Source organism: Spirochaetota bacterium (genome assembly GCA_004297825.1).
Lineage (GTDB): Bacteria > Spirochaetota > UBA4802 > UBA4802 > UBA5368 > FW300-bin19.
The window spans coordinates 1-57,671 of sequence record SCSX01000037.1 but is presented as its reverse complement, the minus strand read 5'-3'; the positions used below and the strand labels follow the sequence as shown (position 1 = coordinate 57,671).

51 protein-coding genes, 1 rRNA gene and 1 pseudogene (1 of these 53 running past the window's edge) are annotated in these 57,671 nt (G+C 57.5%); 38 read left to right on the top strand and 15 right to left on the bottom strand.

The features are described from left to right. Positions 1-2,050, bottom strand: the start of a protein-coding gene (locus EPN93_08545; GenBank protein ID TAL36461.1) for a glycosyltransferase. 2,813 nt of this gene lie to the left of the window's left edge; only the first 2,050 of its 4,863 coding nucleotides appear in the window; the start codon lies at positions 2,048-2,050; its stop codon lies beyond the left edge, outside the window. On the opposite strand from EPN93_08545, the gene EPN93_08540 reads away from it, so the two are divergent. Both EPN93_08540 and EPN93_08535 read left to right on the top strand, forming a co-directional pair. Then, positions 2,032-3,462, top strand: a complete 1,431-nt coding sequence (locus EPN93_08540) for a GAF domain-containing protein (protein ID TAL36460.1) — start codon at positions 2,032-2,034, stop codon at positions 3,460-3,462. The genes EPN93_08545 and EPN93_08540 overlap by 19 nt on opposite strands. Before the next feature lie 36 nt (positions 3,463-3,498). Next, complete coding sequence (locus tag EPN93_08535; GenBank protein TAL36459.1) at positions 3,499-5,127, top strand: amino acid permease; 1,629 nt, start codon at positions 3,499-3,501, stop codon at positions 5,125-5,127. A 262-nt stretch (positions 5,128-5,389) separates the two neighbouring features. Here EPN93_08535 and EPN93_08530 read toward each other — a convergent pair whose 3' ends face one another. Genes EPN93_08530 through EPN93_08520 form a run of 3 tightly spaced genes read right to left on the bottom strand, consistent with a single transcriptional unit; the run spans position 5,390 to position 8,546 of the window. Continuing rightward, positions 5,390-6,505 (bottom strand): radical SAM protein, encoded by a 1,116-nt coding sequence (locus EPN93_08530; GenBank protein ID TAL36458.1) that lies wholly within the window; start codon positions 6,503-6,505, stop codon positions 5,390-5,392. Beyond that, positions 6,420-7,424: a hypothetical protein gene (locus EPN93_08525; protein TAL36457.1), complete on the bottom strand. Its 1,005-nt coding sequence runs from the start codon at positions 7,422-7,424 to the stop codon at positions 6,420-6,422. Before EPN93_08525 ends, EPN93_08530 begins: the two co-directional genes overlap by 86 nt. 21 nt (positions 7,425-7,445) lie before the next feature. Further along, on the bottom strand, positions 7,446-8,546 hold the full coding sequence (locus tag EPN93_08520) for a geranylgeranyl reductase family protein (protein ID TAL36456.1): 1,101 nt from the start codon (positions 8,544-8,546) through the stop codon (positions 7,446-7,448). 20 nt (positions 8,547-8,566) lie between these two features. Here EPN93_08520 and EPN93_08515 point away from each other — a divergent pair. The 8 genes and pseudogenes from EPN93_08515 (at position 8,567) to EPN93_08480 (ending at position 15,595) form a co-directional block, all read left to right on the top strand. After that, positions 8,567-9,108 (top strand): annotated as a pseudogene (locus EPN93_08515) (hypothetical protein). A gap of 135 nt (positions 9,109-9,243) precedes the next feature. Next, positions 9,244-9,756, top strand: coding sequence for a hypothetical protein (locus tag EPN93_08510; protein TAL36455.1), 513 nt, complete (start codon positions 9,244-9,246; stop codon positions 9,754-9,756). Between the two features lie 167 nt (positions 9,757-9,923). Continuing rightward, entirely contained in the window at positions 9,924-10,178 is a 255-nt protein-coding gene (locus EPN93_08505) for a type II toxin-antitoxin system prevent-host-death family antitoxin (protein ID TAL36454.1), read from the top strand. Then, the gene (locus tag EPN93_08500) at positions 10,175-10,432 is read left to right on the top strand and encodes a Txe/YoeB family addiction module toxin (protein ID TAL36453.1); all 258 of its coding nucleotides are present in this window, start codon (positions 10,175-10,177) and stop codon (positions 10,430-10,432) included. Before EPN93_08505 ends, EPN93_08500 begins: the two co-directional genes overlap by 4 nt. Positions 10,433-10,598: 166 nt before the next feature. Then, on the top strand, positions 10,599-11,315 hold the full coding sequence (locus EPN93_08495; protein TAL36452.1) for a formylglycine-generating enzyme family protein: 717 nt from the start codon (positions 10,599-10,601) through the stop codon (positions 11,313-11,315). A 110-nt stretch (positions 11,316-11,425) separates the two neighbouring features. Continuing rightward, positions 11,426-11,695, top strand: a complete 270-nt coding sequence (locus tag EPN93_08490; protein TAL36451.1) for a hypothetical protein — start codon at positions 11,426-11,428, stop codon at positions 11,693-11,695. Positions 11,696-11,990: 295 nt separating this feature from the next. Beyond that, on the top strand, positions 11,991-12,215 hold the full coding sequence (locus tag EPN93_08485) for a hypothetical protein (GenBank protein TAL36450.1): 225 nt from the start codon (positions 11,991-11,993) through the stop codon (positions 12,213-12,215). 110 nt (positions 12,216-12,325) lie between these two features. Beyond that, positions 12,326-15,595, top strand: coding sequence for a response regulator (locus tag EPN93_08480; GenBank protein TAL36449.1), 3,270 nt, complete (start codon positions 12,326-12,328; stop codon positions 15,593-15,595). A 104-nt stretch (positions 15,596-15,699) separates the two neighbouring features. Here the strand turns inward: EPN93_08480 and EPN93_08475 are convergent, their stop codons facing one another. From EPN93_08475 to EPN93_08465, 3 genes are read right to left on the bottom strand one after another with little or no spacing between them, the layout of a single operon-like run. Then, positions 15,700-15,942: a type II toxin-antitoxin system HicA family toxin gene (locus EPN93_08475; protein ID TAL36448.1), complete on the bottom strand. Its 243-nt coding sequence runs from the start codon at positions 15,940-15,942 to the stop codon at positions 15,700-15,702. Beyond that, complete coding sequence (locus tag EPN93_08470) at positions 15,939-16,145, bottom strand: 2-oxoisovalerate dehydrogenase (protein TAL36477.1); 207 nt, start codon at positions 16,143-16,145, stop codon at positions 15,939-15,941. The genes EPN93_08475 and EPN93_08470 overlap by 4 nt, the downstream gene beginning before the upstream one ends. A 54-nt stretch (positions 16,146-16,199) precedes the next feature. Continuing rightward, positions 16,200-17,783, bottom strand: coding sequence for a carbohydrate kinase (locus EPN93_08465; GenBank protein ID TAL36447.1), 1,584 nt, complete (start codon positions 17,781-17,783; stop codon positions 16,200-16,202). Positions 17,784-18,085: 302 nt separating this feature from the next. Between EPN93_08465 and EPN93_08460 the strand changes: the two genes are divergently transcribed. The 11 genes from EPN93_08460 (at position 18,086) to EPN93_08410 (ending at position 29,520) form a co-directional block, all read left to right on the top strand. After that, complete coding sequence (locus EPN93_08460) at positions 18,086-19,471, top strand: L-seryl-tRNA(Sec) selenium transferase (protein ID TAL36446.1); 1,386 nt, start codon at positions 18,086-18,088, stop codon at positions 19,469-19,471. Then, positions 19,471-21,294, top strand: a complete 1,824-nt coding sequence (gene selB / locus EPN93_08455; protein ID TAL36445.1) for a selenocysteine-specific translation elongation factor — start codon at positions 19,471-19,473, stop codon at positions 21,292-21,294. Before EPN93_08460 ends, selB begins: the two co-directional genes overlap by 1 nt. Positions 21,295-21,368: 74 nt before the next feature. Beyond that, positions 21,369-22,403 (top strand): HEAT repeat domain-containing protein, encoded by a 1,035-nt coding sequence (locus tag EPN93_08450; GenBank protein TAL36444.1) that lies wholly within the window; start codon positions 21,369-21,371, stop codon positions 22,401-22,403. Between the two features lie 12 nt (positions 22,404-22,415). Next, positions 22,416-23,195, top strand: coding sequence for a type III pantothenate kinase (locus EPN93_08445; protein ID TAL36443.1), 780 nt, complete (start codon positions 22,416-22,418; stop codon positions 23,193-23,195). An 804-nt stretch (positions 23,196-23,999) separates the two neighbouring features. Then, entirely contained in the window at positions 24,000-24,461 is a 462-nt protein-coding gene (locus EPN93_08440; GenBank protein TAL36442.1) for a hypothetical protein, read from the top strand. A 282-nt stretch (positions 24,462-24,743) separates the two neighbouring features. Then, positions 24,744-25,295: a sigma-70 family RNA polymerase sigma factor gene (locus EPN93_08435; protein ID TAL36441.1), complete on the top strand. Its 552-nt coding sequence runs from the start codon at positions 24,744-24,746 to the stop codon at positions 25,293-25,295. A 35-nt stretch (positions 25,296-25,330) separates the two neighbouring features. Continuing rightward, positions 25,331-26,575, top strand: a complete 1,245-nt coding sequence (locus EPN93_08430) for a molybdopterin molybdenumtransferase MoeA (protein TAL36440.1) — start codon at positions 25,331-25,333, stop codon at positions 26,573-26,575. Further along, a complete protein-coding gene (locus EPN93_08425) occupies positions 26,575-27,570 on the top strand; it encodes a hypothetical protein (protein TAL36439.1) in 996 nt (331 codons plus the stop codon). The genes EPN93_08430 and EPN93_08425 overlap by 1 nt, the downstream gene beginning before the upstream one ends. A 1-nt stretch (position 27,571) precedes the next feature. Next, entirely contained in the window at positions 27,572-28,189 is a 618-nt protein-coding gene (locus EPN93_08420; GenBank protein ID TAL36438.1) for a phosphoribosylglycinamide formyltransferase, read from the top strand. Between the two features lie 97 nt (positions 28,190-28,286). Beyond that, positions 28,287-28,826, top strand: a complete 540-nt coding sequence (locus tag EPN93_08415) for a hypothetical protein (protein TAL36437.1) — start codon at positions 28,287-28,289, stop codon at positions 28,824-28,826. Between the two features lie 223 nt (positions 28,827-29,049). Continuing rightward, positions 29,050-29,520 (top strand): hypothetical protein, encoded by a 471-nt coding sequence (locus tag EPN93_08410; protein ID TAL36436.1) that lies wholly within the window; start codon positions 29,050-29,052, stop codon positions 29,518-29,520. Positions 29,521-29,654: 134 nt separating this feature from the next. Here the strand turns inward: EPN93_08410 and rrf are convergent. After that, a 5S ribosomal RNA gene (rrf, locus tag EPN93_08405) occupies positions 29,655-29,771 on the bottom strand. Positions 29,772-29,894: 123 nt separating this feature from the next. Between rrf and EPN93_08400 the strand changes: the two genes are divergently transcribed. The 5 genes from EPN93_08400 (at position 29,895) to EPN93_08380 (ending at position 33,812) form a co-directional block, all read left to right on the top strand. Then, positions 29,895-31,223 carry a tetratricopeptide repeat protein gene (locus tag EPN93_08400; GenBank protein ID TAL36435.1) on the top strand — a complete coding sequence of 443 codons (1,329 nt, stop codon included), beginning with the start codon at positions 29,895-29,897 and terminating at the stop codon, positions 31,221-31,223. 39 nt (positions 31,224-31,262) lie between these two features. Continuing rightward, complete coding sequence (locus tag EPN93_08395) at positions 31,263-32,018, top strand: YebC/PmpR family DNA-binding transcriptional regulator (GenBank protein ID TAL36434.1); 756 nt, start codon at positions 31,263-31,265, stop codon at positions 32,016-32,018. Further along, positions 32,019-32,513, top strand: a complete 495-nt coding sequence (ruvC, locus tag EPN93_08390; protein TAL36433.1) for a crossover junction endodeoxyribonuclease RuvC — start codon at positions 32,019-32,021, stop codon at positions 32,511-32,513. Between the two features lie 15 nt (positions 32,514-32,528). Beyond that, complete coding sequence (gene ruvA, locus EPN93_08385; GenBank protein ID TAL36432.1) at positions 32,529-33,110, top strand: Holliday junction branch migration protein RuvA; 582 nt, start codon at positions 32,529-32,531, stop codon at positions 33,108-33,110. Positions 33,111-33,272: 162 nt separating this feature from the next. After that, complete coding sequence (locus tag EPN93_08380; GenBank protein TAL36431.1) at positions 33,273-33,812, top strand: PadR family transcriptional regulator; 540 nt, start codon at positions 33,273-33,275, stop codon at positions 33,810-33,812. Here EPN93_08380 and EPN93_08375 read toward each other — a convergent pair. Further along, positions 33,809-34,876 carry a cyclic nucleotide-binding domain-containing protein gene (locus EPN93_08375; GenBank protein TAL36430.1) on the bottom strand — a complete coding sequence of 356 codons (1,068 nt, stop codon included), beginning with the start codon at positions 34,874-34,876 and terminating at the stop codon, positions 33,809-33,811. The two genes, EPN93_08380 and EPN93_08375, sit on opposite strands and share 4 nt — an antisense overlap. Positions 34,877-34,885: 9 nt before the next feature. After that, on the bottom strand, positions 34,886-35,242 hold the full coding sequence (locus tag EPN93_08370; protein TAL36429.1) for a response regulator: 357 nt from the start codon (positions 35,240-35,242) through the stop codon (positions 34,886-34,888). A 135-nt stretch (positions 35,243-35,377) separates the two neighbouring features. Here EPN93_08370 and EPN93_08365 point away from each other — a divergent pair, with 135 nt between their 5' ends. After that, the gene (locus tag EPN93_08365) at positions 35,378-36,154 is read left to right on the top strand and encodes a tRNA 2-thiocytidine biosynthesis protein TtcA (protein ID TAL36428.1); all 777 of its coding nucleotides are present in this window, start codon (positions 35,378-35,380) and stop codon (positions 36,152-36,154) included. 20 nt (positions 36,155-36,174) lie between these two features. Here EPN93_08365 and EPN93_08360 read toward each other — a convergent pair whose 3' ends face one another. From EPN93_08360 to EPN93_08345, 4 genes are all read right to left on the bottom strand, one after another. Further along, positions 36,175-36,537, bottom strand: a complete 363-nt coding sequence (locus EPN93_08360; GenBank protein ID TAL36427.1) for a hypothetical protein — start codon at positions 36,535-36,537, stop codon at positions 36,175-36,177. Positions 36,538-36,736: 199 nt separating this feature from the next. Continuing rightward, entirely contained in the window at positions 36,737-38,218 is a 1,482-nt protein-coding gene (locus tag EPN93_08355) for a hypothetical protein (GenBank protein TAL36426.1), read from the bottom strand. A 49-nt stretch (positions 38,219-38,267) separates the two neighbouring features. Then, positions 38,268-39,806, bottom strand: a complete 1,539-nt coding sequence (locus tag EPN93_08350) for a hypothetical protein (protein TAL36425.1) — start codon at positions 39,804-39,806, stop codon at positions 38,268-38,270. 110 nt (positions 39,807-39,916) lie between these two features. Beyond that, on the bottom strand, positions 39,917-40,762 hold the full coding sequence (locus tag EPN93_08345; GenBank protein TAL36424.1) for a hypothetical protein: 846 nt from the start codon (positions 40,760-40,762) through the stop codon (positions 39,917-39,919). A 373-nt stretch (positions 40,763-41,135) separates the two neighbouring features. On the opposite strand from EPN93_08345, the gene EPN93_08340 reads away from it, so the two are divergent. The 11 genes from EPN93_08340 (at position 41,136) to EPN93_08290 (ending at position 57,196) form a co-directional block, all read left to right on the top strand. Next, the gene (locus tag EPN93_08340; GenBank protein ID TAL36423.1) at positions 41,136-41,984 is read left to right on the top strand and encodes a DUF2490 domain-containing protein; all 849 of its coding nucleotides are present in this window, start codon (positions 41,136-41,138) and stop codon (positions 41,982-41,984) included. 247 nt (positions 41,985-42,231) lie between these two features. Further along, positions 42,232-43,446: a glycosyltransferase family 1 protein gene (locus EPN93_08335; GenBank protein ID TAL36422.1), complete on the top strand. Its 1,215-nt coding sequence runs from the start codon at positions 42,232-42,234 to the stop codon at positions 43,444-43,446. Between the two features lie 13 nt (positions 43,447-43,459). Continuing rightward, positions 43,460-44,419 carry a threonylcarbamoyl-AMP synthase gene (locus EPN93_08330; GenBank protein TAL36476.1) on the top strand — a complete coding sequence of 320 codons (960 nt, stop codon included), beginning with the start codon at positions 43,460-43,462 and terminating at the stop codon, positions 44,417-44,419. A gap of 160 nt (positions 44,420-44,579) precedes the next feature. Further along, positions 44,580-45,368: a hypothetical protein gene (locus EPN93_08325; GenBank protein TAL36421.1), complete on the top strand. Its 789-nt coding sequence runs from the start codon at positions 44,580-44,582 to the stop codon at positions 45,366-45,368. 1 nt (position 45,369) lies between these two features. Further along, the gene (locus tag EPN93_08320) at positions 45,370-46,767 is read left to right on the top strand and encodes a glucose-6-phosphate isomerase (GenBank protein ID TAL36420.1); all 1,398 of its coding nucleotides are present in this window, start codon (positions 45,370-45,372) and stop codon (positions 46,765-46,767) included. Continuing rightward, entirely contained in the window at positions 46,764-47,378 is a 615-nt protein-coding gene (gene tmk, locus EPN93_08315; protein TAL36419.1) for a dTMP kinase, read from the top strand. Before EPN93_08320 ends, tmk begins: the two co-directional genes overlap by 4 nt. Next, positions 47,378-48,778 (top strand): hypothetical protein, encoded by a 1,401-nt coding sequence (locus tag EPN93_08310; protein ID TAL36418.1) that lies wholly within the window; start codon positions 47,378-47,380, stop codon positions 48,776-48,778. Before tmk ends, EPN93_08310 begins: the two co-directional genes overlap by 1 nt. Then, positions 48,775-51,144: a hypothetical protein gene (locus EPN93_08305; GenBank protein TAL36417.1), complete on the top strand. Its 2,370-nt coding sequence runs from the start codon at positions 48,775-48,777 to the stop codon at positions 51,142-51,144. The genes EPN93_08310 and EPN93_08305 overlap by 4 nt, the downstream gene beginning before the upstream one ends. Before the next feature lies 1 nt (position 51,145). Beyond that, on the top strand, positions 51,146-53,605 hold the full coding sequence (gene sppA, locus EPN93_08300; GenBank protein ID TAL36416.1) for a signal peptide peptidase SppA: 2,460 nt from the start codon (positions 51,146-51,148) through the stop codon (positions 53,603-53,605). Positions 53,606-53,779: 174 nt separating this feature from the next. Beyond that, complete coding sequence (guaB, locus tag EPN93_08295) at positions 53,780-55,276, top strand: IMP dehydrogenase (GenBank protein ID TAL36415.1); 1,497 nt, start codon at positions 53,780-53,782, stop codon at positions 55,274-55,276. Between the two features lie 354 nt (positions 55,277-55,630). Next, the gene (locus EPN93_08290; GenBank protein TAL36414.1) at positions 55,631-57,196 is read left to right on the top strand and encodes a long-chain-fatty-acid--CoA ligase; all 1,566 of its coding nucleotides are present in this window, start codon (positions 55,631-55,633) and stop codon (positions 57,194-57,196) included. Positions 57,197-57,347: 151 nt separating this feature from the next. Here the strand turns inward: EPN93_08290 and higA are convergent, their stop codons facing one another. Then, entirely contained in the window at positions 57,348-57,635 is a 288-nt protein-coding gene (gene higA, locus EPN93_08285) for an addiction module antidote protein, HigA family (protein TAL36475.1), read from the bottom strand. Positions 57,636-57,671: the final 36 nt, after the last annotated feature.

Genomic DNA, 57,671 nt, shown 5'->3' with positions numbered 1-57,671 from the left:
AGTCATAGTACCCGGTCGTGATGAAGTGGCCGTCCTCGCGCTCGTTCACGATGATGCGGCCCTCGACCATTTCCTCATCGGAGCGCGCGCGGTCGTATACGTAGAGGTAGTTGTTGCGCTTCATGACGATGGGGACCGCGTGCGCGGAGTCGAACCGTATGCCGTCGATGTCGTATTTTTCGATGAGCGCGAGAATGGATTCGGCGAGCCAGTCCCAGACCTGGAGCATGCGGTAGTTGTACAGGCGCCCGTCGTTCCAGCTCCCGTACCGTCCGTCGGTGGAGGCGCGCTCCACGAGGTTTCCCGACCCGTCGTAGCATTGCGCCACGCATTCCACGGGGAGCTCCGTCGCGCGGCGGTTAAGGTGCGGCACGATATCGACGATGATCTTCAAATCGCGTGCGTGCGCCGCGCGGACGAGGTCCAGGAAATCGGCCTCGCCCCCGAGCGAGGGCTCTATCTCCACGAGGCTCATGGGCGAGAAGGGGGACGGGGAGCTTGCCTCGGGCGCCCAGTCCTCGCTGTTGGATCCGCGCCGCTGGACGCCCAGGAGATAGATTGCCGTTATGCGATATCGGTCCGCCAGGTCGTCCAGGTGCGCGGTGACGTCCGAGAACCGGCCCAGTCGAATGACCTCCCCGTTCTCGTTGTATAGGAGGCCGGTGCGTCCCTGTGGGTCCATCCAGTACGCCTTGGTGTGGCCGTGAATATCGGTGAATATCTCGAGTATGATCTGGCCGCGCACGTCGGGAATGACGTTCACGCGCCCGCTTGTGTCGGCGCGGGCGACCCAGTCGTGTTTCCTGCGGCTGCGGCGGCACACGAGGTAATCGTAGTGGCCGTACTCGGCGAACGCCCACGCGCCCACGAAGCGGTTGTAGCTCGGGTCGAAGGTGAGCGCGCACTCCTCCCAGGCGATGTCCTTTTCGACCGAGATGCCGTCCACGGAGGTGTTCCGATAAATCCTCAGGTAGTATTCGGCTTTGTCGCGGGGCAGGTCGAAGCTGAACCAATGGATGGAGCCCGCGTTCACGGTGGCGAAGCGCGCGGAAAGCGGCGCGTCGAACTCCTTGGGGGCGAAGATGCGCTCGAGCACCACGTTCGCGCGGTCACGCACCTCGTGCAGGTCGTGTCCCGCCGCGGCAACCAGTATGCGCATGAGCTCGCGCAGGCTCTTGCGGTCGCCCGCGCGTTTGAAGGTGCGGGCGAGGCGCTCGATGCCGTCCATCGCCTTCACGCACTCGTCGTGCAGGAAGTTGAGCTCGTCCCCGGGGACTCGCGCGTTCAGGAGCTTCAGGTATTTCTGGCGGTCGCGCGCGGTGAACTTGCGCACGGCCTTCTCAACCGGCGCCTCCTCGTACTCGAGCTCGGCGCGGGTGAAGCCGCGGATGACCTCGTCCAGGAGCGTGACGAACGAGCGCGATACCTCGGGCGGGAACACGGTGATGTGCGAGTAGCCGGTCTCGATCGCGCGCTCTTCCACGGCGAGCAGGCTCAGGAACGCGCCGTAGAGCTCGCGTCCGCCGCGCTTCAATTCGTAGCCCAGCGCGTCGAAGAGGTTGAGGCCCAGGTAGACGGACGGGGTTTCCTGCCATTCGGGACCCTGTCCCACGTGGGCGAGCACGGTGGTCTCCGGCGATACGTGCAGTATCGTGGGCGAGCCGTGGCGTTCCTTCACGATGACGAAGCGGCGCGCGGGCAGGGAGGTGAAGCTTCCCTCGCCCAGGGCACGGTGGATGAAGGTGAGCGCCCCCATGAGGCGGCTCGAAAGACGCGTATCGGACAGCAGGCGGGTCTTGACCGTGCCGTCGTCCTTCGACACGTCGTCGAAGATGCGGTTTCTCATTCCCAGGAAAAGCTCGCGGTATATGGCGACCGGGTCTCCGGATTTCAGGCGCGTCACGAGATCGGGATCGGGGGTGAACGCGAAACACCGGTTTTCCCCGAATGCGGTTTTCAGCTCCGCCTTGACGATGTCGTCGACGATGAGGTGCTCGTCCTGGATGCGGAATCGGCTGAGACTGCTAAGGGATGACGTCCTGCTGTCCACGTGCGCTCTCCTCGCGTGAGTGTATCGGTCCCCGTTACTATCCTGATAGCATAACGGACGCAAAAGTCAAACGCTATAAAAAAATAGTTTCAATTAACGGGGACGTTCTCTGTAATGAGCGCACCATGGCGGAAAAATTCACGGGCATCGAGTACCTGGACGCCGCGGGCGTGCCGGGTGCGGAGTCGTTTACCGGGGAAGAGCGCGCCGCGCTCGCGCTCATCAACCGGCGCGTCGCCGCGGGCGCGTCGCTCAGGGAGATTGTCGACTTCGTGTTCCGCGAGACGCGCGCGCTCATGCCCTGCGATCGCATAGGGATCGCCTTCCTGCAGGAGGAGGGCAGGAGGCTCCTGCTCTACCACGTGGCCGCATCGTACGGGCCGCTCTACCTGGATGCAGGCTACGCCAGTGACATTCGCGGGAGCTCGCTCGCGGAAATTTTCCGGGCGGGGACCCCGCGCATCATAAACGACCTGGGGGAATACCTGCGCGCGAACCCCTCGAGCGAATCCACGCGGCTCCTCGTCAGGGAGGGCGTGCGCTCCAGCATGACCTGCCCGCTCTCGGTGGAGGGGCGCATGGTGGGGCTCCTCTTTCGTTCCGCGCGCGTTCCCCGCGCCTACACGGCGCGCGAGGTCGCGCTCCACATGGCTATGGCGGAGCGGCTTAGCCAGGCGGTGGAGAAGGCCTACCGGATCGAGGAGCTCTCCTCCGCGTTCAACGCGTACATGGAGATGCTCGGTTTCGTCACGCACGAGCTCAAGAGCCCGCTCTCGTCCATCATCCAGATGGGGCATACCCTGTCCGGGGGATACCTTGGCGCCATAGAGCCAAGGCAGCGCGAGATGGTGGAGCGCATGATGCACAGGGCCGAGTACCTCCTCGCGCTCTCGGGCGAATACCTGAACCTGTCCCGTTTCGAGAGCGGGAAGCTCACGCTCAACGCCTCCCCGGCCGACTTCGCCGTGGATGTGCTCGCCCCCGCGATCGAGATCGTGCAGGCCCAGATGGACGCGAACCGCGTCCGCTTCGAGCGGGACGTCCCGGGGGGGATGCCGCTGGTCGTATGCGATATCGAGCTCATGAGGATCGTCATGGTGAACCTCCTCTCGAACGCCGTGAAATACGGGAACGTGAACGGGGGCGTGCGCCTGCGCGCGGCGCGCGACGCCGGGACCCTGCGCGTGTCTGTCTGGAACGAGGGGCCGGGCTTCCCGGAGGGCGAAAAGAAAAATCTCTTCAAGAAATTCTCGCGCCTGCAAACCGACGAGCTCATGGGCAGGAAGGGCTCCGGGATAGGCCTCTACATGAGTTGGAAGATAATCACGGTCCACGAAGGAACGATCCGGGCGGATTCGCGCCCCGGGGAATGGGCCGAGTTCAGCTTTGAAATTCCCGCGCGGGAATCCTGACCGCGCGCCACATACGCACCACGGAGAATACTTCACATGGAGTCATTTCTAAAGAGCATCTTTCGCCGCAAGAGCCTCGATATAATATTCGCCGAGGCGGCGGCGAACGAGAAGGGGCTGCGACGGGTGCTGGGACCCTTCGACCTGGTGCTGCTCGGGATCGGGGCGGTGATCGGGGCGGGGATATTCACCACGGTGGGGACCGCCGCGGTGGGCGACACCATGCGCCCGGGTGCGGGTCCCGCGATCGTAGTCTCCTTCATGATCACCGCGGTCGCCTGCGGCTTCGCCGCGCTGTGCTACGCGGAGCTCTCCTCCATGGTGCCCATCTCGGGATCGGCCTACACGTACGCCTACGCGACGCTGGGCGAGTTCATCGCCTGGATCATAGGCTGGGACCTTATCATAGAATACGCCGTGGGCAATATCGCGGTAGCAATATCATGGTCGGGCTATTTCAACGAGCTCATGAGGGGGCTCGGCATCCTGATCCCCGACTGGCTCACGACCGACTACCGGAGCGCGTTCAGCGGCGAGACGCTTTACCGCGCGGCGTCGATGCTCGTCTCGGGGGAGAGCATGGACGCTGTCAGGTCCATGAGCGCATCGGCGGCGGGGCAGATACAGGAGCTTATCGGCAGGGGAATGGGCTTCCCGGAAATCGCGCGCAATTTCGTGCACGCCCATAACGCGATCACGACCGCGCCGCACGTCCTGGGGCTTCCCATCATCTTCAACCTTCCGGCCGTCGGCATCGTCACCTTCGTGACGGTGATCCTCATCGTGGGGATACGCGAATCGGCGCGCTTCAACGCGGTCATGGTCCTCGTGAAGCTCCTTATCCTGGGATTCTTCGTGTCCGTGGGATTTTTCTACATAAAGCCCGAGAACTGGGTTCCATTCGCGCCTAACGGCATGGCGGGCATCCAGGCGGGGGCGGCCATCGTCTTCTTCGCCTACATCGGCTTCGACGCGGTCTCCACCGCCGCCGAGGAGACGAAAAACCCGTCGCGGAACCTCCCCATAGGCATTATCGGATCCCTTATAATCTGTACCATCATATACATCGTCGTCGCGCTCGTTTTCACGGGCATGGTGCCGCTGTCGGTCTTCACGCAGTCGAACAAGGCGGAGCCGCTCGCGATCGCGATGAGCTACAACGCGCTCAACTGGGCCGCGGGCATCGTCGCGTTCGGCTCCGTGATCGCGAACACGGCGGTCATCGTGGTGAACCAGATCGGCCAGACCAGGCTTTTCTACTCGATGGCGCGCGACAAGCTCCTTCCGCCCTCGTTCGCGCGGGTGCACAGCCGCTTCCGCACGCCGCACGTAACCACGATCATGACCGGTGTCTTCGTCGCCTTCTTCGCCGCCTTCACGAGCATCGACGAGATGGTGGACCTCATCAACATAGGGACGCTTTTCGCGTTCATTCTCGTCTGCATCGGGGTGCTCATACTGCGTAAAACCGAAGCGGGCCGGAAGCGCGGCTTCCGGGTCCCGTTCGCGCCCCTCATGTGCGGCCTGGGGATCGGGGCGTGCCTGTACCTGATCGCGGGGCTCCCGTCCATCACCTACCTGCGTTTCCTCGTGTGGCTCACGGTGGGAGGGGTACTGTATTTCTCGTACGGGTACCGGAAGAGCAGGAGGCGTAAAACGGCATAGGGGGCCGATACGCGTTTTTGGTCGTCCGTAAACAGAACCCCCGTCGTAGTCCGTAAACGGAATCCCGGTAGAGACGCGATTAATCGCGTCTCTACCGGGATTCCGTTTTTATGGGGATTCCGTCCCACCGCCAAATACGCGCCGGCAAAATAACGCGCCCCCGTCATCCGAAAAATCCACCACGGGAAGCACGCCGTATTCCCCGCATAATTCCAAATACGCACACCTGGCGCAAGCTCCCGTTACGACGCCAGAAATAATTTTACACATTCTGCGCACCCTGCGCTTCTCCGAGGACGCGCACGCAGAAAGGCGTGTGTTCCTCCATGTCGCGGAATTGTTCCGAAGGGCGAAGCATTCCCTCCGAACGGCAGCATGAAAAGAATTTGCAACGGGGGCAGATAAAATTATCGGGTCGGGTGCGCTCCCGGTATTCTGCCGAAGCGAGGGTTTCCGCCAGTGAGCCGGGACGGTAGGCGCCGACAGGCTCCCGGGTGGAATGGGCAAGCGTGAGGGAGAGGTCCGCCATTACAACCAGGCGCCCCGCGCGATGCAGGGACGGGGCAGCGGGTACCCAAGGCATGCCCAGGATCACGGCCACGGCCCGGGCGAGAGGATTCTCCTGGATGGAAATCCGATAGCCGTAAAGGTTCAGAAGCGCCGCCGTACGTACGAGCGAAACGAATTCTCCCGGAGTAAGAAGCTCTCCCGAAAGATCGAGCGCGTCGCCGGGGACGCGGATGAGCTGGATAAGGGTAAGCCGGTCGATGCCGGGGAATCCGCTAAAAAGAGATTCCGCAAAACGAGGAAGGCCGGCAAGAAGGCTTCTCCCCGTGGAGGAAAATACGCTTACCGCGAGTCCACAGCCGAGCGCTTCTTCCAATCCCGCGATGGCTTTCCGGTACGAATCCTCTCCCCGAATCCGGTCATGCAGGCCCTCCGGGCCCTGGATGCTAATGGAAAGAGAGACCGCCTTGAATGATGCGAGTTCCCGGCAGATATCGCGCGAAAGAAGCATGCCGTTGGTGTTGATGAACGCGGATTCGTACCCCCTGGTAAATGCATGCTCTAAAACGGGGAAAAGCGCCTCCCACACAAGCGGCTCGCCGCCGGTCAGGTGAAGGTGCCGGTAGCCGCACGCGAACCCCTCATCAATTATCCCGGAAGCAATTTCCCGCGCCATATCTATGAATTCGGCGCGTCCTGCGCGGGCGAAGCAATGCATGCACGCGCTGGTACAGCGTGTCGTCACCTCGAGCGTGAGGTTTTCCTGTGTGATTGATTCGAGCAGTTCAGATTCGCTCATAGCCCGTTGATTTCTCCTGCGCGAGCGGGGCTGCCAGAACGCGGAACTCGTCCGCAAGCCCCTGCATGGCATGCCGCGCGGCGATTGATTCCGCCCGTGCGAGCTCTGCGCATATCCTGTTTGTAATAGCGCTGCATATGTCCTGCGCGGCAAGCGCTCGTACAAGCTCAGCCGGAATCTCCGCTTCCTTTACGGGAGGTCGCATGGAAAGCCCGTCCCAGAGCGCGCGACCTTCCTCGTCGAGCGCATGGTAGACGGCGCTGTGCCCGCCCGCCCGCGCGTCGGCGGCGACGTCCTGGATGTCGTCCAGGAGCCTCCAGGCGATTCCGAACGACTCGTAGGACTCGCGCACGCCCCGGTAGAAGTCCGGATCATCCGAGACTGCGCGCGCGGCAAGGAGCGGCCCGGCGAGCCAGGTGGCCATTTGACCCCGAAAGTGCGTGCAGTAGGCGTCCAGGCCTGCACGGTCCGGCGGGGAGCTTATAGCACGGTAATACGCGTCGATACAGGAGTCCGCGATTCCAGAACCAAGCGCATCAGGTCGTTCGGCGATTGAAAATGAATCGCGCATGACGCGCCATGCCTCGCTTCGCACGAGGAGCGCAAGGTGTGTGGAGGGAATCTCCCCGTCGTTAAGATGGTCGTCCAGCGAGTGGAGGAGCATCGCCATCGCGTGACCGCGCGCAAGACGCGGGAATAAGGAGGAATCGGGTTTCCGGGGGTTGTCCGCGCGCGCGGCGATCCAGTGGAGCACCGACCAGGCGGGGGCATGGTAGTTTCGGAAAAAGTCTATCGGCCCCCCTAATTTTAACCCCGAGTATTCCATCAGGAACAGGGAGGCGGGGGCGTGCTGCGATTCCGGCAGACTGCGCAGGAGTGCGAGCACCGTGTCGTTGAGCTCAACGAGAAGCGCGCGCTCCGCGCCGCAGGGTTCGATGCTCCCGAACCGGAGTGACGCGCAGTACCGCATGAGTGTGCTCGTATCGGCCATCTGGTGGTCTCCGTGCGAACCTTAATGCATGATTTCCATGAAGCGTTTGTACATGAGAGCTCCGCGCATCCCGGGCCCAAAGTCCCGTCCAAGCGCGGCATCGGCACGGGCGATGCGGGTGGATTCCGCGAGAAACGCTCCATACCCCGCGCGCCAGGCCTGGTCGTAGTGCAGCGGCGCCCCTTCCAGGATGCACTGCGCGGCGAGCCTGCCGGACAGGAGCGCGTACAGGATGCCCTCACCCGTCACGGGGTGGGCGAGCCCCGCCGCGTCTCCCAGGAGGAGCCAGCCGTCGCCCGCGCAGGGTGAATCGAAAAATCCGGGCTCCGCGGCCATGGGCAGTACCGCGCTCCACCGGGACCTTACGCGCGCCCCGGGGCACGTATCCGCAATGAGCCCGTCGAGCTCGCGGAAAAGGTCCGCGCCTTTTTTCTCCCCGTGCCGCGCGCCGATTCCCGCGCTCGTGTCGTTCCCGCGGGGAAATATCCACGCATATCCCTGCATATCCGAAAACCGGATGACGGGGCGCGCGTTTTCCAGGGGGTCCAGGAAATAACCGCAGCAGAGCGCCATGTCCGCCCGGCGAATTGGCGCGCTCACCGTCCCCCGCACGATCCCGTGCATGCCGTCCGCCCCCGCGAGCGTGTGCGCATGGAAGGTGGAGCGGGCCGTCCGTATCTCCCAGCCTGCCTTTGCGCGCGCAATGCCGGTTACCTTCTCCGCCACATGCCCGGCACCGCCGCTGGTCGCCTTTCCCAGCAGGTATTCGCCCATTTCGCGCCGCGAAACGAGCGCGACCGGTTTCCGGAACGCGTGAACGGACCGGTCACCGCGCGGAAGGATATACTCGATATCGGTGGTGGCCGCCCACGAGCCCGGATACGGACCGTCTTCCAGGAGAATCTCCATCGCCCCGGGACTGAGCATCCCGCCGCAGGGCTTCTCCCAGGGAGCGCGATAGTCGAAGAGGAGGACCCGCGCCCCGCCTTCCGCGAGGATGCGTGCGACCGTCGCACCCGCGGGACCCGCGCCGATTACGGCGACGTCGGCGGTGCGGGGACGCCGATGTGTGGGGGGTGCTGAGACGCGATGAATCGCGTCTTTACGGTTAACGGATTTCATGGAGGATACGTATATATATTATGGATAACTTTTTCAATCACTATTATCGGGTTCCCTCCGCCCGCCATCCGCATTGGGATTATTCATGGTCCGGCTGGTATTTCGTGACTATTAATACCTCCAGGCGCGAACGATTTTTCGGGACGATTATGGACGGGCGCATGGTGTTGTCGAACATGGGGGAGATCGCGCAATTGATCTGGCATCTGATCCCCGGGCAATTCGGCCATGCGATTGTCGATGAATTCGTGGTGATGCCGGACCATATACATGGGATTGTGATTATTACCCATTCACCCGGTTCGCGGGTCTTTCTGCCATGGATTCCGTTAATACCGGTGGTATTACCGGTGTGTCCAATCCCATGCTGGCCGGTTGTTCAATACCGAAAATCATCCGCTGGTACAAAGGCCGGTGCACCCATGATATCCGCGCCGCCCATCCCCGATTCGCGTGGCAATCCCGTTTCCACGACCACATCATCCGCGACAATGCCGAACTGGAACGGATCAGGCGCTATATCCGGATGAACCCGGCGCGATGGACGAATAAAAATCGCTGACTGGTGGTGACGTGGGACCCGCGCTTATTAATGCGTTAGCGGCGGTGGTGGAATGCCGGTTGGCAGGGGGCGCCGAGACGCGATGAATCGCGTCTTTACTGTTAGCGGTTTTCATGGGAGAACCGTATATGTATTATGGATAACCTTTCCAATCACTATTACGGCGTGCGCCCGGCGAAAAGACCGGACGGGGACTATTTCTGGCCCGGCGGCCACCTGGTTAGCATCGAGACCAGTGAGCGCAGATCGTTTTTTGGGAAAATCGAACAGGGGACAATAGTGCTTTCGGACCTGGGGAGGATCGTCAAATCGATATGGAATTCCATCCCCCCGCAATTCGGCCATGCGGCCGTCGACGCGTGCGCGGTGCTGCCGGACCGGGTGCAGGGGATAGTTTTCCTGAATGATTTTCCGGGACCGCATCGCCGACGCGGGGCCGTAAGGAAGCAAGACGAGCCCGATCCGCTGGTTCTGGAATCATCCCTGCCCGCGATCGTCCGCTGGTACAAGGGCCGCTGTACCGTCGCCATCCATGCCGCCGGGCACTTCTCGTTCGAATGGCAATCGCGCTACCATGACCATGTCATTCGAGACACCGCCGAACTGGAACGGGTCCGGATGCATATGCGGGATTGCCCATTCCCGTGAAATCGTCGGGTCCGCCCGTAGAGACGCGATTAATCGCGTCTCTACGGGCGGACCCGACGGCGCCGATTGCGGGAACAATGCCAAAATTCGCCTGGCAAACCGAAAAAATCGATTGCCTTGACATGCATATGTGTACAATATATTGTACGCGTATAGCGAGGCCCCCCATGAACGCCGTTAACTATTCCGAATTACGCAAACGCCTGAAAGCATACCTGCGCAAGGTGTACGAGGATCACGAGCCTCTAATCATCACGCGCAAGAACAATGAAAACGTCGTGCTGGTTTCAGTAGAAGACTATAATTCCCTGGTCGAGACGAATTACCTTCTGTCGAACGAGGCGAACGCGAAAAGGCTCCTGAAGTCTCTAGAAAGCTCCAGGAAGGGGAAAACCATCCGGAAGGACCTGGTGAGCGGATGAACATCCTTTTCACGGAGGAATCGTGGGCGGACTACCTGTACTGGCAAAAAACGGATAAAATAATACTTAAAAGGATCAACCTCCTTATTCAGGACATTCTGCGCGAGCCCTTCGACGGCAAAGGCAAACCGGAACCGCTCAAATTCCAGCTCCAGGGCTGCTGGTCAAGGCGCATCGACCAGGAGCACCGGCTTGTGTATGAGATCGTGAAGGATGAGCTTAGGATTATTTTATGCCGATATCATTACAGGTAGGAACCGCATCGTAACGGCGCCATCTGTAACAAACCCAATTGGAACTGCATCGGCGCGTTGATGATGATATGCGCCCACATTTAACATAGCAAGAATTGACTGACTCGAGATACAAGTTTAAAGAAAGGAATCGCTAAGTTAATTTTTATTCTGGGTTTGCTTTTCAATGGTAAACAATATATATCAACATGGTAGTTGTATTACGATAGATGGGACTGAGTTTATTTTCATCAGTGGGGGGACTTTTGCCATGGGTTCCCATGAAAATGAAGGCAATATAGATGAGCATCCGCAACATATTGTGAATATAGCCCCTTTTTTTATTAGCAAGAATCCAACAACACAACTTTTATATTACACAATAATGAATGAAAATCCTTCCCTATTTAAAATGAACTCAAATTGTCCTGTTGAAAATACGTCATGGTTGGATGCGATGAGATTTTGTAATCGATATTCAGATAAATATTCCATAAAGGCGCGTCTTCCTTTTGAATGCGAATGGGAATATTCTTGCAAGGCCGGAACAAATTCTAAATACTTTTGGGGTAATTGTGATGATCCAAACATAATTGATAAATATGTTTGGTATGGAAAAAACTCAAATAACCAAACACAAGCAGTAGGGCATAAATTACCTAACTCCTGGGGTATCTATGATATGTGTGGGAATGTTTGGGAGTGGTGTATGGACTGGTATGATGAAAAATATTATTCAATCTCTCCGGAAGATAATCCCAAAGGCCCTACTACAGGAAAATATAAAGTAATGCGTGGTGGATCATGGAGCACAAGTATTTGTGTCCGGTCGGCTTTTCGAACATGGGGGGAAATAAATCAAATAGATAATACAGAAGGATTTCGTATCGTAATTGAACTTTAACTTATAGGTACTTTGTCATACTGTTTATTATCTATTTGAAATAATTAATCTTGACTAAATCTGGTTCGCGTAGAACTCTTAGTCAATTCACTATAAATGGGGGTACTTGGATGACTGGTCAAATTAATGGAAACGTAGAGTATAAGAAAAACGATTTTATCGATTTTATTGTATCAATTTCAAAGAATGAAATTGAGGAAAGCTATAAGAATATTAAAAAACTTGAAAGCCTAACTAAAGAAGGCGATGCACAAAAGCTATGCGATTGGTTTTCTGAGTTGGGATATGTCGTTAAAATTGAAGATTGTGAGAGGCTCATTAAATCGGGAGAATCCATCGGCAATTATAAAGACGTATTGCGTTTCAATGGTGGGTATTAATCACCAGATTTTAGAAGGTAACTTTTTTCATTTTTCATTGAAGCCACATCCCTCCCCATGGAGCGCGGTTGGTTGTGCCCTTGGTGAGGTGGTTTGGTATTATTCTGTTGTGAGCGTAATTCTGACGAACGCAATTCAACACGAAATTGCTGGAATTTCCATAAAACACTCCTTATTATCACCACGCCACGTTAAAAAGCCAAAAATTAATCATTTGACTTATTACAAAAACATGATCCAGTGTAAGTGATGAAATTCATGAAATAATTAAATATGTAACTGAGGGGAGGAAAACATGAAAGGATTTTTAGATTTCGTACTAGATGCAGGGAAAAAGGAAAAAGTCGACATGATAGCGGAATTCAAGAAGGCAGTCGAGAAAAGAAATGTGAAAGTGCTTCAGGAATGGTTTTCCGCCAATGGCTACAATGCTATATTGGATCATGAATGTGAATTGATTATTGCCCATGCTGATGATCTTCCCACATTTAAAGCAAATATTACATCGGACAGCTACTAAGGATTGGCAGCCATGTTTTCTTATTGAACTTTAAACATGTGAGAATTATAAATTTATTGTGCGCCTTTGCGAAAAGGACTTTTGTCCTCCTTTTCTTTTTATTAGTTGTGATGGCCGGATTTCGTTCATCCGGCCATACTGATTCCTCGATTTATGATGCCCCCGGTATAATTCATGTTTCTGATAAAAACGCCATATATGAATTCACAGATCGCTGGTTTTTCTTGCCGAAGGACATTCTGGAAGATAAAGAACCATCATTAGAAAACGGCGAATGGGACATGCTAAGTCTCTATACGTCATGGGAAAATCAGGGCCACGAATTTTATCATGGCACCTCATGGTACTTTAAAAAACTAGTTATAGACGAAGTCGGAAATTATGGTTTGTCCCTTCCATTTCATTATAGGGGTTTGCAACTATATTGTAATGGTCAAATTATTCATGAAACAAGGCCGTTTGAAGCCGGCGGAATAAATCCGGAAATCGTTGGTAAATCTGAAGTTGTGTTGTTGCCTGTTTCATTTCAAAAAAAAGGCGTTAATATAGTAGCAATTAGAACTGGTATTCTCAACGGAAACTCCGGATTTCAGCGTTATGTGAAATTTGGCCCCTATAAAGTATTGCAGCGTGAATGGTTTATCAATTTTATCTGGTATTGTTTCCTTGCAGCAATCGATTTGTTTTTGTTTGTTTATTTCCTCCTTTACTATAACTATAGAAAAGGGGATTTATATTACTTGGTCTTTTCGCTCTTGGCGTTATCAATTGGGCTTTTCATTCTTGGTTATAAAGGAATCGCTCTTTGGATTTTCGATTCTCAACAAGTATATGTCTTGTTAACATATGGTATTGGAATTCTTATCCCGCCATTATTGATTTTATTCATCCATGTGTTTCTTAAACAATCACTTTTTAGAATAACATATATTATACTTAGTTTCTACGCCTTTTTATTGCTTTTTCTTTTCGCCGATTGCATATATTTTTCAAGTCCTTCGAATTATATCAAGTATTTCTATGAACCATTTATTCAGAGCATAGGCTTGGTATTGGTTTATGGGCTATGGATTTCCTTCCGTAGTAAAAGATTAGGCAAAGCCTACTCCATGCGGATTTTAACCGGAATGTTGGTTCTGGCTATTTGTTCTTTACTTAGCATGTTTCATTTCCTGAATGTATTTATCTTTACCCGCGATTATACCGCAGAAGGATTTTTTTTCATGGTTCTCGTCTTCGCTTCCGTCCTCGCCTCCCGCTTCGCCCAGGTCCACACAGAACTCGAATCCGCCCATGGTGAGCTCCTGGTCGTCGATAAGATGAAGGACGATTTCCTCGCCACGACCTCTCACGAGCTGCGCACGCCACTTCACGGGATTATAGGCCTCTCGGAGGTCATGGAGCGCGACAAGAAGGCGCCACTGCCGGCGAAGCATCGCGAGAACGTGGGCCTTATCAAGAGGAGCGCGGAGCGGCTCGCGGGGCTCGTGAACGAGATCCTCGATTTCAGCAAGCTCCAGGCGGGGAAGGTCGACCTCTTTATCGAGGAGATCCGCCTCCCCGAGCATATCGCGGGCCTCGTCTCGCTCGCGCAGGGCCTCGTGGGTGAAAAGCCGCTGCGCCTCACACACGCGGTCCCGGAGGACCTCCCCTCCATAGTGGGCGACAAGCATCGCTTCGAGCAAATCATGCTGAACCTCATAGGGAACGCCATCAAGTTCACCCCGGAAGGCGAGGTCGAGGTGAGCGCGCGCACGGACAACGGCGGCGTCCTCGTCTCGGTGCGCGACACGGGGCCGGGCATCCGGAAGGAGGACCTGAACCAGATATGGAGCGCCTACAAGCAGGTGGAGGACCCGTCCACGCGCCACTATGAGGGGGCGGGCCTGGGGCTTCCCATCACGAAACGGCTCGTGGAACTGCACGGGGGAAGGGTGTGGGCCGATAGCACCTTAGGTAAAGGAAGCGTGTTCCACGTGTGGCTCCCCGCCCAGCCACCACAGGGAATCGCCGGCGTCTCCCGAACCCAGCTCGCGCGCGCCGATATACTCCCGCCCGTCATGATAGAGGAGCCCATCCCCGAGGTACGCGTGGAGCTGCGCGAGGCGGGGCGCCACCGCCCCGGCTATATCCTCGCGGTGGACGACGATCCCGTGAATCTGAAAATCGTTGCCGACATACTCGGCTCGGAGGAGTACGAGGTGCGTACCGCCGCGAGCGGCCCGGAGGCGGTGGAGCACGTCGCGCGGGAGATCCCGGCGCTCGTGATCCTTGACATCATGCTGCCGGGGATGAGCGGCTACGAGGTCGCCTTCCGCATCCGCACGGACAACCCGGTGCGGTTCATCCCCATCATCATGGTGAGCGCGCGGGCACAGTTGAACGACCTGGTGCAGGGCTTCATCTTCGGGGGAAACGACTACATCACCAAGCCCTACAACGCGAAAGAGCTCCTGGTGCGGGTGGAGAACCAGCTCGCGATCGGCTACATCTTCCAGATGGAGGACCGGGTGAAGTCGCACCTGTCGGCGAAGACGACAGATCTGGAAATTTCGCTTTTAGAGCGCACCGCGACGCTGAACGAGGCGATCACGAAGATGAGCGACTGGGAGAAGCTCCTCATGGAGGACCTGAACCTGGCGCGCCTGTTCGTGGGGAAGATGATGATGAAGCGCATCGACTCGCAGGAGCGCCTGGAGACGGCTATCCACTACGACCCACTCTACACGATAGGGGGCGACATCTACGACATCTACGAGCACGCCCCGGGGCGCATACGCATCCTCATCATCGACGCGACGGGGCACGGGGTGAACGCCTCGTTCAACTGCATCTCGATCCTCACCGAGTACGACCTCATCCGCCGCACGGACCTTTCGCCCGGGGAGGTCTTCACCTTCCTGAACGAGCGGCTCTGTAGCAAGTTCCAGCATTCGCGGGTGTACTTCACGGGCAGCATCACGGATGTCGATCTTAACGCCGGGGAGGTGACGGCGAGCTCGGCGGGTCATCCCGAGCAGTACGTACATGTGCCGGGGAAGGGCGTTATCCACCTCAAGCCGCACGGGGCGATCTGCGGGATAAACCGCACCCTCGCGTTCGACGAGAGCCGGGCGGATTTCCCCCCGGGCGCCACGCTCTTTCTCTACACGGACGGTATACTCGAAAACTTTTCGTTTGCGCAGCGCGGCGAGGAGCGGAGGAAGCCGGCGATCGACGATGACAAGCGTCTCGTCCAGGCCTTCGGGGAGAATGTCGAGTGCGAGGACCTGGAGGAGTGCCTGAGAAACGTGCTCGTCCGCATGAAGGGAACGAAGTACGCGAAGAACCGCATGAGCGACGACGACATCACCATGGTCGCAATGAGGCGGCGGACATAAAAACGCGCCGGGATAGCGTAAAAATCATGCGGCAATAAACGTAGAGACGTCCCGCCGGGACGTCTCTACGTTTATTGCCGTATTTCGCATTACGGACGCGGCCGTTAACCCCACAACGTTTGAATTAGTTCGTCCTTTGATATCTGGAAATGAGAGGCGATATCCTTTAATATTGAATTCAGGGTCCCGATTTTTATCGGATCATGAGACGGGATAGTGATATGGTGTTCACCTTTCTGTGCGGTCGAAAGCCTGATATGACTCCCTGATTGACGGGTAATCGTATAGCCAAATGCGGATAATCGTTTTACAAGGGATTCCCCGCTTTCATCTCGGGGAATTTTCAAAGGGCAATGGCCTCCTCCCGTACATAGTGAAGTTTTATCACCTGCGGAGCCATTCCCGGTTCGAAATGACATTTTATCGCGTCGATAATATTGGCTTTAAGCGTTTCGATGTCCTCCCCCTGGGTGTAAATGGATTGCCCAAGGGCGCGTGCTTCGAACCCGCCGTCCAGGGATTCTTCGATGTAGAATATAATCTCGTTCATCATGATGGACATAGAATAACGATCAATCCCGCGGGTGTCAAATAAATATCACCCCTACCGTTTTGGCGGATACCCCGTAATTTCCCGGATATCGTCGTATAACGGCTTCATCCGGTCGTAGAGCCTTGTGTACACACGCTCGTACAGCGCGCGGTAGATGTCGCGGTTTTTCGCGATGGGCTCGAACACCTTGCCTATGCGGGTCATGTGCGCAACGGCAGTCTTGAAGTCGGGGTGGATCTTTAGGCCCACGGCGGCGTCGATCGCCGCGCCCAGCGCGGAGGTCTCGTAGGTGTGAGGCCTTTCCGCCGGGAGGTCGAAAATATCGGCGGTGAGCTGCATGGCGACCTCGCTCTGGGAGCCCCCGCCCGACACGCGCAGCCTCTCGATCTTCACGCCGTTGCGCTTCTCGGTCCGCTGCATGCCTTCCTTGAGGGCGTACGCGAGGCCTTCGAGGATCGCGCGATAAATGTGTACCCGTGTATGCACGTCGCCAAACCCGATCACCGCGCCCTTCGCCTCGGGCCCCGGCACCTTGAGCCCGGGAGACCAGTAGGGCTGGAGGACGAGCCCCATCGAGCCGGGGGGTATATCGGCGACCAGCTTGTCGAAAAGCGCCTCGGGGGAAATTTTTTTCTTCTTCGCGATGAGCTCCTCGCGCATACCGAACTCCCGCTTGAACCAGCTCACCATCCAGAAGCCGCGGTAGATCATCACCTCGGTGTTGTAGGCACCCGGCACCGCGCTCGGGTAGGGCGGGATAAAGGGTACGATCTCGACGTACTTGGAGTTGGTGGTTTCGACGGTCGCGGTGGTGCCGTAGGAGAGGCACGCGATCTCCGGCGAGAGGCAGCCGGATCCCAGGACCTCGCAGGCCTTGTCGGCCGCGGCGGCGATAAGCGGGAGCCCCAGGGGAAGCCCGGTCGCGGCGGCTGCCTTCTTCGACACGGTGCCCAGCGTCTCGGACGGGTGCACCAGGTCGGGGAGGATGTCCCTGTCCATGGGAAACATATTCCACTTCAAATCCGAGGGCTTCGCCCATTCAAAATTCTTGTAATCGAAGGGTACGTATCCCACGATGTTTCCCGTCGAGTCGCGGTATTCGCCGGTGAGCCTGTGGATGAGAAATCCTGACAGGAACAGGAATTTGCGGGTTTTTTCCCAGATCTCCGGCTGGTTCTGACGGATCCAGTTCGCCTCGCAGTCCGTGATGCCCGCATCCACGACCTCGCCGATCTTGATCGCCGAAAGTGCCATCTTTAAGAGGGGATTGGGCCACGATTCCTTCTGCGCGCGCCGCTGGTCCAGCCACACGATCGCAGGGCGCAGCACCTTTCCATTTTCGTCGAGGTTGATCATGGTGCAGCGCTGTGTGGTGATGGTCGCGCCGCGTATCGCCGACACCTTCGCGCGGTTGCGCGCGATGAGCTTTTTGCAGGTGAGGCAGAGGGTCTTCCAGTAATACTCGGGGTCCTGTTCGGCCCATCCCGGCTGCGCGGAAAAATAGGGTTCGATAGGCGTCTTGACGATATCGTGCTCCTTCCCGCTCGGGTCGATCAGGATTGCGCGAATCGACTGGGTGCCGACGTCTATGGAGAGTATGTATTCGGTCGTGGCTTTTTTTCCTGCGGCTTTCATGGCTTCCTCCGGGACGGGCATGCTTGCGGCGGCGCGGGCACGTACTCACGCACCGTATATCAGACCCCTGTATTCGTCATTCATTTTTTGCCCATGCGTGCCGGGACTTGGGAAAAAGCGCGGCCCGTGCTGCCCGGTGCTGGCCATTAATGTATTGACATAGGGCTCGCCGGACGATATTTCTCGAAATTAGTTTTACTGGAAGAGGATGGGATCCGGTGGTCTCCGCGGTCTTCAAAACCGTAGGCTGCAATTTATTGCAGCGGCAGGTTCGATTCCTGCCCCTTCCGCATCGAGGTGCCATGGAAACGTCCGAAGCCTTCAGGAACATCCCCCAGGTGGAGCGCGTGATCGATCGCGAGGACGTGCGCGCGTGGGTGCCCGTCCTGGGACGCGAGATCGTGGTGGGGGTGGTGCGCGAGGAGATCACGCGCTACCGGGCCGGCCTCCGCGAAAATCCCGGGTTGCCCGCGGGGGATATCTACGCGGCCGTAGTGGAACGCTGCGCGGCGCGCAGCCGCGAGAAGCTGCAACGAGTGATCAACGGCACGGGGGTGATCCTGCACACCAACCTGGGACGCGCGCCCCTTTCGCGCGAGGTGCTCGACCGGCTGGCCGCGGAGCTTTCGGGCTACTGCAACCTGGAGTACTACCTCCCGGAAAAAAAACGCGGCAAGCGCGGCGGCTTCGCCGAGGAGCTTATCGCGCACCTCACCGGCGCGCAGGACGCGCTTATCGTCAACAACAACGCATCGAGCGTATACCTTCTGCTGCGCCGGTTCGGGGCGGGACGCGAGGTCATCGTCTCGCGGGGCGAGCTCATCCAGATAGGGGGCGGCTTCCGCATCCCCGACATCATGCGCGAAACGGGGGCCCGGCTCGTGGAGGTGGGCACCACCAACATCACCGAGCTCGAGGACTACCGCGCCGCGATCGGGGACGATACGGCCATGCTGTTTTCGGCCCATCAGTCCAATTTCAGGATACGGGGATTTTCCAGCATTCCTTCCATTAAGGAATTATCGACCCTCAAGCGCGAGGGGATTCTCCTGGTGCGCGACCTGGGGAGCGGGAACCTCGTCTTCGACGACAGGCTTCCTGCGAGCTTCGAACCCACCGTGGCCTACGAGATGAGCCAGGGCGCCGATCTCGTGTGCTTCAGCGGGGACAAGCTCCTGGGCGGATGCCAGGCGGGCTTCATCGTGGGGCGCGCCGATCTCATCGCGAAGCTGCGCACGCATCCGCTCATGCGCATGCTCAGGGTCGACAAGGTGACGTATTTCATACTTCAAGAGACGCTCATCGCCCACATGAACGGAGAACACGCGAAGGTTCCCGCCTGGGACGCCATATTTCAGGACGCGCACGAGCTCGACCGGAAAATCGCACGCTTCATGAAGCTGTTGAAATCACCCGCCAAAAAAACGTGCATCCGCAAATCGCCGCTCTCGAGCGCCTTTGGCGGAGGTTCGCTTCCCACGATGGTGCTGCGCAGCGAGGGCGTGCGCATCGAGATCCCCGGCATGAGCGCCGAGTCGGTCTCGGACGCGCTGGTCGCGCTCACGCCGCCGGTGATCGGCTATATCGACGAGGGCGTGTTCACCCTGGATTTCCGCACGCTGTTTCCCGCCGACATCCCCGACCTCGCCGCGGGGGTCGATTCCATCCTGCCCCGCGACGGCGCATAATGTACATCGTCGGCACCTCCGGGCACATCGACCACGGCAAGACGAGCCTCATCCGCGCGCTCACCGGCATAGACTGCGACCGGCTCCCCGAGGAAAAGGCGCGCGAGATGACCATCGACATAGGCTTCGCGCAGATCGAGTACCCGAAGTTCGGGACCGTGAGCGTGATCGACGTGCCGGGTCACGAGCGCTTCATCCGCAACATGGTTGCCGGCGCCTGGGGGGTGGACCTCGCGATCCTCGTGGTCGCCGTGGACGACGGCTGGATGCCCCAGACCGAGGACCATTTCCGCGTGCTCTCGCTCCTGGGCGTGGAGCGCATGGTGGTCGCCCTCAACAAGATCGACGCCGCCGACCCGGAGATGATCGCCTTCGTCCAGGCCGAGGTGGAAGAGAAGCTCGCGGGTACGCGTTATGCGGGATCGGACATCGTGAAGGTCTCCTCGAAGACGTGCGAGGGCGTGGCGGACCTGAAGGAGGTGATCCTGAAAAACCTCCGCAAGCTCCCCCGCGCGGCTAACGCCGACAGGCCCTACCTGTACGTGGATCGCGTCTTCGCCTCAAAGGGCTTCGGGACGGTGGTCACCGGCACCCTTAAAAACGGCGTCTTCCGCGAAAACGACGAGCTCACCCTGCTCCCCGGCGCGCGCCCGGTCCGCGTTAAAAAGATCGAAAGCCATTACCACGAGATGCAGGAGGGCGTCCCCTCCCAGCGCACCGCCCTGAATCTCACGGGCGTTTCGACCGAGGAGGTGGGGCGCGGTCATGTCGTAGTGCGCCAAAATTTCTTCGCGGAATCGGGGGAGATCCTCGCGCGCATCGAGCTCCTGGAAAAGCGCCGCGCGGTGAAAAACAACATGGGGATCGAGGTGCTTATCGGCACCACGACCGTGAAGGGACGGCTTATCCTCGCCGATGCGCCCCCGGAGGGAGCCGGGGTGTTTCCGGCGCGCGTCAAGTTCGACGAGCCCTGGTACTTCTATCCCGGCCAGCCGTTCATTCTTACGAATCCCGGGGGATTCAGGATAATCGGCGGCGGATCGGTCGTGCTGACCGGCGCGGGAGACGCGTCCGACCGCAAGCGGGTGAAAGGACTGCTTCCCCTGCTGGGCGCATTTTCTAGGGAGGAGACCGCGTATTTCATCATCGCCGCGGCGAGGTCCATGCCGCGCGCCGCGTTTCTCCGCATGTTTCCCGACAGCGAGAAGCACCTCGCGACCCTCGCCGATACGCTCATCGCCTCCGGGAAGGTGCTCGCGCTCGACGGACTTCTGGTGGACGCCGTTTTCGCGGAGGAGGCGCTGGCCGCGATTGTCCAGGCCGTGGGGGCGACCGTGGGACCCAACCTCCAGGAGATTGCCGGGCGCGTCAGGATAGGCGAGGAGATTTGCCGGGCGCTCATGCCGCGCGTCATGGAGCGGCACAGCATGGTGGAGAAGGACGGCCGCTACTTTGCCGGCGACGCGATCACCGCCGATACGCTCTCCCCCGAACGCACGCGCGCCCTCGAGCAGGCGCGCGCCCGCGGCGCGGAGGGCGTGGAGCTTGACCGCCTGCCCGCCGAGGCGGAAAAAAAACAGGTGAGGGAGCTGGTGCGGCTCGGTTTTCTCGTGAGCCTTGACGGAAATATCGTGCTCCATCGCGCCGTGTACGACGAACTCAAGGGGCGCGTCATGAAGCTCTTCGAGGGACGGGACAAGATCACCATACCGGAAGCCAAGGAGGCCACCGGATTTTCGCGGAAGTATATCATACCCTTCCTGAACCGCATGGAGACCGAGGGGCTCCTGAAGCGCATCGGGGACTTCCGGATGAAGGCGTAATTAATATTGACTCGCCCGGCGCGCTCCTGCTAATATGGATTGGACCGTACATTAAACCTCACTGGGGAAGCTCTATGGGACTTTTCGGACCGAATATTGACACGCTGATCGAAAGCGGGGACACGGACGGGTTATTGAAATGTCTCTCGCACCGGAAGGCCGACGTACGCTTGCAGTCATTCCTGGCGCTGGCGAAGAGTCCCGACGAAAGGGTGCTCGTCGAAATAAGAAAGCTGCTTAAAGACAAGGATCCCAAGGTTCGGGCCATCGCGACCCTCAAGTTCGGCGAGCTGGGCGAGCCCGGAATAGTCGAAAATCTGAAAAACGTCATCGTATCGGGTTCCCAGCGCGACAAGATCGAGGCGCTCCGCATCCTCGCGGGGCGCGGGCGCACGGACGACCTCGAGATATCAAAAATAATGTACCTGGCGCTGTGCGACAAGAAGCCCATGGTGAAGATCGAGGCGATCAAGACCATGGGCGCGATCAGGGACAAGTATTCGGTGGTGCACCTCGTGGAACAGCTCGACGACGCGAGCTACCAGATTCGCCTGCAATCGGCGAAATCGCTGGGGGAGATAGGCGAGGACGCCGCCACGTCGCCCCTCATAGGCGCCCTCGTTGACAATCACTCGGAGGTCCGCAAGGGGGCCCAGGACGCGCTCAGGAAAATCGCCACCGCCCGCGCCATGAACGCGCTCAATGACGCGCCCTTCATGCTGCTCGTCAAGCGCATGACCGAGGGTGAATTCACACGACGGGAAACCCTGCGGCAGATAGGCCAGCTCAAAATTAAGGAAGGCGTTCCGCTCGTAAAGAAAGCCTGCCTCGACGAGTACAAAAATGTACGCATCGAGGCGGTGCGCGCGGTCGGCCTTCTCAGGGAGAAGTCGGCCGTCGAGATGGTCAAAAAGCTTCTGGACGATCCGTACTTCGACGTCCGTATCGAGGTCGTGAAGGCGCTCGAAAAGCTCTTCGATCCGGCGTCGCTTGCCGGGATCGAGAAGGCGCTCCATGACAAGAATCACAATGTGCGCGACGAGGCCAAGGCGGCCTATTATTCCCTCAAGTCGCGCCTCGACAAGGTCACCTCGCCCTCCGGCAATTAGGTCCCGGCTGCGATGTTCCTCGGCTTCGACATAGGAAACACCAACACCGTGATGGGTATCTACCGGGAGGGCGTCCCCTCTCCCGTGGAAACGTACAGGTTTCGGACCCGGCGCGATCTCACGCGGGATGAAATAGGGGCTCTCGCGACCTCGTTCGTGCACAATTTCAGCGAGAAAAACGGCGTTGTTGACGCTGTACGCGGCTTGGCCATCGCGAGCGTCGTCCCCGAGGTCAACAGGCGCTTCAACGAGATGGCGGGACGCTATTTCTCACTCTCCCTGTATGAAATCAATCACCTTTCCCGGACCCCCCTTTCGCTGGCCTATGACGATCCCTCGACGCTCGGTGTGGATCGGATCGTGAACGCGGTCGCCGCACACCGGGAATATCCCGGCGATAAAATAATAATCGATATCGGAACCGCGGCGACTGTGTGCGTGCTGCATGCCGACGGCCGATTCGACGGCGGCCTCATTGCCCCGGGGATCGGGGTGACCGTCGATGCGCTCGCCGCAAAGACCTCGCAGTTGGCGAAGGTGGACTTTAAAAAGCCGGATAAGCTTATTGCAACAGATACCAGGGACGCGATTACCTCGGGGTTTTTTTACGGGTGGCTCTCGATGATCGAAGGCCTGATCGCCAGGATCGAGGCGCAGTACGGGAAACCATTCACCCCGGTGCTCACCGGGGGCTATGCGGCGCCCCTCTCACCGGAACTGACCCTAAAGCACGAATTCGATCCGCTGCTGACCATGAAAGGCATTTTTTACGTATACTCGATGAATCGCTGATCACGGGCTCCCCCGCGATATACCGACCTTTTATTGCACCACTACGTGCCCGGGCCGGAATGCCCTGGCACCCCCTCCTGAGCTGAATAAAATGATTTCGATTTTTACCGAATAAAGAAATTGCAAATTTTTGGGTCAAAATGGGCCATAAGTGAACATTTTGCAAATATATTATACATAAATTATAGTATTTGTAATGGATTTATGAAAACTTCGTTATGTTGACAAGCCCAGTTATTCACAAAGTTATCCACATTATCCACAAACGGGTTTGAAAATTACATTAATTTACTAAATTAATTTCTCTGAAAGTGTCGAGCAACGTCAAAAAATTGCCAATGAAAGAAATTAATTTCGATCCGCGACGGATGTTCATTCTAAGTTCTCGAAATACCAGGAGTTATAATTGTTTTTATTATTCGCCAGGCGGGAACGCCGAACGCCTCGCAATAGATTCCGCATTATGCGGGCCGTATGCACAGTAGCCATGGATTGTTGAACTGATGGCGTTTGTGAATAAGGAGAGGGGCGAATGAAAAATAACCATTTAGCGGAAAACGTAGTGCAATGAATGGAAATAAATACGGGGACATGGATTACAAAATTTATATGGACAAAAATTAATTTTCTTGTCTGGCAACATTCCCGGCCGCTGCCGCGCGAACCATGACGGCGGAATCGTTATTATATACAGGAAAATGGCTTGCAAAGCCGGGCGATTCACATATTTTCTGCGGTAATCCCTCATTTTTTTTTGCCGTATTTTCGGAAAACTATCACTACTATGAGAAGTACGGAGCCTGAATGAGCAATTATGAAAAATATTCGCGATTTATCGTTCGATCGGTAGATCATATCTTTAAAAACTTCCTGAACGACGCGAGCGTCGAGGAGGTTTACGAATCCCAGGCCTCTACTCCCCATGCCTCGAGCGTCGCGATCGAGATCGAGGGCACCCTCAAGGGGGAGCTGGTATTCAATATTCCGATGAAAACCCTCGACCTGATTACAAAAAGGATGATCCCCGATCTGACGCCGCGTACCATCAAGAAGCATCATCCCGATGTCGCGGGCGAGATCGCCAACCTGATATCGGGCACCTTTGCCAACCAGCTCCAGTTCCTGAGGCACAACGTGAGGCTTTCAGCGCCGGAATTCGGCGAGGATCCCATCGCCCTGAAGGCCTTCTATGAGAATATCAACCTTTCATTTAAAACCTCTTACGGCGGATTTGATGTCGATTTATATTATAAGGAAGAAGACTAATCCTTTATCCGAATGCGTCCCGATGCGGGCATTGAAAACAGTCATGGAAACAGGTGAAAATCCCGTGCCTGTGATCCCCGGGTTCCGATAATGCCATTTCACGGACGGTTCCCATCCGCGGGAGCTCATGAATCTGCTGCGGACATGCCGCAAATAACGTGCGGAAATATATTCGAGCGAACGGATGTGCGCCGATACAACAGGAATCCCGTGTGGCGCCGTCACTGGTTTGAGATGCTGCGGTAAAATTTGAACAACTGTGGAGATACTGGAGGCCTGCGCATGGATGCGGTTGACGAGTCGAGGGCGGAACTGGACAGGACGTATGCGCGCTGCTACAAGGCATACGCGGCACCCCTCAGGCGCTTCGTGGCGGGGCTGGTGCATGACGAATATGCCGCCGAAGAAATTGTCCAGGACACCTTTATGAAGCTCTACGAAAAAAAGGTCGCGCTTGACGAATCGCGGCCTACCCTGAGGAGCTTTCTCTATATCGTGGCGCGCCACCGATCGCTCGACTACCTCGCGAAATGCCGGAGGGAAGACCGGGTGAGGACGCACGCCGCTTTCGACGAGGCGATCATGGATGACCGCTTCTACCGGGACCTGGCGGACGCCGTGATCGAGGGCGAGGTAATCTCCACCCTGCACGATACCCTTAATTCCATCCCGGAAAAAAAGCGCGAGATTTTCATCCGCAGAGCTATGCTTGACATGAAGTTGAATCAGGTAATGAAGGACCTCGATGTCTCAACCTATACCATTAAAAAAGTGGAACACGAGGTACGTCTCAGGATCCGCGATTCGCTCTCGCGGTATTATGCGGGCGGCTGAGCACGGATTGCCACTACACGCATCACGGCGGTACAATGAAACGCGATGAAAATGAAATCCTTATGCCGGTGGAACGCGCGCTCGCGCTCATCCTCGAAACGATCCGGCCGTTGCCCGTGGAACCGTGCGGACTCGCGGCTCTCGCGGGAAGGGTGATTGCCGAGGATATAATCTCCACCATGGATATTCCCATGGTCGACAACTCTGCAATGGACGGGTACGCCGTGCGCACGGGTGACGTTGCCGGGGCCGGCCGGCGCGATCCGGTGGGGCTTGATGTCATTGGCGAACTCCAGGCGGGAGCGGCGATGGCAGGACTGTTGGTGGAGCCGGGCCGCGCGGTGAGAATTATGACCGGGGCCCCCATCCCGCCCGGCGCGGACGCCGTGGTGCGTTTCGAGGATACGGAGGAGCGAGGAGAGCGGGTCTCCATCTTTGTCCCTGTTGTAAAAGGAGAAAACATTCGCCGGGCCGGCGAGGATTTACGCGCGGGTGCCGTCGTTCTTGGCAAGGGCGCACGCATTCTATCCGCCGATATCGGTCTCCTCGCCTCGATTAACGTCCGTGAGGCGCGCGTGTATCGAAGACCCACCGTCGCGGTGATCTCCACCGGCGACGAGGTCGTGGAGCCGGGTCCCGATCTCCTCCCGGGCCAGGTGAGAAACAGCAATGCCTATACCCTCGTTTCAGAAATCGCCCGGTACGGGTGCGAGCCGCGCTACCTGGGTATCGTGCGCGATTCCCTGGAGGCGACCCGCCTGCTGCTCGGCGAGGCCATGGGGTGCAACGTGATTGTCACCACCGGCGGAGTTTCCATGGGCCGGTACGACTTTGTAAAGGACGCGATCGCCGCTCTTGGGGTCGAGATACTGATACAGAATATCCGGATGAAGCCGGGGAAACCCTGCGTGTTCGGTACGAAGGGACCGCTCCTTTTTTTCGGTCTCCCGGGGAATCCTGTCTCAACCATGGTGTCGTTCATACAATTCGTTCGTCCGGCCCTGTTCAAGCTCATGGGGGCGGCGCGCCTGGCGAAACCGGTGGTGCATGCCGTGGCCCGGGACGATATCGTGAAAAAACCCGGACGCGTGCATTTCATCCGCGGGCTTTTCACGGTCCGTGACGGGGAGTTTTACGTCTCTACCACGGGTCCCCAAGGATCGGGTATCCTCCGTTCAATGAGCGCGGCGAACTGCCTCATCGTGCTTCCCGCGGAAACCGAAAGGGTTCGCGCGGGCGAACGTGTTCTCATCCAGCTCATCCAGCACGAGGAGATCTGATGGCGCGGAAGGGAATCCTCCTCTACTCCGGGGGCCTCGACAGCCTGCTGGCTGGAAAAGTCCTGCTCGAACAGGGGATCGAGATCGCGAGCGTCCAGTTTATCAGCCCCTTTAAGCCTCTTGACGACGATCCTTCCCTGAGCGCGGCCGCGCGCCACGCGAGGAATATCGGGCTCCCTCTTCGCTTCGTGCGATGCGGCCGCGAGTACATGGACATGGTAAAAAACCCCCTGCACGGTTACGGCAAGAACATGAATCCCTGCATCGATTGCAAGATCCACTTCCTGCGCGAGGCGAAAAAGATGATGGAGGCCCAGGGGGCATCATTCGTGGCGACGGGCGAGGTGGTAGGCCAGAGGCCCATGTCGCAGATGCGCCACATGCTGAACCACATCGAAAAAGAGAGCGGCCTGGAGGGAAACCTCCTGAGGCCGCTTTCGGCGAAGCTTATGAAAGAGACGAACGCCGAAAAGAGCGGGATAGTCGACAGGACCTCCCTCCTGGCGATAAACGGCCGTTCACGGGGTGCGCAGATGGAACTTGCCGCCCGTTACGGTATTGCCGAATACGGCGCGCCCGCGGGCGGCTGCCTTCTCACCGACGCTCCCATCGCCCGCCGCGTCAAAGACCTGTTCCGGTTTGTTCCCGGCTTTTCCATGACCGACGTATATCTGCTGGCCGTCGGCAGGCATTTCCGACTCCGGGAAAATCTTAAAATCATCGTCGGGAGGAGCGAAGTCGAAAACCGGGAACTTGAAAAATACAGGCACGAAGCGGACTGCTTCGCGGTCCCGGAGTTCAAGGGCCCCGCACTCTACGCACGGGGGGGATTTACGGGGAATGATCTTGAAACCCTCGCCGGGATGTGCGCCCGGTACGGCAAACCGGAACCGGAAAACAACACGCTGCTCTGTACATTGGCCGACGGCACCGAGATAAAATGTCCCTGCCTGGAAAAAATCGACGACGATGTTCTCGATAAATTGAGGATATGACATGATCGTAAGAAAAAAAACCATTTCATTTATCGCCTCCGGCCGCGGCTCCAACTTCAAAGCGGTCGCCGAAAAAGTGATCGATGGTTCCATTCCGGGGAAACTGGGCATCCTCGTGACGGACAGGCGGGACGCCAAGGCCCTCGACCTCGCGAAGGAATTCGGTATGGACGCATATTGCATCAATCCGAAAGATTTTCCGGATCGGGGCGCGCACGAAGAGGAAATGATCCGCGTTTTAAAAAAACATAAGACGGACCTCGTGGTGGCAGCGGGATACATGAGACTTCTCACAACCAGATTTCTGAATGAGTTTAAAAACCGCATGATAAACATCCACCCGGCGCTTCTTCCTTCCTTCCCCGGGGTGCACGCACAGCAACAGGCGTTTGACTACGGTGTGAAAATTACAGGTTGCACTGCCCACTTTATCGACGAAGGGACCGATACGGGGCCCATCATCATGCAGGCGGCTGTTGCGATAAATCAAAACGATACGGCCGATTCCCTTGCGGCGCGAATACTACGCGAGGAGCACCGGATATTGCCGGAATCGGTTCGCCTGTTCTGCGCCGGCAAACTCAGGGTCAAGGGGAGAAAAGTTATCATTCTGCCCTAAAATGTGCTTGCTATTTCGATAAATCCGACTAAATTCAACTTTCAGGTCAGGCGTTCCCGAAATTTATCGGTGCCGCGAATCGCGAGAAGGAGGAGTGATGGGCTTCCTGTACATTCTAGCGGTGTACATGTTTTTCATGTTCTTTCTGCTCACCGTTAATTATTATATACACCTGCTTTCAAGTAAGGATCAGTATACTCGGGAAGAGCTTTCGAATATACTTCCTTACATTTCAGGATATCTCGCCATGCTGGGCGAGAAATACCACCAAACGGGTTTCATGCTTGCCCTGCTCCCGGCTTCCCTGGTCGGCCTTCTCATACCGCAAATTTCCGACCACTGGTTTTTTTCTTCTGCGATTCTGTTCGTCATCGCGTACCTTTTATTGCCGGTGCTCAAGGAACGCTTTGAGAGCACGCGCGTCATGGCTTCCGACAGCCATGCAGACGACATATTGAATTTCCTGGCGCGTCACGCGGGGGTACTTGTCATTGGGCTCGGCGGCGGCATGGGGAGTTCCCTCATGTATACGTGGGCCAGGGACAAGGAACTGGGGTTTCTCTGGTTTATTTTGAACCTGAGCGTGCTAATCGTGTTGATGGAATTTGCACTGGCGCGGGAATATAATGAACAATGAGGTGATTACTGCCGCCACTACTCGCATGTAAGTAAACATATAAAGCTTAATGTGTATAATTATGCGAGTTATCGCGACGGTAAAATTTTTGGATTTTTAAGTTGACGCCCCCCTGAATAGATAGTACCATTCATGCCAACGGTTATTACGAGATAAATATTTGCCGGATTTGTACTTTCTATCTCAACGGGGTGTATCCCCAAATAATTAAGGAGGAGTTTCTATGAAAAAGTTTCTTTTGGTTATGTTCGTTCTGCTGGTAGGCGTGGCCCTCATTTCCTGCGGCGATAAAGGCGGTATGGGCGGACAGGTCGAAGGCAAGACGATGAAGACTGAAGGATGGATCGGTAATGACGCTTTCCAGGTTGTTTCGACTGGTGTATCCAAGGAAGGTCTTACGAATAAAGATATGAAAATTGGTACCGCGAGCGAAGCCGCCCAGGCGATGGCTGAAAAGCGGGTTATTGAAAAATTTGTAGGCGCTCGACTCGAAGGTGCTGCCGGCGCTGCTGACTATGCCTCCACAGGCGTTGCCGTTGCGAAGGAATTCGGCGGAATGGTGAAGGGCGGTTCGATCATCAGCAAGACGATCGGCGCATGCGACGAAGGCGAAGCACGCTGCTCGGTTGAGCTCGTGTACAGGGTCGAGAAGAAGAATTTGAAGAAGGACGTTCAGGGCGGAGCAACGAAGTAGCCCCAATACATCCAACTTGGTAAATAAGCCGCGCATGGAATGCGCGGCTTATTTTTTTGGTGCGCCCGGCACGGGCGCTAAAATAAAAAGGGCATCGTTTCCGATGCCCTTTTTATTTTAATTTATAATTGCAACCCCGGCAACGCCCTACTCTCCCACACAGTTACCCATGCAGTACCATCGGCGATGAAGAGCTTAACTTCTGTGTTCGGAATGGGAACAGGTGTTTCCTCTTCTCTAAAGTCACCAGGGAATTTTTTCTCAGTGACTTGTGCACTACAACCCAGGGGGTCATCTTTGTCAATAAAAAAAATGAAAAAAATTCTCCGCGGACGGAATCGCGTTTTTTATCCGATTACAACCGGTCAAGTGGAATGCCATTCCTGACCGATACTGGAAGGGGGAGCATTATGACCGCAAGAATACTATTCGTCGCCCTATGTATATGCCTATTGTGCGGTGGTTTCCCCCGTACGGCACAGGCACAGGACGATTACAGGGTCTTACTGACCGACAAGAAATATTCCGAAGCTTTTGCGCTCATCCAGAAAAAGCTCAATGCGATCTATGACACCCGGATCGAATGGAAAAGGATCCCGACCGATTTCATTACCGCGAAGAGGCTCGAGGAAAAAGTAAACGTAAACGAGGAATTCAAGAAGAGAAGGGCAAGGGGATTTTTTATAGAGGAAAATGCCGAGCTTTCCGGGCTTCACCTGGACGCGGCACGCTGTCTTGTGGCGATGGAGGAATACCAGTCTTCATTAAATCATTATTACCAGTCCTTGAAATTTAAAACGGTAGAATATGAAAAGGACGATGTTATTTACCATGAGATTTCCGAGATTTACGGGAAACTCAACCAGTGGCGCGGACAGATCGACGCCCTTGAATCGGCGTATTCCCTGAACCCGAAAAAATTCGGCTATTCGCTCGAACTTGGAAAACTGTATTATCGGACAGCCGATAAAAAACGGGCTATATTCCACCTGGATCGATTTGTCGAGGCGGAACCGGGGGCCGGGTCCGAACCGTCGCTTTTTCTCATGCTCGCAAACCTGCATCAGGACACGGGAAAATTCCTGAAGGCAGTTGAATACTACAAAAAATATCTGGAAATAAAACCGGATGATGCGCAAATCCGGTTCGGGCTCGGGTATCTCGCCTTCGCGAACACGGGCGATTATTCCCTGGCGCGGCAGTCGCTGGAGAAGGCACTTACGCTGCTTCCCGCGGACGATCTCTATCGCAGATCCAAGGCGAACGAGTACCTGGCGGAAATGGCGATGAAGGACCTGGAATACGCGCGCGCGGCGGAGTTGTTTCTGAACACGGTGAAATTCCAGGACGAGATAAAGGCACTGCTCGGGAAGAAGGACCAGGAACTGGCGTCGTTCAATACCTCGCTGAAACAACTGCGCGGATCGCTTATGGAAGGCAAAAAGCCGGAGCTCTACCCGGAATACGAAATGAAGCTCGAAGAATTGGCCAGGCTGGAGCGGGACAGGAAACGCATATTCTATGAATATGAACGGCTGGGCGCCGGAAAATCGCGCTGGGGAATCGCCACAGCATTCGAGAGGCTTCGAAAATTCGATGAGGCCATCCGGTATTACAAGGAAGCCGTACTTTTCAATTACAACCCTGCCGAGGCCAGGGACCGCCTTCAAAAATTACAGTTGAAAATTAATCGCGGTTATTAAAGCATAGATTGATCTTAAAATGAGTTTGAGGGGAAAGGTATGTCAGGACATTCCAAATGGGCTACCATAAAGCGCAAGAAGGCCGCGACCGATTCGAAGCGGGGCGCATTGTTCACGAAAATAATCCGTGAGATCACCGTGGCGGCCAAGATGGGCGGCGACGACGTCAATTCGAATCCGCGCTTGAAAAACGCCCTGCAGAAAGCCAAGGAAAACAACATGCCCAGTGATACCGTGGAGCGCGGGATCAAAAAGGGCATGGGAACGCTCGAGGGGGTCGTCTACGAGGAGATTACATACGAGGGCTACGGACCCGGGGGCGTTGCCATCATGGTGGAGTGCCTCACCGACAACAAGAAACGCACGGCGCCGGAGCTCCGCACTATATTCTCAAAGAACGGCGGAAACCTCGGAGAATCGGGAAGCGTTTCGTACCTCTTCGAGCGCAAGGGTATGATTATCATCGAGGCGGGGCAGGCCAGCGAAGACGCCGTCATGGAGCTGGTACTTGAGTTGGGGGTCGAGGATGTAAGGAACGAGGACGGCACCATCGTGATCATCACGCCGCCCGCCGCATACCAGGAAGTGCTGGACATGGTGAACGGGAAAAGCTGGAAGCTGGTCATGAACGAAATTTCTCGCATTCCCAAGACCACCGTGCCGCTGGATGACAAGAAGGCCGAACAATGCCTTCGCCTTATCGAGGGCCTGGAGGACCAGGATGACGTGCAGCAGGTTTATTCCAATTATGAGATACCCGATGATGTCATGGCGCGCATCAGCGAGGCGAGGTAGGTGAGAGTCCTTGGTATCGATCCGGGATACGGGATTCTGGGATGGGCGGTAATCGAGGATTCGTTCAAGGCCCTCGCATACGGGGTGATCGAAACCTCCAAACAGGCGCACTTTGACGACAGGCTTCACGAGATACATACCGGCATGACGGTGATCATCAGGGAGTATGCACCCGAGACCGCGGCCATGGAAAAGCTTTTTCACGCCCGCAATACGACCACCTCCCTGGACGTGGCAAAGGCCATAGGCGTGGTAATTCTCACCCTGCGCATGCATGGATTAAGGTGTGCCGAATATTCCCCCCTCCAGGTAAAGTACGCCCTCACCGGGTACGGCCGCGCTTCGAAATCTCAGATGCAGGAGATGGTGCTTCGACTGTTCGGCATGAAGGAGATTCCCCGGCCCGACGACGCCGCGGACGCGCTCGCGATAGCGGCCTGCCATTCGATGGCCGGGAAGTCGCCGCAGCGGGCGCCGATACGCAAATCCTCCTGAGGAGAAGAAGGCGCGATGATTTCCAAGCTCAGGGGGAAAATTGACGAGTTGAAGCCCGCCGAGGTGGTGATCGATGCCGGCGGAGTCGGGTACCGGTGCAGCATCCCCTTTTCCACGTATGAAAAGCTGCGAGGCGATAGCGAGGCCGTCCTTCATATTTACACGCATCACCGCGAAGACCAGTTGCGGCTCTTCGGTTTCTATACCCAGACGGAAAAGAACCTGTTCATGATGCTGCTCGGCATACCGGGCATCGGCCCCGCCATGTCCCTCGCGATTCTTTCGGGCATCTCAATCGATGTCCTTGTCGGCGCGGTAAAGGCAAACAACCCCGGTGCGCTCATGCGCATCCCGGGGGTAGGCAAGGCCAAGGCGGAAAAGCTGATATTCGAACTGGCAAGGAAGGCGAAGAAAATCGAGGCCCTGACCCAGGACGTTTCCGCTCCTGTAACCGCCCGGAGCGAGGCGATAGAAGCGCTTGTTTCCCTGGGTTTTGATGACGCGCGCGCGTCGAAAGCGGTCGAGGCCGCCGTTAAAGAGAACCCTTCGGCCGATACGGAGCATGTGCTCAAGGCGGCTCTCAAACTGCTCGCCTGAATCTTTGAGCACACCCCGCCCATAGTTACCATGTATTAAAAATAATTAATAAATATTTTTCTTCTACTTAAATCATTGTATAAAAAAAATAATAATTGATTTTGCATCATTTCCGGCATTATATATTATTTAAACGTGGAAACCACCCGGGGAGATGATGCCATGAAGATAGAAATAACGATTCTTGGCCTGCTCATGGAAGAAAACCTGTACGGATATGAAATAAAGAAGAAAATCGTCGAGCGTCTCGAAGATTACGTTGATATAAAGTTCGGATCCATCTACTACGCAATCAAGAAGGCGGTGGATAACGGCTGGGTGAAGCGCGTTGGAACCGAGAAGGAAGGGGGTAACCCGGAGCGTTACATCTACCAGGTTCTGCCGACGGGACGGAAGTATTACAAGAAGATGCTCAAGCAGTATTTCGAGCACACGATGATACATTTCGATATCGATATCGTGCTCATGTTCCTGAATTCGCTGAGCCCCGAACAGCGCGAAGCGTTCATCGAGGACAGGATCGAGCTTGCCAAGGAGAAATTATCGGACATCCGGATCAAGATCGAGGAAGAGGAAAAACTCCCGGAAGACAAATCGCACATTCACATTTTCACCTACCTGGAAAACCACCTGAAGGCGGAGCTTAACTGGTTGAAGTCGCTGAAGCGCGGAGATGTAAGCGCGGTTGAGGCCGAGTCCTAGAACGTCGCCGTCAGGTCGTCCAGGAAATCGGCTTTTTTTGCGCTCAGCTGGGTCTCCAGTTCCCTCTTCATCCCCGCGAGCTCGTTTTCGGCCCTGTGCTTGTCGAGCACCTTTTGCGGTGAACCACCCTGCTCCTGGGCGGAAAGGGCTTTCTCGAGAATCATGCCGTTTATGGCGGCGATTTTTTCGATGTTGAACAGGTGCTTCTCGGCCAGCGACTTGATGATCGAGAGAAGCACGTCCCCATGCTGTTGGGCGATATCTTTCAGGTTGCTGCGCTTGAGCCTGGTGAGCACCACCTCGCCCTTCGCCTTAAGCGTCGCAGATCTTTTTTCCCCGAGCAGCAGCGCCATTTCGCCGAACACGTACCCCGCTTCGGAAATTCCCGTTATGCGGTTTCCGTTCATGTAGACATCGATGGTGCCCGACTGCAGAATGTACATCTCGTCGCCGACGCTCCCCTCCTCGCAGATGACCGATCCGCCGGGAAACTCCAGGGTCGTATCGCTCATGGTTATGGGAGCGCTGATCTTGGTGGCCTCGGCTCCGCGGTCGAAGGCCTCGCCGCGTTTAAAAAGCAGGTTCGCCTCATATTTCTCGGCCAGTTGCTTGAGCCAGGGGAGGCGCCGTTTGTCCCACTCCTTCTTGAGACGCGCGACTATCCGGTAATACTCGACGGCGATCTCCTTGCCGCGCATCTCATCCCCCTTGAGGGAGCCCATGTTCTTGTTGATGATCTGGTTCGTGAGGAGCACCTGCTTCGCCATCACCATCGAGATGTTGATGGCAAAGGAATAGTTGCTCATGGAGGCGAGAAATTTTTCGGCGGGAATCTTTTTCACGACCGAGCCGGAATCGGTGATGGCGGTCTCGAGCCTGCTGCATTCCTTGCCCACAAGGCCGTTCAGTACCAGTTCGGTGGCGCCGATTATCAGGTTGCTGCCCTTTACGGCGTACTTGTCGGCGTCGGTCACGAAGAAATAGACGACACCCTCGGACAGCAGGAAGGCCTCGGCGGGGGGCGTCGCTGCGGTGTAAAGCCTGAGGAAGCTGCCCGGTGCCATGGCGCGGGCTTACAGTATGTCTTTCAAAATTTTTAAAAGCTCTTCTTTCTCGAACGGCTTGGTGAGAAAGGCCGTCGCCTGGATCTTTGAATCGCTCAGTTTAAGCGTGGTCTGGCTCAGCGCGGAGATCACCACGATCTTCGCATTGGGGTCCACCGCCTTGATTTCGGCAACGGCCTCGATGCCGTCCTTGCCCATCATGGTGATGTCCATAGTGACGAAGTCGGGCCTGAACTTCTTGAACGCATCGAGCCCCTCGGCGCCGTTTTCCGCCTCCCCGAGTACCTCGTGCCCGCCTTCCTCCAATACGTCCTTGATGATTCTTCGCATGAACTTGGAGTCGTCTACGATGATCCCTTTTGCCATGAATACCCCGGGTGTGCGCGTAATGTCTTCCGCAAAAAGCGTTTCGCGGAAAGCTAAGCGTATCGGCCCCCTCCCCGGCAACACAGATAATGGGTTTGACAATGCGGACGGGACCCATATGCCGGTATAGTAAAATTGATGCACCTTAAAATTCAATTACTTTTCGCGCGCAGGTCGGTTATGCTGAAAAAAAGCCATCGGGAATTCATTACGCAGACCCGGAAGACGGTGGGACGCGCCATAAACCGTTACGGGATGGTGAAGGCGGGCGACAGGGTGCTGGTCGCGCTCTCGGGGGGGAAAGACTCCCTGGTTTTGTTGGATACGATCACGGAGCGGCTGCGCTACCTGCCCATAACCTATGAGGTTGCCGCCGCGCACGTGGTGATCGAGTGCATGCCGCGCCAGGCGAGCGAGGACTACCTGCGTGAATTCTGCGGGGAGCGCGGGATCGCGCTGCATATCCGTACGGTTCCCGGCAGGATCGACTTTGCGCGCGGCAGCTCGCCCTGCTTCGTCTGCTCGTGGCACCGGCGCAGGGAGCTCTTCATCCTCATGAAAGAACTGGGATTCAACAGGCTCGCCTTCGGCCATCACATGGACGATATCGTCGAAACCCTGATTATGAACATGGCGATTCACGGGAAGATTTGCGCGATGCCGCTCACGCTTTCGATGTTTAGCGGGCAGTTCGATCTCATCCGCCCGCTCGGTCTCCTCGCGGAAAAGGACATCGTACGGTACGTGAAGCTGAAGGGACTGGTTCCCGGGGAATATATATGCCCCTACGGCCAGAGCTCGATGCGCGCGGTGACGAAAAACCTCGTGAAGGAGATGCACGCGCTTTCGCGATTCGCCCTGCATAACCTGTTCACGGCGCCCTCGCGCATAGACACCGAGTACATCCCCTGACGGGTCAGCCCCCGGCGCACTCAATCCGGATCATTATACCCGCACCCCTCGTAAGGGCTCAGGGGCCCCGACGTGTCGAGATGCGCGACGTCTTCGTAGTAGGGGAAATCCCGGCACATCCTGGGCCGAATGGGGTGGATGGAGCAGGTCGGCAGGCCCGTCGCGTCGTGGGTGAAATGCCTGCAGCGATAATGGTAAGGAATATCCTCTTCTTTTTTTTCGAACAGGAATTCGAGCATGGGGTAGATCAGATAAATTTCCGAAAAGTTCGGATCGATCGAAGCGGATTTCTTCCAGAAGTGATATGCGCGTTCGAGAAGCTCGGGCGGTTCCGCCAGGCGGACGTCCCGGCAGCAATAACCCCTGCGCTTGCATTCTCCCATGACGCGTCCTATTTTCCGCAGCCGGGCGCGCCCGACAGGAGGATGACAGGAGAGAGGCAGAGGGGTCCGATACCGGCTGATTTCATGACGTGTCTCCAACGGTCCAGGGATTCGGCCTGATTATACCGGCCCCCTTCGAGAGTCAAAACATAATTCCCCGGCCGGCATTGCGCGGGGACCGATGCCCCGCAAGGGCCGGCTAAAACCTGAACCCCAGTGAGAGCTCGTAGACAGGCTCGCGGTCGTTCATGCGTCCCTGCAGGGACAGCGAGGGCGCCGCCTCGTCCCGGTCGGTTTCGATCGTGTAATGCTTGTAGGAGGTGCGGCTTAGATAGGCGAGCGCGATATCGGCAATCTTGATGACGCCCAGCGCAGAAAATGCATATACCGCGCGGGCGCGATTCCTGTATTCGTACGCGCAATACGAGGCGACGGCCATCTCCGTGAAATAAAAGCCCCATCCCGGCAACCTGCGGCCCTTGTAGAAATGGCCCCCGCCCGGGACAAAGAGCGACATGAGCGCCGCGGTCGTGTCCCGTTCTTCGAAGAACGGGGGCAGCGTATCGGTCTTCGGGAACATTTCGGAGAGCTGGTCGAGGTACGCGACCGTGAACGTGAACGGCAGTCCCACCCACAGGAACGTCTGCATGCGGTGAACGGCAGCGCTCTTGTCCGCGTCACTGTTCCAGGGGAAGAAATTTCCGCGGAAGCCCGTCATGAATTCGGGTAGTGCGAGCTGGGTGACCAGCGCCGCGCCGGAGAGGGTCATGCCGGTCATGTCGGGGGACGCGGTGCTGAACCCCAGGTACTGCGTCGAGAGAAACGCGCCGTACACGGGCAGGCAGATATTCCCTCCCAGGTTGACGACGCACATCCCCTCGATGTAGCGCTTGCCCGCGTCGTCGCCGCGCAGGGTAGTGCTTTCCAGGGAGTATTTGCGCACCGTGTTCTCGGAGATCCGCCGAGTGAGGTCCTGCCCCATTTCCGCGGTTTCCGGGTATGCCTTGATGACAAGGACGTCTTCGTCCGGGACCTGCCCCGTGACGCGCGCGATGGATTGATAGCGGCTGGTCACAGTGACCAGTACCTCGCCGTGCGACGCGGTCCGATAAGCCCCCGGTTTGATTCCGTGCCACTGTCCCGCGCCTATGAGTACCCGGTCCCCTTCGAGCTTTTCAAGCACCGGGGCGTGGATGGGGATTTTTTCGTGGGCCTTCGCGAGTGCCCTGCTGAGCTTGAGCGGAATGTTCTGAATGAGCCGGCTTTTCACCCGGACGGAGCGGGCCTGGGAGCCGTATGCCGGGTTCAGGGGAACGAACGCGAGCTCGGCGTAATAGGTGTTGAGCTCCTGGGCGACGGCGATCACGCAGTAGGCGTCCGCGTTGAGGGTTTTTGCGGTTTGCCGGAACAGCTCTTCCGGAGGGGCCTTCCGGGAGCGCTCCATCGCCCATTTCAGATTATTTTCCTCGACCGGGAGGAGGCGCCCGCATTCTTCGAAGGTGTGGCGTACCGCGATCAGCGATTCAAGGGAAAGCGCCTTGAGGGATTCGCCCTGGGCCGGGAGCACAAATACGACCACGCCCCCCGAGGGAAGGTTTACGATGATTTCATCCGCACCGAACGCGCCCGGGCGAAGGAGAAGCAGGGACGCGGCCGCGAGCAGGATTCGCAGCGCGGTCATGAAAAATGCTTTTAAAAAACCTGTATGCGTATCGGACCCCATAGTGCCTCTAAAACCTCAGGGCGAAACCGCCGCCCACGACGGTATGGCCGCGTTCATCGCGATAGATTGACGGCTGGAATGCGAGTTCCTCGCCGCGCGCTTCACCCGTGTAAATCGCGTCGGGGGTGAGCACGGCGTGAACGATTTCGACGAGCTTCACCGCGGCGAGGGCGTACAGGAGCGTGTAGCCGCGCCGGTGATCATGCGGGGCGCGCGCGTACTGCTCACCCGCGGCATCGTAACGCGTGGCGTGCGCGAACTCGTTCAGGATCGAGTAGACCAGGAGGTTGTCCAGGTGAAAATAGAAATAGCCCCAGGCCCTTGAGCCGCGGTAAAAATGTCCCCCGCCCGGCGACGCGAGCGCGAGAAAGGCCGCCGACCACGGGTTGCCGATAATCGGCTGCGTGCCCGAATACTCCGCGGCGTCGCGGAGATACTGGTGAGCGAACGCGTCCACAAAAAGCGGGATTCCGCCCGAGAGCGCCATGTAGAGCGCGAAGTCGTACCGCGCGGCGCGCGTGCGGGAAATATCGCGATGGTCCTCCCTGAGCTTCGAGGGGCGGTTGAGAAACCCGTCCGCCTCGAGATAGAGCCAGGGCGAAACGTTCACCGCCCAGAGACCAAGGCCCGCGTAGTCGCCGTATACGTAATAGCCCAGGGGGGCCATGAGGGGCATGCTCACGCTCGCGGGCGCGCCGAACAGCATGATGTAGATCGTGTCGGCCGGGGAGTGCGATTCGAAGACGAGCTCCTTCTTGCGCCCGCGGTAAAATTCGTCGAGATAATCGGCGCGCGCGGTGAAGTTCTGCAGAATGAAATCCCCCTCGCGGAACGCGGCCGCGCGATCCGGAAGCTTCGCGGAGCCGTTTTGAAATTCAAGCTCCCCGGCTTCGATCAAATCGCGGGGAGCGTCCTCCTCGGCCGCGGGGGACGAGGTCCGGTAGACCGTGAAACGGCCGTTCAGCGGTGAGGGGGTGTCCGCGGTTACGCGGCCGCCGGTCGTGCGGATGCGGTAGGGGTGCCGGTACGCGCGCAGCACGCCCGCGATGAACGCCCCCGCGTGTTCCTCGCTCAGGTAGCCCAGTTCGCGGGCGGTGATGTTGGGGCGGCTGAGGGCTATGCGCGCCGAATAGCGATAGACGAGCTTGCCGTTGTACGCGGCGTCCATGGCATAGCATGAAAGCTCCAGCCGGGCCGCGTCGCTCTCCGATTCGATCCTGCCGCGCACCAGGAGGCTTAGGCCCGCGGTCCGCGCGAAGCGCAGCAGGCAGGGCTCGTCCGTGCAGCCGAACGCGTTAAGCTCGCGCTCGAGCTGGGCCTGATTTACCACGGAAAATACCCCCGCCGAGGCGAGGACGTTGGCGAGATGGCTTCCGGTGAGCGAGGCGATATTGGCCGCGCGCGGGTTCCGGGCCTCGATGCCGGCCACGCCCACGAGGAGCCTTTCGGCGGCCTGGGATGGAAGGGGGCGAAAGAGCGTGGCAAGGACGAGCACGCACGCGTAGAGAATCCCGCGCACAACAGGCTCGTGTGATAATGCATTCATGTAGCGAAGGGCATTCATATGATATGAGAATTGGGCAGAATTAATGTCCGCTGTCAACAGCAAAAGCTCCCGGTGATTGGCGGATCATGGAAGGCGGCCGCAGACCTTTTTCATTCCGCGTGGTGAAGTGTGAGACGGTTGTAGCCGGCCATTATCGCGAGTACGAAGATGATCACCCCGGCGCCCAGGGCGGCATTGTAATAGTGGGGTGCGGTCAGCGCTATCCTTATCAGGACCGTGGCGAGTGCGAACCCCGTGTTGCGAAACACGATGGGATAGGTGTAGCTGAACCTGCTTGCCAGGAGCACAATGAGTATGTCGCTGAAGATGAGCACCGTATAGAATACGCTGAATATGTCGAACGATTCCCCGCGCGCCGCCATGCCGTACCAGTACAAGGCGATAATGGTGAAAAAGACGACAAGCAGGAGCAGCGAAAGTATTTTCTTCGATTCGATGAAGTGTTCCTGGTCCGCGGAATTGCCCGTGATGGGCTGGTGGCGGATACAGCGGTAATAGAGTATCAGACCAGCGAAAATGAAAAGCGCCCCGCCGGCGCCGGAAAGCACCGGGAATACCGCCTGTGAAACCTCGGACCACTGAAGCGGCTCGTGCAGGCCGGAGAATTCCACGAACGATTTGCGGAGCATGATGAGGGACAGTATTTCCAACTGCATGCCCATAGATGAGGATACCGAACGCGCGATGCCCAGGATGAGCTGTATCACCTCGATGACGAGCAGGAGGGTGAAGGTCATCGTTACGGCGTGGAAATGGCCCATGGGTATGTTTTCGGACAGGTATTCCGGAAGAAAGCCGCACATGTTGAGGGTGATGAGCATGAGCGAAAAAAGATAGGTTGTGACCAGGAGGGCGCCGAGCACCTTCACCGTCCGGTTTTTCTCCCAGAACGCCTGTATGGTGTCGTAAGCCCGGGACAGCGCGCGTATGAACATGGACATTGTTCCCCTGTCGGATATCCAGCATACTATTCATCAAGAGCAGCGTGGAGGAAACAAAAATTTTCGGCGTAAACACGATTATTCAGCATAATGCTATATGAAAAAAGTTCCGCGATCCCGTAGCGGTTTAAAAGTCATGGGCGGGTTGGAAGTCCGTATGACGGATAATGAACATGGTTCATCGTTTCTCTCCCCCGATGCAACGGAATTTATGTTGACATACGAGATTAGCCTTATAGACTGCGCGTTAATTTTTTAAAAAGATTCGGCGTCAAAGGTATCCACGGAAAATACACACGGGCGACCCCGTGTGTGAGGGTCCGGGTTGCGAGAGACGCCGCACTATTCATAGTATGAGGGGTGCTCAATGATAAAAAGGTTACTCGTAATTTTATTCGTGGTTCTTGCGTTCGCGGGTACGGTTTCCGCGAAAACTATCCACACGGCGGAGGCGTACCGCTCGTGGCTTTATCTGAATTATACGGCGATGATTTCCGAAAACTGGGGCTTCGATGTGCTGGGAAGCCACAGCTATGAGTACAGCAGGGATAATCACAATGAGGCGTCCGCCACAAATACATTTCCCAAGCAGACCTTCTTATGGGAGCTTTTTGCCGGTCCCATGTACGTACAAAAGTTTGGCGATTTCACCTTCAAGCTGCCGGTATGGTATTATTACCAGGGATTTCCCACCCGAGTTCATGAGGGCAAAGACCAGTATTTCTATACGCATAATATAGAAATAGTACCCACGATCGATTACAAGATGGGGAACTGGACCTTCTGGAACAGGATCATTCTACATAACAAGCTTTATTCATCGTTTTATGAAAACGACGACACTGCCGCATTCGCCGGAAAGAGCGACAGCAAGCTGGCGAATGGTCATTGCCTCCTCGTTCGTGAGTACTTCAGGGTACAGTATTCGGTGAATCCCACCCTTCGTCTCCTGGTGGGCGACGAGATATTCGTAGGCGTCATCGAGGATAAAGACACCAAGGATATTACATCCCAAAGAATGAGCCCCGGATTCGAGCGTAAAGGCCTTAACCAGAATCGCTTCTATACAGGATTCAGCTATACCCTGGCTCCCGGGATGGCGATCACCCCTCTGTACATGTTTCAGACGGTGTATGGGGTTCCCAACGAGCGCAGGTTGACGGAGAAAGACCACTACCTCTTCCTGGTGCTCTCATACCAGATGAAGCTTTATTAGATAGGGCTTACTCCTGACAAAAGCGCCTCCGCGGGAAACCCGGGGGCGCTATTATTTTTACCGGGCATAGTTCCGCGCCGATACGTCCGCACCGTCGAGCAATGGAATCCATCGAAGGGCGTGTGCGTATCGGTCCCCGATCCCTGCCGCTTCTTGGCTCCAAGTTATTTATTGACAATTGGCCGCTGTACTTTAAGGCTGAGGGCACGATTGATCGAATTCATGCACATGGTTCGCTTCACATGAGATGCCCGGGGAGCACACAATGAAAAAAGCGCCTTCCAGAAAAAAGCTGAAAATAGTCGACGTGTCCGAGTTCTACGCGGAGGAGGGCGGCGGCGTGCGCACCTACGTGCGCCAGAAGCTTCAGGCCGGATCGAAAGCCGGGCACGAGATCGTGATCGTCGCGCCGGGCCCGGACAACGGCGAGAGCGAGCTCCTGGGGGGACGCATCGTCTGGGTGAAGGGACCGCACATGCCGTTCGATCCCCGGTACTTCGTCATGCTGAGGAAGAACAGGGTGAGGGAGATACTCGACCGCGAGAAGCCGGACGTCGTCGAGGGCTCGTCGCCGTGGATGGGAGGCTGGTTCGTGGCGAAATGGAAGGGCGACGCCGTGAAGTCCTTCATCTATCACTCGGACCCGGTCGCGGTGTACCCGCAGACCTTTTTCGGGAACGCGCTGGGCATGGACCGGGTGGACCGATTATTCGGGTTGTTCTGGGGTTACCTGCGTCGCATCAGCGGCCATTTCGACGTGACGGTGACGAGCGGAAAATGGCTCGCCGATAAGCTGGAACGCTTCGGATTGAAAAATCCTCAATCGGTGCCGTTCGGGATCGAGAAAACGCTCTTCTCCCCGAAGAGGCGCTCGGTGAAGGTGAGGAAAGCCATTCTCGATAAATGCGGGATGCCGGATGACGCGGCGCTCTTCATCATCGTAAGCCGCCTGCACCCGGAGAAGAGGCTGGGCACCCTGCTCAAAGCGTTCGAGATCGCGTCCAAATCCCGCCCCATGGGGCTCGTCATATACGGGGACGGTCCCCAGCGGAAATGGCTGCTGCGTCGCATTGCCAAGCTCAGGGGCGTGCACTTCGCCGGCTACACGAGGAGCCGGGAAGAGATGGCCGACGTGATGGCGAGCGCCGATGTCTTCCTGCATGGCTCTGCGGCCGAGACCTACGGGCTCGTCGTCGCCGAGGCGATCTGTTCCGGGACGCCGGTGATCGTCCCCGACCGTGGTGGCGCGGCCGACCTGGGGAGGCCCAACTACGCGGAGATTTATCCCACCGGGAGCCATTCCGCCTGCGCCGCGGCCATGCTTAAAATCCTGGAACGCGACCGGAAGGTGCTCTCAAAAGCCTGTGTCGCCGCGAGCAGGGAAAAGATAGGAACCATGGACGATCATTTCGACATGCTGTTCGATCTGTACGCTTCCATGGTCAAGAACAGGAAGGGGTGAGCCCGTGTCCAGGGTGACCGCGGACGCGGACGCTATCCTGCGCGCCGCGCGCATCCTGCGGGACGGCGGCATCGTTTCGTTTCCCACGGAGACCGTGTACGGACTGGGCGCGCGCGTGGACGACGGCAGGGCCGTGGCGCGGATATTCGAGGCCAAAAACAGGCCCTCCTTCGATCCCCTCATCGTGCATATCGCCCGTATCGAGGAGCTCGACGCCCTCGTGTCGGGGGTTACGCCCCTTGCCCTCCGGCTTATCGAACGCTTCTGGCCCGGTCCGCTCACGCTGGTGCTCCCGAAAAAAGACCTGGTCCCCGACATCGTGACCGCCGGGCTCCCGAGCGTTGGCGTGCGTATGCCCGCGCATCCCGTCGCGCGCGCGCTTATCGAGGAGACCGGCGTTCCCCTTGCGGCGCCCAGCGCGAACCCGTTCGGGTATATTAGCCCCACCACCGCCTCGCATGTCGAGGAACAGCTTGGCGAGCGGGTTGACCTGATCCTTGACGGGGGCCCGTGCGCGGTGGGGGTAGAGTCGACCATCGTAAAAATCAGCGGCGATGGTTATACGCTGCTCCGGCCCGGGGGCGTAACCGTCGAGGAAATCGAGATGCTCGCGGGGGCGAGGCTTGCTGACGCGAGCGGCGCCAGGGCGGTCCCCGAGGCGCCGGGACAGATGAACCAGCATTATTCGCCGCGCACCCCGGTCAGGGTCGTGAAAAGCTTTAAGGAAATTGGTCCGCGGACCGGGCGCTGCGGCCTCATCGCGTTCATGGACCCGCACGATGCACCGGGATTCGAAAGGATAGAGGTGCTTTCTCCCACCGGCGATCTGCGCGAGGCGGCGGCGCGCCTGTTCGCCTCCCTGCACGAGCTTGATCGCCTGGGGCTGGACGTCATCTATGCCGAGGAGGTCCCGGAGGAAGGGGTGGGCCGCGCGATCATGAACAGGCTGCGCAGGGCCGCCTCCCGCGGGTAAGCCTCCGGTCTGCGCTTATATTTTATTTGACAAACCGGCCATTTGGTATATTAATTTTCAGCACTCAAGTGACGTGAAACCTACCATACCTGTGCATGGGCCGATTTCCGTATGCGCAGGTTTCCGCACTCTCGGTATTTTCAGAAAAAGGGGAACCGTTATGGATGCGCAGATGCCTGCGGCGCTCGGTCTACTTGCAGAGGGAGTGTCCGCACCGTTCAGGGCCGTATCGTTCATCGCACGAAACAAGGGCCTTCTCAGGTACATTGCGATTCCATTCGTACTCAACCTGTTTCTCATTGTCGCGATCTTCTGGTGGGCGTTCGGCAGTCTTTTTCCGATGGCGAGCGCCCTGCTCCAGGGCGAGGCCTGGTACATGGCGGTGCTGCGGTGGATCGCGGGACCCGTGCTCTTCCTGCTGCTCACCATCGCATGTTTCTTCATTTATTCGATTACCGGAAACATCGTATCGGCGCCGTTCAACGATCCCCTTTCGGCGCGGGTGGAACATATAATCGCCGGCACTGCCGTGGAGGAGCCGTTTTCCCTGCGCATTCTTGCGCGGGATATCTGGCGGATGACGAAAAACATTGTGAAATTCCTTTTCATCATCGTCATGTTCAATATCCTGTTCCTCGCGCTGAACATCGTTCCCGGGATCGGGTCGGCGGTGTATTCGCTGCTGAGCTTTTCGGCCGCGATGTTCTTTTTCGGATTCAATTTTTTCGATTTCGCGCTCGAGCGTCATCGCTACGAGTTTCGGAGGAAGATGGACGTGCTGTGGCGGTTCAAGTTCATGACGGCGGGCGTGGGGCTGGGATTCGCGCTCATCACCTTCGTGCCGGTCCTGGGATTCCTGGGCATGAGCCTTTGCACGGTGGGCGCAACGGAATTGTACGTGCGCCGTATCATGCCGTACGAGAACAAGACCATTACGGAGGTTTCCTGACATGATCAGGTTCGATTACAACTATTTCATGGACGAGCATATAGGCGCCGAGCACGGTATCGGCCGGGCCGATATTACCGGCGTGGAGGAGCGTGCCGTAGCGGCGCTCGCGCGCATGGAAAGGGAAAAAGACGCAGGCGCGCTTGGCTTTCTGGGACTGCCGTTCGACCTGAAAACTGCGCGGGAGATCGTAAAATTCCGCGCCGCCGCGGGGACGAAGTTCGACTCTGTCGCCGTCATTGGGATCGGGGGGTCCGCGCTCGGGGCGCAGGCACTGCGCGCCTCCCTTTCACACCTTTACCTGAACGAGCTCGATAAAAAGAAGAGGGCGGGCTCTTGTAGAATGTTCTTTTTCGACAACGTCGATCCGTACGAGATCGAGGCGATGAAGGACCTGCTGGATGTCAGGAAAACGCTTTTCCTCGTGATCTCGAAGTCCGGCGGGACTACGGAAACGAACGCGAACTTTTCGATCCTCCTGGAACAATTGAAGAAGAAAGCCGGGAAGAAATACCGCGACCACATTGTCGCGATCACGGACCCGGAGAAGGGGGTGCTCAGAAAAATAAGCGACGCGGAGGGGTTCGCGACCTTCCCCGTCCCCGCGAATGTCGGGGGACGCTTTTCCGTCCTTTCCGCGGTGGGTCTCGTCCCGGCGGCGTTCATGGGCATCGACATCATGGGACTGCTCAAGGGCGCCCGTACCACGGTGGAGCGCTTTTACGGGAAACCGCTCGCACAGAACGCCCCGCTCCTGAACGCGGCCTTCCACTACCTGTTCGATACCCGCAAGGGAAAGCGTATCAGCGTAATTATGCCATACACGCGGAAGCTTTTTCTCTTCTCCGACTGGTTCCGCCAGCTCTGGGCCGAATCGCTCGGGAAGAACCGGAACATGCGCGGGGCCCCGTTGGTATCCGGGCTCACGCCCGTCCCGGCGCTGGGGACCATAGACCAGCACTCGCAGGCGCAGCTTTACCTGGAGGGCCCCAACGACAAGGTGATCACGTTCCTCAAACTGGAAAAGTTCGGCCGCGACGTGAAGATCCCCGATTTCTACAAGGGAAACCCGGAGCTCGATTACATCTCGCGCAAGAGCCTGCGGGAGCTCAACCGGTTCGAGGAATCGGCGACGGAGCTCGCGCTCAAGATGGCATCCCGGCCCAGCGCGTCGATCATCCTCTCCGCGCTCGACGCGAAGACCGTGGGCGAATTCATAATGTTCATGGAAATGCAGACCGCGTACGCGGGCTACCTGTACGATATCAATCCCTACGACCAGCCGGCGGTGGAACAGGGAAAGCATTTCACCTTTGGGCTGCTCAACAGGCCCGGGTACGAAAAATTCCGCACCGCGTTCGAGAAGGATTACAAGAAGAGCGCGACATTCGTACTATGACGCTCCGGCTTCCCCTTTTCATCGCGTTCGAGGGCATAGACGGCTGCGGAAAATCGACGCTGTGCGCGCGGCTTCACGCCCACTTCCTGTCGAACAAGCTGCCCTCTGTGCTCCTCAGGGAGCCCACCGATGGGATCTGGGGACGAAAAATCCGGGAGATGCTCAAAGGGCCGGAACTCCCCGACGCCGCGGAGCAGGTGCGGCTCTTCCTCATGGATCGCGAGTATGACGTGGAGAACAACATACTTCCCGCGATCCGGCACCGCCGCCTGGTGCTCATGGACAGGTATTTCTACTCCAACGCGGCCTACCAGGGGGCAGGGGGAATCCCGCCCGTCTCGATTCTCGAGGAGAATGTGCGCCGGGGCTTCCCGATTCCCCAGCGGGTGTACCTGCTAGACCTGTCGCCCGAGGCCGCGCTCGAGCGGATCAGCGGGCGCGACACCGGCACGGGGAACGACCTTTTCGAAAAGCAGGAATTCCTCCAGCGGGTACGCGCCCATTACCTCGCGATGGCGGACGAGCGCTTTTCCGTGATGGACGGCTCGGCGGACCCGGAATCGCTCTTCAGGGCGGTGCGGGACGACATGGAGCGCGCATTCGGAGCGTAATGAGGAACAAGCTTAAAAATATCGCCCTCACCTATGGACTGAACCTCCTGTTCACGGGAGGTCTTATCGGCGTCTCCATTTTCTTTTTTCACGAGCGCCTGGAGGGACGCGCCCTCATCCTTTTTTTCTTTGTCCTTATTATTTCCCTGCTCCCGCTGCTGAACTACCTGCGCACCTCCATAGACCTTATTATCAGCCCCATACGCTACAGCGACCTTTACATACAGACCGTGGATTCGATACTCTCGCTCGAATCCTACGACGAGGTACTCAGGGAGACCTTCGACCAGATACTCAACCTTATCAAGGTCAAGTCCGGGCTTCTCATCTTCTATTACCAGGACAAGGACGAGTTCAACATCTTCTACCAGCGCGACCGGAGAAAGCGCACCATCCGCAAGGCGCGCATCATGTCGGACAATATTCTCTTCAAGGTGATCGGCGGGCCCGATGACATCATCATCAAGGGGAAGCTGAACCCGTCGATCCATTTCGAGAACACGATCATCACGGAGCTCGAAAACATCGGGGGAGAGATCGTGGTGCCGATATACTATCACGAGATGTTCCTGGGACTCATCATCACGGGGGAGCGCAGGCGCTGGCTCTCGGACAACGAGATACGGCTGCTCAAGATATTCGCCTCGAAGATCGCGATTCTCTCGGTGAACGCCTTCCTTTTCAACGAGATGGTGAAGAAGAAGCAGCTTGAAAAGGAATATGAGCTCGCGGGCAGGGTTCAGAAAAAATTTCTCCCGCACGACACGCTTTCGGCGGGCCGTGTCTCGATCGCGGTGTTCCATGAGCCGGGTTCGCTCATAATCAGGGAATACTACGACGTGTTCCAGAACGAGCTCCTCGAGGACGACGTCCGCGTATCGGCCTACCGGATCAGGGGAAACATCACCGGCACGTCGATAATCATGCCCGGGGTCCAGGCGGTCGTCCAGAGCTTCGCGCGGATGGGATTTCCCCCCGCGCGGGTTCTGTCGCGGCTCAACCGGACAGCCCGCGAACGGGGTCTCCAGCGCGAAGAGCTCGCCATTATCCACGGCAGCGTGCACCAGGGGGGCGAGTTCAACTTCATCAACGACAGGTATGCGCCGCCGCTCGTGTTCAGGAAGCGCGACGGCAGGTTGCAGCCGGTGCGGCCCTCCGGCAAAGGCCCCTCGCAGAGCCTGAAGATTCATCCGGGGGACGCGTGCATAATCGCCTGCGGACACTTCTACGAGCTCATCGAGGGCAACGCCGCGTTCTACTCGGACTTCATCGCGCGGCACGCCGATGCGACCGCCGCAAGGCTTCGAACGCTGCTCGCGGGGGAGCTTAAAAAACGGTCGTCCGTAACCGGGCTCGATTCGCTCCTCATCGTTATCAGGTTAGAGGAGGGCCGGCAATGAGAAGGCTGTGGTACGCGCTCGTGGTCCTCTGCATGGTGGGTCTCAACATCCTGTTCTTCAACAGGGCCCTGGATTTCAGCGCGAAGTATCCGCTGGGCAGGCTTCTCGCGGGGAATACGCTCGTCGCCGGCATCGCATCCTCGGACCTGCCCCTTCCCTACGGAAGCGTGATCACCCACATAAACGGGGAAGCGGTGACCGCGCAGGATGCGGCCGAGGCGCTGTCGAGGGCGGCCGGGGAGAAGGTCCTGATCACGATACAGCACGGCGACGAGATCACCGTAAGTGAGTTTCTCGCGGGAAGGATGAACTCCGACCTGTTGTGGTTTTTTCTTTTCCTCATCCTGTGCGCCGATATCCATTTCCTGTGGGCGGTCGCCGTGCAGGTGATATATTCCCACCGCTACCTTGCGCGGCTTTTCGTCTATTTCGGACTCGCGCTTTCGGTGCATATCCTCACGGTGATCGACCTGTTTTCCTACAACCGGCTCACGGCGGTCTTTCTTGCTTCGGGTGCGGTGCTCGGCTACCTGGGCGTGCTTATCGGCCTGAATCTCGCCAACCGGAAATTGAGCAGGGGGACGGCGGCCCTTCTTGCCGGGGCGGGCGTCATTATGACCGCTTCCCCGCTCGCGCTGCCCTTCGTAAAATCGTCTGCCTTCGTGTTCTCTCTGTATTTTACGTATCTCGCGGCCTGCGCGGGATTTTCCATTGCATGGCTTGCCGTTTCGACCGTCAGGAACCCGAACCATTATCTGACGAATCGGAACGTCTCGGTCATTGTCTGCATGCTGGCCGGCTTCCTGCTTCCCGTGGGCCTGTTTCTCCTGGGATTCCAATTCGATCTGCCCCTGCCGCCGGGCACCATTCCCGTGATGACGCTTCTCATCCCCCTGTTTATCGGAACGCGGCTGTTAAAGAGCAATTCCTTCGATATGAAGGTGTATTTCGACCGGGGTGCGATCATCACCATGCTCAACGTCGTGATCGCGCTCATCGGGGGATTCTTCCTGTTTTACATATCCAACGCGGGCGGATACCGTTACCAGCTCACGGCGTACTATGCGGTCTTCGGGACACTCATGATCTACCTCCTGGATCTCAAGCATTTCCTGGGCGTTCGCATAAACAACGCGGTGCTCAAGCTCCGGGACTATTACTCGGGGTCGCTGCAGCACATAACCGAGCTCGTCTCCTCGCCCGCCGATCTTCCGGCGAAACTCGGAAAAATATTCGAGGAGGTCCGCTCGCTTACCGGTTCGAAGATGCTCAAGCTGGTGCTCTTCGAGGATCGAACGGGCGACCAGAATCCGGAAATAAGCTCCTTCATGGAATATGCGGGGAAATCGCCGCAGTTCGCCGCCTTCTTCCGGGTCAATAAGGGAATACTCCTGCGCTACACGCTTATCATGAACGACGAGCAGGAGGAAAAGCTCTACCGTTTTCTTTCGGAGAGGGGCTCGCTCATGGCGGTCCCGCTCTTCAAGGGCCCGGAGATTCGCGGCGCCCTGCTGGTGGGCGAAAAGGCCAGCGGCGAGCCTTACACCGAGGAGGAGTTCGGCTACCTGCAGACGGTGTCCCTGCAGCTCTACCAGCTCCTAGAGAACGACCGTCTGTTCGGCAACTATATCATAAAGAAGCGCTACGAGAAGGAGCTCGACATCGCGTCGAACATCCAGCTGCGGCTTTTCCCCGCGAGGGCCCCCGAGCGCTGCGGGCTCAAGATCAGTTTTTACAATAAGCCGTACAGCAAGGTGACCGGGGACTATTTCGATTTCATCCCGGTAGGCAGGGATAAAACCGCGATCATCATGGGCGACGTGTCCGGGCACGGTCTTGCCGCCTCGATGATCCTGTCCATGACGAGCAGTATCGTGAACGCGATGCTCGGGGAGAAGAGGTCGATCGAGAGGGCGGTCGAGGAGATCAATCACTTCCTCAACTTCCGTTACAACGGCGTCGACCTGATCACGCTTTTCATAGGCATATATAACAAGAAAACGAGGGAGCTCGCCTATATCAACGCCGGGCATTGCACCCCCATCCTCATGCGCGCCGGCAGGAAGGACCTCCAGTATCTCGAGGGTCGTTCGAAGATCCTGGGCGCCGATCCCGCGGCGAATTATTTTTCCTCCAGGCTCATACTGTCGAAGGACGACGAGCTTTTCGCGTATACCGACGGCCTGGTCGAGATTTTCGACGAGAAGTCCGAACAGCAGTTCAGTGAAAAATCGGTGGGGGACATCCTCCTGCGCATGAGGGAAAAAGACATCGGGGAAAAGGTACACGCGGTCATGGAGGCTTCGGCGAAATACAAGGAACTCATCCGCGACGACCTGACGATAATAGGGTTCAGGGTGCTTTGAGATGAACAGCGGATTGATCAAGTCATTGCTTCTGGTCGCCTGCGTCGCCGCGGCCGTACCGGCCCGTGGCGCGGAAAATCCTTTTCTCCCCGGCGACAGGTTCGGGCCGGCGAGCTACTTCCAGGGGCCTTTCAGCCCCCTGATGAATCCGGCGCTGGGCGGGGTTCCCCGCGCCTCCAGCCTGGGCTACTCCGCGGACATGGGCGAAGCGCAGGATCGCGTAAACCACCTTGTGATTTTCAACGCCTGGGGATTCACGTTTTCAAGAAGCTGGATACGCGAGATATGGACCGCGAATGCGGACAGGCCCGTCCGCCCGGGCGCGGGACTCTACACGATCGGGAAGAGCGTTATGTTCGGGGAATACTTCGGGCTGGGTGTCACCTACTCGTATTCCCAGAGCGACCAGTACGCGTACAATCATTATCGCTCGCTCGAGCATGGGCTTGTTTTCCAGCCGTGGAGATTTTTTGCCTTAGGTTACGTGCTTAAAGACATGAACGGCCCGCGCATAGCGGGCGAACGCCTTCCGCGCACACAAACCGCCTCGATATCGTTTCGCCCGTTTCATGAATTCCTCACCCTCTCAGCCGACGCGGTTAAAACCGGGGACGAAAAAATTGAGGGGTCCGATATCGCCCTATCCGCGGAGATGCTTTTCGGCGGCTGTTCGGTCATGGCCCGGTGGGGCGCGGGGAACCGCTTCCTGTTCGGGGTGCAGATTCCGCTGTCGCCGAAGGCCGGGGAACCGGCGACCATTATCGCGGGGGCCGGGCACGCGGCGAAAACGAGGAACCTCCCTTCGCGCAGCACGTTCTCGATCGCCATCTCGGGCGAGGCAGACCGCGAGGCGCCGGTGTTCAGGCGCTCGATACTAAAAATTGAAATCGGTCCGGAACTGGGAGAGATAATCGAGGACCGGCTTTTCGAGGAAAGCCCGCTCACCCTGCACGAGGTGCTCGGGGCGATCAGGGACGCCGCGTCCGACGACGGGATCGAGGGAATTTTCATGCGTATCACGGGAAACGACCTGGGTTTCGCCCAGGTGCAGGAGATCCGCGAGGAAATGAAACGGTTCCGCGCGAGGGGGAAGAAGATACACGCCTCGCTCTCGCACGTCGACAACAAGGGATATTATCTCGCGGCCGCGGCGAACGAGGTAAGCATGTCCCCGTCCGAAAGTTTTTCCCTCACGGGGCTCTCGGCGGAGGTTTATTTTTTCAGGGCGGTGCTCGAAAAGATCGGGGTGAAGATCGAATCGGTCCGCCGGGGGAAGTACAAGTCCTTCAACGAGCCTTTCACCAGGGACCGGATGTCGGATGAATACCGCGAGAACATGATGGCGCTCCTCCTCGATCTCAACATGCAGTTCCTCAACGAGATCATAGCTGACAGGAACCTTGACCGGGAAAAAATAGACGAGCTTTTTGGAAAGGGATTTCTTACGCCCCAGGAGGCGCGGGAGGCCGGATTTATCAACGGCGTGTTCTATCCCGATGACGCGCTCAAGGACCTCCGTGACAGGGGTTATCTCCGCTCCGAAACTCTCGAGTGCGTGGAATACGCGCGCAGCGTGAAACGGACACGCCGCTGGGGCACGGTCCCCGCGATTGCGGTCGTCCACGTGAGCGGGAATATAGTCGAAGGGGAAGGCGGCGGTGGTTTCGCGGGCGAGAGCACGAGCGGTGAGGGGTACGCGGAAATCCTCGAAGAGGTGTTCTCGGACCAGAACGTAAAGGCAGTGGTGGTGCGCGTCGATTCCGGCGGCGGGTCGGCCCTGGCGTCCGATCACATGTGGCATGCGCTGGGCGCCCTGAAAAAGAAATGGGACAAGCCGGTGGTGTTCTCGTTCGGCAACGTCGCCGCATCGGGCGGATATTTCCTGGCATGCACGGGCGATAAAATTTACGGCATGCCCGGCACGGTGACGGGCTCCATAGGCGTCATATCGGGAAAGCTGTCCCTGCAGAAACTCTACGAGACGCTCGGCATCAACAAGGAAGTGATCAAGATGAGCGAGTTCGCCGACATCTACAGCGAATCCCGCGATCTCACCCCGCGGGAACGCGAGGTGCTCCAGAGGGGAACCGATTTCATCTACACGAGCTTTACCGATAAGGTCGCCGACGCGCGCAAGATAGATAAAAAGGAAATCCCGGGCGTGGCCGAGGGACGCGTGTTCACCGGGTCGCAGGCGAAGGATAAGGCCCTCATGGACGAGTTGGGGGGGTTGCTCGCCGCGATCGAGTCGGCGCGTGCCGGCGCCGGCATAGATGATGAATGCCGCGTCCTGCATTTCCCACGCGGGAAATCGCCCCTGGTACAGCTCGTGGGGTCCGCCACCGCAAAGGAGGGCGGGCTCATGCGCGCGCTTAAGCCCCTTACCGCGAACCTGAAGGGTTTTTATTTCGGGAGCGACCCGTATCTGTACATGATGCCCTACCGGCTCGATATTAAATAGCCGGTGCGCGTTCTTTTCTTGACAAAACCGGGAGAATTCCGGTAATCAATGTAATTTATTTGAAAATTGACGTGCCCATGGTAGCTTTCATTACATTCTCGCGGCGGGGCCCCTTCAGCCGGCCCCTCGCGCCGCGGTCTTTATGACTCCATCCAGGCGATCCGGAGAGGTGATATGGCAAGGAAAGACGGTTTTTCCGCAGAGGAGCTGTTCAGCAGCGACCAGGGACTTACCTATAACGATATAATTATCCTTCCCGGTTACATCGATTTCGCGCCGGACGACGTGGAGCTCGACTCCCCGCTCACGCGCGCCATCACGCTCAAGCGGCCCATCATATCCAGTCCCATGGACACGGTCACCGAGTCGAAGATGGCCATCTCCCTCGCGCTCCTGGGCGGGATCGGGATTATCCACTATAACAACACGATCGATGAGCAGGTCGCCCAGGTCAAAAAGGTGAAACGCTTCGAAAACGGTTTCATCACCGACCCGGTGGTGCTCTCGCCGGAGCACACGATCGCGGACGTGGATTCGATAAAGGAAAGGCACGGTTTTTCGGGCATACCCATCACCGAGGACGGAAAGCTTTACTCGAAGCTGGTGGGCGTGGTGACGAACCGGGACATGGATTTCGAATCGGACCGCACGAGGAAGCTGCGCGAGGTGATGACGCGCGAGGTGATGACGGCGAAGAAGGGCATCTCGCTCGTCCAGGCAAACGAGATCCTGAAGGCGTCCAAGAAGGGGAAGCTCCCCATAGTGGACGACGAGGGTCGGCTTGTCGCGTTCATGTGCCGGAATGACCTGCTTAAAAATCGCGAGTACCCAAACGCGTCCAAGGACTCCCAGAAACAGCTCATGGTGGGCGCGGCGATCGGAACCAAGGAGGAGTCCCGGGAGCGCGTCGAGCGCCTGGTCCAGGCCGGCGTCAACGCGGTGATAATCGATTCCGCGCAGGGGAATTCGGTGTACGAGATCGACATGATCCGATACATCAAGAAGCGTTTTCCCGGGCTCGAGGTCATAGGCGGCAACGTGGTGACCGAGGAGCAGTGCGAGAACCTCATCAAGGCGGGCGCCGATGCGCTGCGTATCGGGATGGGACCGGGCTCTATCTGTACCACCCAGACCACGATGTCGGTCGGGCGCGCTCAGGCGACGGCGGTGTACCGGACCGCGCGCTTCGCCCGGAGGCACGGGGTGCCGGTTATCGCCGACGGCGGGATCTCGACTATCGGACACATCGCCAAGGCGCTCGCGATCGGCGCATCGGCGGCGATGATGGGGTCCATGTTCGCGGCAACCGAAGAGGCTCCCGGCGAGTACTATTACGAAAACGGGGTGCGCGTAAAGCGCTACCGCGGCATGGCCTCGCTCGAGGCGCTCGAGAAGGGCGGTGCGAAACGCTACTTCGCGGAAGAGGCGAAGATACTCGTCGCCCAGGGCGTCACCGGCGCGGTGGTCGACAAGGGGTCCATCTTCGATTTCATCCCCTATCTGATCCAGGGGCTCAAGCATTCCTTCCAGGACATGGGATCGCGAAGCGTGAAGATGCTCCACGATCGGCTCAACACGGGAGAGCTGCGGTTCGAGCGGCGCTCCCTCTCCGCGCAGACAGAGGGCGGCGTGCATGACATGTATTCCTACAAGGAACCCAAATACATGTAGCGGCCCGCATTCGAAGTCCCGCACTACTTCCCTTTTTTCATTCCTTGCGTTCCGGTCGACTCTCAACGGAGGGACGACCGCGAATGCACGCGAATTAACGCGAATATTTTAGGCGCTTCCATATTTTTTCCATTCAGGCGCGCTATTCCCACGAAAAACCGTCATCATTCATATCCATTGTCTTTTTATAATTCGCGTTCATTAGCGGTTTATCCGTTTCCTTCCGGCGATACGGACTGTACAGTCCTGAGAAATATTTTTCCGACGCGATACAATAAATTGTTGCGTGCCGGGATACATGTAAAAAAAATGTTCCACCAAGCATTAAAGTTTTCATAACTAACGGAGGCGAATATGAGTAACAGGATGTCCAGGGACACCATAGGCGACATTTCGCGGCGAGCGGCATCCAGGCACGGCGACAGGACGGCTATCGTGTTTCGCGACGTGAAGCTGACGTTCATCGAGCTTGAGAGGGAGATATGCAGGTTCGCGAATTTAATGACGAGCCTCGGCGTGAAGAAGGGGGACCGGGTCGCGCTGGACGCGTATAATTCGCATTTCTATCCGATATGCTTCATGGGTCTTGCGAAAATCGGGGCGGTCCAGGTACCCATTAACTATATGCTGAACGGCGAGGAGATCGCCTACATCGTCAATCACTCCGGGGCGAAAGTATTCATTGTGGAGGACGCACTCTACCCCGTGATCGAGCCCTATAAATCAACGCTTACCACGGTCGGGAAGTGGGGCTTCATACCGCTCGCGGGAACGCCCGTACCGGAAGGATTCTTCGACCTTCCGCGGGAGATGGCGGCCATGCCCTTCGACGAGCCCGACGTGGAGGTGAGCGCCGAGGACATTGCGCAGATACCCTACACGAGCGGCACGGAATCGAAGCCCAAGGGGGCCATGCTCTCGCATCGCGCGCTCATGTCGCAGTACTTCAGCTGCATCTTCGAGGGGGAATACGCCGCGGACGACATCTCGCTGCACGCCCTCCCGCTCTTCCACTGCGCGCAGCTCCACTGCTTCCTCGCGCCGCTCCTGTATACGGGCGCGGAGAACGTCATCATGCATAAGGCCGACGCGCTGGAAATGATAAAGAACATCGCGAAATACCGCGTCACGCACATGTTCGCGCCGCCCACGGTATGGATCGGGATTCTCAATCACCCGGAATTCAAGGACCACGACCATGGCACGCTCAAGAAGGCCGCGTACGGGGCGAGCATCATGCCGGTGGAGATCGTCAAGCAGCTCGCGTCCACCTTCAAGGGACTCCGGCTCTGGAACTATTACGGACAGACGGAGATGGGGCCCGTGGCCACGATACTGCGTCCGGAGGACCAGCTCACGAAGCAGGGGTCGGCGGGAAGGCCGGTGCTGAACGTCGAGACGCGCCTCATGGACGATGACGGCAATTTCCTCCACACCGGCGATGTGGGCGAGATCGTGCACCGTTCCGGGCACGTGATGACCGGGTACCTGAGCGATCCGGATAAAACGGAAGAGGCGTTCGCGCACGGCTGGTTTCACAGCGGCGATCTGGGAAGGTTCGACGAGGACGGATACCTCTACGTGGTCGACCGCAAGAAGGACATGATCAAAACCGGCGGCGAAAACGTGGCCTCGCGCGAGGTGGAGGAGGTGCTCTACCAGTTCCCCGACGTCGAGGAGGTCGCGGTGATAGGACTTCCCGATCCCAAGTGGATCGAGATCGTCGCGGCGGTCGTGGTGCCCAAGAAGGGCGCAACCCTTTCGGACAAGGACATCATTGCCTTCGCCAGGGAGAGGCTCGCGGGATTCAAATGCCCGAAAAAGATTTTCATCGCCGATGCGCTTCCAAAAAATCCATCGGGAAAAATTCTCAAGAGGGAACTCAAGGCCGAGCTCGGGGTCGGCAGCGCGGCTAGGTAATCCGAAAAAACCCTCCGGAGACGGAAGGCTTTTTCATGGGTGCGCCCGGCAAAGGCGCACGCCTGGTGGTGAAAGTCCATCACGCGGGTTGATAGCACTACGAATGGGGTGGGGGAGGGGCCTGCCGAAGGCTCGGCCGACCCCTGGTGTGTCACACCTTGCAGGCTGCCAGGGCCTGGATGGGCTGTCGCTTTTGCTGTCGCGCTTCCCATAGGCTGAGGGTATTCTGCATCCCCAGCCACATCTCGGGCGAGGTCCTGGTCCAGGTTCCGATTCTGACAGCCATCTCGGGAGTCAGAATGCACCGCTGGTTCACCAGCTCCGATAACTGCTTCCGCGACACATGCAACGCCTCAGCAGCCGCGGTCACGGTGATTCCACACGGCTTCATGACTTCTTCGAGCAGCAACTCGCCCGGATGGGAGGGTTTCCGCTCCATCTCGTAACGCTGCTTCGTCTTTTTATGATCTGCCTG

What these genes read in the sequence shown, in the direction of transcription:
- EPN93_08440 (TAL36442.1), top strand. Translation starts at nt 24,000, where the DNA reads ATGAGCAATTATGAAAAATATTCGCGATTTATCGTTCGATCGGTAGAT.
- EPN93_08310 (TAL36418.1), top strand. Translation starts at nt 47,378, where the DNA reads ATGAGGAACAAGCTTAAAAATATCGCCCTCACCTATGGACTGAACCTC.
- EPN93_08415 (TAL36437.1), top strand. Translation starts at nt 28,287, where the DNA reads ATGGGCTTCCTGTACATTCTAGCGGTGTACATGTTTTTCATGTTCTTT.
- EPN93_08530 (TAL36458.1), bottom strand. Translation starts at nt 6,505, where the DNA reads ATGCCATGCAGGGGCTTGCGGACGAGTTCCGCGTTCTGGCAGCCCCGC.
- EPN93_08510 (TAL36455.1), top strand. Translation starts at nt 9,244, where the DNA reads ATGGATAACCTTTCCAATCACTATTACGGCGTGCGCCCGGCGAAAAGA.
- EPN93_08340 (TAL36423.1), top strand. Translation starts at nt 41,136, where the DNA reads ATGATAAAAAGGTTACTCGTAATTTTATTCGTGGTTCTTGCGTTCGCG.
- tmk (TAL36419.1), top strand. Translation starts at nt 46,764, where the DNA reads ATGACGCTCCGGCTTCCCCTTTTCATCGCGTTCGAGGGCATAGACGGC.
- EPN93_08350 (TAL36425.1), bottom strand. Translation starts at nt 39,806, where the DNA reads ATGAATGCATTATCACACGAGCCTGTTGTGCGCGGGATTCTCTACGCG.
- EPN93_08355 (TAL36426.1), bottom strand. Translation starts at nt 38,218, where the DNA reads ATGACCGCGCTGCGAATCCTGCTCGCGGCCGCGTCCCTGCTTCTCCTT.
- EPN93_08480 (TAL36449.1), top strand. Translation starts at nt 12,326, where the DNA reads ATGGCCGGATTTCGTTCATCCGGCCATACTGATTCCTCGATTTATGAT.
- EPN93_08410 (TAL36436.1), top strand. Translation starts at nt 29,050, where the DNA reads ATGAAAAAGTTTCTTTTGGTTATGTTCGTTCTGCTGGTAGGCGTGGCC.
- EPN93_08425 (TAL36439.1), top strand. Translation starts at nt 26,575, where the DNA reads ATGGCGCGGAAGGGAATCCTCCTCTACTCCGGGGGCCTCGACAGCCTG.
- EPN93_08430 (TAL36440.1), top strand. Translation starts at nt 25,331, where the DNA reads ATGAAACGCGATGAAAATGAAATCCTTATGCCGGTGGAACGCGCGCTC.
- EPN93_08325 (TAL36421.1), top strand. Translation starts at nt 44,580, where the DNA reads ATGGATGCGCAGATGCCTGCGGCGCTCGGTCTACTTGCAGAGGGAGTG.
- EPN93_08375 (TAL36430.1), bottom strand. Translation starts at nt 34,876, where the DNA reads ATGGCACCGGGCAGCTTCCTCAGGCTTTACACCGCAGCGACGCCCCCC.
- EPN93_08505 (TAL36454.1), top strand. Translation starts at nt 9,924, where the DNA reads ATGAACGCCGTTAACTATTCCGAATTACGCAAACGCCTGAAAGCATAC.
- EPN93_08485 (TAL36450.1), top strand. Translation starts at nt 11,991, where the DNA reads ATGAAAGGATTTTTAGATTTCGTACTAGATGCAGGGAAAAAGGAAAAA.
- sppA (TAL36416.1), top strand. Translation starts at nt 51,146, where the DNA reads ATGAACAGCGGATTGATCAAGTCATTGCTTCTGGTCGCCTGCGTCGCC.
- EPN93_08305 (TAL36417.1), top strand. Translation starts at nt 48,775, where the DNA reads ATGAGAAGGCTGTGGTACGCGCTCGTGGTCCTCTGCATGGTGGGTCTC.
- EPN93_08445 (TAL36443.1), top strand. Translation starts at nt 22,416, where the DNA reads ATGTTCCTCGGCTTCGACATAGGAAACACCAACACCGTGATGGGTATC.
- EPN93_08535 (TAL36459.1), top strand. Translation starts at nt 3,499, where the DNA reads ATGGAGTCATTTCTAAAGAGCATCTTTCGCCGCAAGAGCCTCGATATA.
- EPN93_08500 (TAL36453.1), top strand. Translation starts at nt 10,175, where the DNA reads ATGAACATCCTTTTCACGGAGGAATCGTGGGCGGACTACCTGTACTGG.
- EPN93_08320 (TAL36420.1), top strand. Translation starts at nt 45,370, where the DNA reads ATGATCAGGTTCGATTACAACTATTTCATGGACGAGCATATAGGCGCC.
- guaB (TAL36415.1), top strand. Translation starts at nt 53,780, where the DNA reads ATGGCAAGGAAAGACGGTTTTTCCGCAGAGGAGCTGTTCAGCAGCGAC.
- EPN93_08470 (TAL36477.1), bottom strand. Translation starts at nt 16,145, where the DNA reads ATGAACGAGATTATATTCTACATCGAAGAATCCCTGGACGGCGGGTTC.
- EPN93_08400 (TAL36435.1), top strand. Translation starts at nt 29,895, where the DNA reads ATGCCATTCCTGACCGATACTGGAAGGGGGAGCATTATGACCGCAAGA.
- EPN93_08290 (TAL36414.1), top strand. Translation starts at nt 55,631, where the DNA reads ATGAGTAACAGGATGTCCAGGGACACCATAGGCGACATTTCGCGGCGA.
- EPN93_08525 (TAL36457.1), bottom strand. Translation starts at nt 7,424, where the DNA reads ATGGCCGATACGAGCACACTCATGCGGTACTGCGCGTCACTCCGGTTC.
- EPN93_08460 (TAL36446.1), top strand. Translation starts at nt 18,086, where the DNA reads ATGGAAACGTCCGAAGCCTTCAGGAACATCCCCCAGGTGGAGCGCGTG.
- EPN93_08345 (TAL36424.1), bottom strand. Translation starts at nt 40,762, where the DNA reads ATGTTCATACGCGCGCTGTCCCGGGCTTACGACACCATACAGGCGTTC.
- EPN93_08540 (TAL36460.1), top strand. Translation starts at nt 2,032, where the DNA reads ATGACGTCCTGCTGTCCACGTGCGCTCTCCTCGCGTGAGTGTATCGGT.
- EPN93_08435 (TAL36441.1), top strand. Translation starts at nt 24,744, where the DNA reads ATGGATGCGGTTGACGAGTCGAGGGCGGAACTGGACAGGACGTATGCG.
- EPN93_08335 (TAL36422.1), top strand. Translation starts at nt 42,232, where the DNA reads ATGCCCGGGGAGCACACAATGAAAAAAGCGCCTTCCAGAAAAAAGCTG.
- EPN93_08495 (TAL36452.1), top strand. Translation starts at nt 10,599, where the DNA reads ATGGTAAACAATATATATCAACATGGTAGTTGTATTACGATAGATGGG.
- EPN93_08520 (TAL36456.1), bottom strand. Translation starts at nt 8,546, where the DNA reads ATGAAATCCGTTAACCGTAAAGACGCGATTCATCGCGTCTCAGCACCC.
- EPN93_08360 (TAL36427.1), bottom strand. Translation starts at nt 36,537, where the DNA reads ATGGGAGAATGCAAGCGCAGGGGTTATTGCTGCCGGGACGTCCGCCTG.
- selB (TAL36445.1), top strand. Translation starts at nt 19,471, where the DNA reads ATGTACATCGTCGGCACCTCCGGGCACATCGACCACGGCAAGACGAGC.
- EPN93_08450 (TAL36444.1), top strand. Translation starts at nt 21,369, where the DNA reads ATGGGACTTTTCGGACCGAATATTGACACGCTGATCGAAAGCGGGGAC.
- EPN93_08420 (TAL36438.1), top strand. Translation starts at nt 27,572, where the DNA reads ATGATCGTAAGAAAAAAAACCATTTCATTTATCGCCTCCGGCCGCGGC.
- EPN93_08490 (TAL36451.1), top strand. Translation starts at nt 11,426, where the DNA reads ATGACTGGTCAAATTAATGGAAACGTAGAGTATAAGAAAAACGATTTT.
- ruvA (TAL36432.1), top strand. Translation starts at nt 32,529, where the DNA reads ATGATTTCCAAGCTCAGGGGGAAAATTGACGAGTTGAAGCCCGCCGAG.
- EPN93_08380 (TAL36431.1), top strand. Translation starts at nt 33,273, where the DNA reads ATGAAGATAGAAATAACGATTCTTGGCCTGCTCATGGAAGAAAACCTG.
- EPN93_08370 (TAL36429.1), bottom strand. Translation starts at nt 35,242, where the DNA reads ATGGCAAAAGGGATCATCGTAGACGACTCCAAGTTCATGCGAAGAATC.
- EPN93_08395 (TAL36434.1), top strand. Translation starts at nt 31,263, where the DNA reads ATGTCAGGACATTCCAAATGGGCTACCATAAAGCGCAAGAAGGCCGCG.
- higA (TAL36475.1), bottom strand. Translation starts at nt 57,635, where the DNA reads ATGGAGCGGAAACCCTCCCATCCGGGCGAGTTGCTGCTCGAAGAAGTC.
- EPN93_08465 (TAL36447.1), bottom strand. Translation starts at nt 17,783, where the DNA reads ATGAAAGCCGCAGGAAAAAAAGCCACGACCGAATACATACTCTCCATA.